Annotated in this window: 51 protein-coding genes, 1 tRNA gene and 11 pseudogenes; 30 read left to right on the top strand and 33 right to left on the bottom strand. The window is 28.2% G+C overall.

Annotated elements, in window-relative coordinates:
* Positions 1-324 precede the first annotated feature (324 nt).
* The 18 genes and pseudogenes from DJ007_RS05075 to DJ007_RS20760 all read left to right on the top strand — a co-directional run.
* A complete protein-coding gene (locus DJ007_RS05075) occupies positions 325-906 on the top strand; it encodes a glycoside hydrolase family 3 N-terminal domain-containing protein (RefSeq protein ID WP_129408600.1) in 582 nt (193 codons plus the stop codon).
* A gap of 210 nt (positions 907-1,116) precedes the next feature.
* Positions 1,117-1,305, top strand: a complete 189-nt coding sequence (locus tag DJ007_RS05070; RefSeq protein ID WP_129408599.1) for a hypothetical protein — start codon at positions 1,117-1,119, stop codon at positions 1,303-1,305.
* Between the two features lie 34 nt (positions 1,306-1,339).
* A pseudogene (locus DJ007_RS19980) lies at positions 1,340-1,546 on the top strand (hypothetical protein); the annotation flags it as partial.
* Positions 1,501-1,731: pseudogene (locus DJ007_RS19975) on the top strand (hypothetical protein); the annotation flags it as partial. The pseudogenes DJ007_RS19980 and DJ007_RS19975, both read left to right, overlap by 46 nt.
* Positions 1,728-1,856, top strand: a complete 129-nt coding sequence (locus DJ007_RS18890) for a hypothetical protein (RefSeq protein WP_276318653.1) — start codon at positions 1,728-1,730, stop codon at positions 1,854-1,856. The pseudogene DJ007_RS19975 and the gene DJ007_RS18890, both read left to right, overlap by 4 nt.
* Positions 1,853-2,635 (top strand): annotated as a pseudogene (locus DJ007_RS17185) (extracellular solute-binding protein). The gene DJ007_RS18890 and the pseudogene DJ007_RS17185 overlap by 4 nt, the downstream one beginning before the upstream one ends.
* 17 nt (positions 2,636-2,652) lie before the next feature.
* Positions 2,653-2,889 (top strand): hypothetical protein, encoded by a 237-nt coding sequence (locus DJ007_RS15560; protein ID WP_206076106.1) that lies wholly within the window; start codon positions 2,653-2,655, stop codon positions 2,887-2,889.
* Positions 2,890-2,982: 93 nt separating this feature from the next.
* Positions 2,983-3,267, top strand: a complete 285-nt coding sequence (locus DJ007_RS15555) for a carbohydrate ABC transporter permease (protein ID WP_206076105.1) — start codon at positions 2,983-2,985, stop codon at positions 3,265-3,267.
* Positions 3,257-3,547, top strand: a complete 291-nt coding sequence (locus tag DJ007_RS15550; protein WP_206076104.1) for a carbohydrate ABC transporter permease — start codon at positions 3,257-3,259, stop codon at positions 3,545-3,547. Before DJ007_RS15555 ends, DJ007_RS15550 begins: the two co-directional genes overlap by 11 nt.
* Before the next feature lie 10 nt (positions 3,548-3,557).
* Complete coding sequence (locus DJ007_RS19970; RefSeq protein WP_206076121.1) at positions 3,558-3,782, top strand: carbohydrate ABC transporter permease; 225 nt, start codon at positions 3,558-3,560, stop codon at positions 3,780-3,782.
* A gap of 70 nt (positions 3,783-3,852) precedes the next feature.
* A complete protein-coding gene (locus DJ007_RS15540; protein ID WP_206076103.1) occupies positions 3,853-3,999 on the top strand; it encodes a hypothetical protein in 147 nt (48 codons plus the stop codon).
* A gap of 26 nt (positions 4,000-4,025) precedes the next feature.
* A complete protein-coding gene (locus DJ007_RS15535) occupies positions 4,026-4,247 on the top strand; it encodes a hypothetical protein (protein WP_206076102.1) in 222 nt (73 codons plus the stop codon).
* A gap of 172 nt (positions 4,248-4,419) precedes the next feature.
* Positions 4,420-5,082 (top strand): carbohydrate ABC transporter permease, encoded by a 663-nt coding sequence (locus tag DJ007_RS15530; RefSeq protein ID WP_206076101.1) that lies wholly within the window; start codon positions 4,420-4,422, stop codon positions 5,080-5,082.
* Positions 5,083-5,212: 130 nt separating this feature from the next.
* On the top strand, positions 5,213-6,007 hold the full coding sequence (locus DJ007_RS05050) for an SIS domain-containing protein (RefSeq protein WP_240739279.1): 795 nt from the start codon (positions 5,213-5,215) through the stop codon (positions 6,005-6,007).
* A 9-nt stretch (positions 6,008-6,016) separates the two neighbouring features.
* Entirely contained in the window at positions 6,017-6,355 is a 339-nt protein-coding gene (locus tag DJ007_RS15525; RefSeq protein WP_206076100.1) for an amidohydrolase family protein, read from the top strand.
* A gap of 309 nt (positions 6,356-6,664) precedes the next feature.
* Positions 6,665-7,027 carry a hypothetical protein gene (locus tag DJ007_RS15520; RefSeq protein ID WP_206076099.1) on the top strand — a complete coding sequence of 121 codons (363 nt, stop codon included), beginning with the start codon at positions 6,665-6,667 and terminating at the stop codon, positions 7,025-7,027.
* Positions 7,028-7,306: 279 nt separating this feature from the next.
* Positions 7,307-7,438 (top strand): annotated as a pseudogene (locus DJ007_RS21020) (IS1634 family transposase N-terminal domain-related protein); the annotation flags it as partial.
* Between the two features lie 117 nt (positions 7,439-7,555).
* Positions 7,556-8,929 (top strand): annotated as a pseudogene (locus DJ007_RS20760) (IS1634 family transposase); the annotation flags it as partial.
* A gap of 207 nt (positions 8,930-9,136) precedes the next feature.
* Here the strand turns inward: DJ007_RS20760 and DJ007_RS20755 are convergent.
* Positions 9,137-10,736, bottom strand: a pseudogene (locus tag DJ007_RS20755) (IS1634 family transposase).
* Between the two features lie 203 nt (positions 10,737-10,939).
* Between DJ007_RS20755 and DJ007_RS20750 the strand changes: the two are divergent.
* Positions 10,940-11,385 (top strand): annotated as a pseudogene (locus tag DJ007_RS20750) (IS1634 family transposase); the annotation flags it as partial.
* A gap of 192 nt (positions 11,386-11,577) precedes the next feature.
* Here the strand turns inward: DJ007_RS20750 and DJ007_RS05005 are convergent.
* From DJ007_RS05005 to DJ007_RS18875, 9 genes and pseudogenes are all read right to left on the bottom strand, one after another.
* On the bottom strand, positions 11,578-13,248 hold the full coding sequence (locus DJ007_RS05005; RefSeq protein WP_240739278.1) for an AAA family ATPase: 1,671 nt from the start codon (positions 13,246-13,248) through the stop codon (positions 11,578-11,580).
* 66 nt (positions 13,249-13,314) lie between these two features.
* Entirely contained in the window at positions 13,315-13,914 is a 600-nt protein-coding gene (gene tmk, locus DJ007_RS05000) for a dTMP kinase (RefSeq protein ID WP_129408592.1), read from the bottom strand.
* A gap of 9 nt (positions 13,915-13,923) precedes the next feature.
* Entirely contained in the window at positions 13,924-14,598 is a 675-nt protein-coding gene (locus DJ007_RS04995) for a tRNA1(Val) (adenine(37)-N6)-methyltransferase (protein ID WP_129408591.1), read from the bottom strand.
* Positions 14,595-16,364 (bottom strand): hypothetical protein, encoded by a 1,770-nt coding sequence (locus DJ007_RS04990; protein ID WP_129408590.1) that lies wholly within the window; start codon positions 16,362-16,364, stop codon positions 14,595-14,597. Before DJ007_RS04990 ends, DJ007_RS04995 begins: the two co-directional genes overlap by 4 nt.
* On the bottom strand, positions 16,365-17,225 hold the full coding sequence (hflC, locus tag DJ007_RS04985; protein ID WP_129408589.1) for a protease modulator HflC: 861 nt from the start codon (positions 17,223-17,225) through the stop codon (positions 16,365-16,367). It lies immediately after the preceding gene.
* On the bottom strand, positions 17,222-18,205 hold the full coding sequence (hflK, locus tag DJ007_RS04980; protein WP_129408588.1) for an FtsH protease activity modulator HflK: 984 nt from the start codon (positions 18,203-18,205) through the stop codon (positions 17,222-17,224). The genes hflC and hflK overlap by 4 nt, the downstream gene beginning before the upstream one ends.
* Before the next feature lie 24 nt (positions 18,206-18,229).
* Positions 18,230-19,088: pseudogene (locus DJ007_RS04975) on the bottom strand (deoxyribonuclease IV).
* Entirely contained in the window at positions 19,081-19,302 is a 222-nt protein-coding gene (locus DJ007_RS18880; RefSeq protein WP_276318651.1) for an IspD/TarI family cytidylyltransferase, read from the bottom strand. The pseudogene DJ007_RS04975 and the gene DJ007_RS18880 overlap by 8 nt, the downstream one beginning before the upstream one ends.
* 29 nt (positions 19,303-19,331) lie before the next feature.
* Positions 19,332-19,775 carry a 2-C-methyl-D-erythritol 4-phosphate cytidylyltransferase gene (locus DJ007_RS18875; protein ID WP_129408586.1) on the bottom strand — a complete coding sequence of 148 codons (444 nt, stop codon included), beginning with the start codon at positions 19,773-19,775 and terminating at the stop codon, positions 19,332-19,334.
* 102 nt (positions 19,776-19,877) lie between these two features.
* On the opposite strand from DJ007_RS18875, the gene DJ007_RS04960 reads away from it, so the two are divergent.
* The 7 genes and pseudogenes from DJ007_RS04960 (at position 19,878) to gatB (ending at position 25,863) form a co-directional block, all read left to right on the top strand.
* The gene (locus tag DJ007_RS04960) at positions 19,878-20,822 is read left to right on the top strand and encodes an ROK family protein (RefSeq protein ID WP_129408585.1); all 945 of its coding nucleotides are present in this window, start codon (positions 19,878-19,880) and stop codon (positions 20,820-20,822) included.
* Between the two features lie 18 nt (positions 20,823-20,840).
* Positions 20,841-21,293: a rhomboid family intramembrane serine protease gene (locus DJ007_RS18870; RefSeq protein WP_276318650.1), complete on the top strand. Its 453-nt coding sequence runs from the start codon at positions 20,841-20,843 to the stop codon at positions 21,291-21,293.
* The gene (locus tag DJ007_RS18865) at positions 21,287-21,619 is read left to right on the top strand and encodes a rhomboid family intramembrane serine protease (RefSeq protein ID WP_276318649.1); all 333 of its coding nucleotides are present in this window, start codon (positions 21,287-21,289) and stop codon (positions 21,617-21,619) included. The genes DJ007_RS18870 and DJ007_RS18865 overlap by 7 nt, the downstream gene beginning before the upstream one ends.
* A complete protein-coding gene (locus DJ007_RS04950; RefSeq protein ID WP_129408584.1) occupies positions 21,553-23,070 on the top strand; it encodes an HD domain-containing protein in 1,518 nt (505 codons plus the stop codon). The genes DJ007_RS18865 and DJ007_RS04950 overlap by 67 nt, the downstream gene beginning before the upstream one ends.
* Before the next feature lie 19 nt (positions 23,071-23,089).
* Positions 23,090-24,076 carry an amidase family protein gene (locus DJ007_RS04945; protein ID WP_438268384.1) on the top strand — a complete coding sequence of 329 codons (987 nt, stop codon included), beginning with the start codon at positions 23,090-23,092 and terminating at the stop codon, positions 24,074-24,076.
* 41 nt (positions 24,077-24,117) lie between these two features.
* Positions 24,118-24,441 (top strand): amidase family protein, encoded by a 324-nt coding sequence (locus DJ007_RS20745; protein WP_438268386.1) that lies wholly within the window; start codon positions 24,118-24,120, stop codon positions 24,439-24,441.
* Positions 24,431-25,863 (top strand): annotated as a pseudogene (gene gatB / locus DJ007_RS19965) (Asp-tRNA(Asn)/Glu-tRNA(Gln) amidotransferase subunit GatB). The gene DJ007_RS20745 and the pseudogene gatB overlap by 11 nt, the downstream one beginning before the upstream one ends.
* A 34-nt stretch (positions 25,864-25,897) precedes the next feature.
* Here gatB and DJ007_RS04935 read toward each other — a convergent pair.
* From DJ007_RS04935 to DJ007_RS17150, 19 genes and pseudogenes are all read right to left on the bottom strand, one after another.
* On the bottom strand, positions 25,898-27,064 hold the full coding sequence (locus DJ007_RS04935; RefSeq protein WP_129408583.1) for an ATP-binding protein: 1,167 nt from the start codon (positions 27,062-27,064) through the stop codon (positions 25,898-25,900).
* Positions 27,065-27,241: 177 nt separating this feature from the next.
* On the bottom strand, positions 27,242-28,603 hold the full coding sequence (locus DJ007_RS04930) for an ATP-binding protein (RefSeq protein WP_129408582.1): 1,362 nt from the start codon (positions 28,601-28,603) through the stop codon (positions 27,242-27,244).
* A gap of 118 nt (positions 28,604-28,721) precedes the next feature.
* Positions 28,722-28,795: transfer RNA gene (locus DJ007_RS04925), tRNA-Asn, on the bottom strand.
* An 82-nt stretch (positions 28,796-28,877) separates the two neighbouring features.
* Complete coding sequence (locus DJ007_RS04920) at positions 28,878-30,242, bottom strand: N-acetylmuramoyl-L-alanine amidase family protein (RefSeq protein ID WP_129408581.1); 1,365 nt, start codon at positions 30,240-30,242, stop codon at positions 28,878-28,880.
* A 2-nt stretch (positions 30,243-30,244) separates the two neighbouring features.
* Positions 30,245-31,066, bottom strand: coding sequence for a M23 family metallopeptidase (locus DJ007_RS04915; RefSeq protein WP_129408580.1), 822 nt, complete (start codon positions 31,064-31,066; stop codon positions 30,245-30,247).
* Positions 31,066-32,115 (bottom strand): protein-glutamate methylesterase/protein-glutamine glutaminase, encoded by a 1,050-nt coding sequence (locus tag DJ007_RS04910; protein ID WP_129408579.1) that lies wholly within the window; start codon positions 32,113-32,115, stop codon positions 31,066-31,068. Before DJ007_RS04910 ends, DJ007_RS04915 begins: the two co-directional genes overlap by 1 nt.
* Entirely contained in the window at positions 32,105-32,548 is a 444-nt protein-coding gene (locus tag DJ007_RS04905; protein WP_129408578.1) for a diacylglycerol kinase family protein, read from the bottom strand. Before DJ007_RS04905 ends, DJ007_RS04910 begins: the two co-directional genes overlap by 11 nt.
* Positions 32,548-33,141: a 2-oxoacid:ferredoxin oxidoreductase subunit gamma family protein gene (locus DJ007_RS04900; RefSeq protein ID WP_129408577.1), complete on the bottom strand. Its 594-nt coding sequence runs from the start codon at positions 33,139-33,141 to the stop codon at positions 32,548-32,550. The genes DJ007_RS04905 and DJ007_RS04900 overlap by 1 nt, the downstream gene beginning before the upstream one ends.
* Positions 33,138-33,965, bottom strand: a complete 828-nt coding sequence (locus tag DJ007_RS04895) for a 2-oxoacid:ferredoxin oxidoreductase subunit beta (protein WP_129408576.1) — start codon at positions 33,963-33,965, stop codon at positions 33,138-33,140. Before DJ007_RS04895 ends, DJ007_RS04900 begins: the two co-directional genes overlap by 4 nt.
* A gap of 147 nt (positions 33,966-34,112) precedes the next feature.
* Positions 34,113-34,616: a deoxycytidylate deaminase gene (locus DJ007_RS04890; protein WP_129408619.1), complete on the bottom strand. Its 504-nt coding sequence runs from the start codon at positions 34,614-34,616 to the stop codon at positions 34,113-34,115.
* A 53-nt stretch (positions 34,617-34,669) separates the two neighbouring features.
* The gene (locus DJ007_RS17165) at positions 34,670-34,972 is read right to left on the bottom strand and encodes a PD-(D/E)XK nuclease domain-containing protein (protein ID WP_240739293.1); all 303 of its coding nucleotides are present in this window, start codon (positions 34,970-34,972) and stop codon (positions 34,670-34,672) included.
* Between the two features lie 825 nt (positions 34,973-35,797).
* Positions 35,798-36,405, bottom strand: a pseudogene (locus DJ007_RS17160) (AAA family ATPase); the annotation flags it as partial.
* Positions 36,406-36,409: 4 nt separating this feature from the next.
* The gene (locus DJ007_RS14585) at positions 36,410-36,574 is read right to left on the bottom strand and encodes a hypothetical protein (RefSeq protein ID WP_165974016.1); all 165 of its coding nucleotides are present in this window, start codon (positions 36,572-36,574) and stop codon (positions 36,410-36,412) included.
* A gap of 29 nt (positions 36,575-36,603) precedes the next feature.
* A complete protein-coding gene (locus DJ007_RS04880; RefSeq protein WP_165974015.1) occupies positions 36,604-37,020 on the bottom strand; it encodes a hypothetical protein in 417 nt (138 codons plus the stop codon).
* 23 nt (positions 37,021-37,043) lie between these two features.
* Positions 37,044-37,526, bottom strand: a complete 483-nt coding sequence (locus DJ007_RS04875; RefSeq protein WP_165974014.1) for a radical SAM protein — start codon at positions 37,524-37,526, stop codon at positions 37,044-37,046.
* Entirely contained in the window at positions 37,516-38,376 is an 861-nt protein-coding gene (locus DJ007_RS04870; RefSeq protein ID WP_129408573.1) for a hypothetical protein, read from the bottom strand. The genes DJ007_RS04875 and DJ007_RS04870 overlap by 11 nt, the downstream gene beginning before the upstream one ends.
* 46 nt (positions 38,377-38,422) lie before the next feature.
* Complete coding sequence (locus tag DJ007_RS04865) at positions 38,423-40,093, bottom strand: AAA family ATPase (protein WP_240739273.1); 1,671 nt, start codon at positions 40,091-40,093, stop codon at positions 38,423-38,425.
* Between the two features lie 16 nt (positions 40,094-40,109).
* Positions 40,110-41,111 (bottom strand): AAA-like domain-containing protein, encoded by a 1,002-nt coding sequence (locus tag DJ007_RS17155; RefSeq protein WP_240739272.1) that lies wholly within the window; start codon positions 41,109-41,111, stop codon positions 40,110-40,112.
* Positions 41,112-41,277: 166 nt separating this feature from the next.
* Positions 41,278-41,652: an AAA-like domain-containing protein gene (locus tag DJ007_RS17150; RefSeq protein ID WP_240739271.1), complete on the bottom strand. Its 375-nt coding sequence runs from the start codon at positions 41,650-41,652 to the stop codon at positions 41,278-41,280.
* Positions 41,653-41,841: 189 nt separating this feature from the next.
* On the opposite strand from DJ007_RS17150, the gene DJ007_RS04855 reads away from it, so the two are divergent.
* Both DJ007_RS04855 and DJ007_RS04850 read left to right on the top strand, forming a co-directional pair.
* The gene (locus tag DJ007_RS04855; protein ID WP_129408572.1) at positions 41,842-42,213 is read left to right on the top strand and encodes a type II toxin-antitoxin system RelE/ParE family toxin; all 372 of its coding nucleotides are present in this window, start codon (positions 41,842-41,844) and stop codon (positions 42,211-42,213) included.
* 2 nt (positions 42,214-42,215) lie between these two features.
* Positions 42,216-42,500 carry a helix-turn-helix domain-containing protein gene (locus tag DJ007_RS04850; RefSeq protein ID WP_165974013.1) on the top strand — a complete coding sequence of 95 codons (285 nt, stop codon included), beginning with the start codon at positions 42,216-42,218 and terminating at the stop codon, positions 42,498-42,500.
* Positions 42,501-42,648: 148 nt separating this feature from the next.
* Here the strand turns inward: DJ007_RS04850 and DJ007_RS04845 are convergent, their stop codons facing one another.
* Together DJ007_RS04845 and DJ007_RS14580 are read right to left on the bottom strand one after the other, a co-directional pair.
* Positions 42,649-43,071, bottom strand: coding sequence for a hypothetical protein (locus DJ007_RS04845; protein WP_206076098.1), 423 nt, complete (start codon positions 43,069-43,071; stop codon positions 42,649-42,651).
* Positions 43,072-43,218: 147 nt separating this feature from the next.
* Entirely contained in the window at positions 43,219-43,392 is a 174-nt protein-coding gene (locus tag DJ007_RS14580; RefSeq protein ID WP_165974012.1) for a hypothetical protein, read from the bottom strand.
* A 376-nt stretch (positions 43,393-43,768) separates the two neighbouring features.
* On the opposite strand from DJ007_RS14580, the pseudogene DJ007_RS18860 reads away from it, so the two are divergent.
* Positions 43,769-43,954: pseudogene (locus DJ007_RS18860) on the top strand (IS256 family transposase); the annotation flags it as partial.
* A 288-nt stretch (positions 43,955-44,242) separates the two neighbouring features.
* Here the strand turns inward: DJ007_RS18860 and DJ007_RS04840 are convergent.
* Positions 44,243-45,793, bottom strand: a complete 1,551-nt coding sequence (locus DJ007_RS04840) for an ATP-binding protein (RefSeq protein WP_129408570.1) — start codon at positions 45,791-45,793, stop codon at positions 44,243-44,245.
* 315 nt (positions 45,794-46,108) lie between these two features.
* Entirely contained in the window at positions 46,109-46,483 is a 375-nt protein-coding gene (locus DJ007_RS04830; RefSeq protein ID WP_206076097.1) for an AAA family ATPase, read from the bottom strand.
* A gap of 118 nt (positions 46,484-46,601) precedes the next feature.
* On the opposite strand from DJ007_RS04830, the gene DJ007_RS04825 reads away from it, so the two are divergent.
* Entirely contained in the window at positions 46,602-47,645 is a 1,044-nt protein-coding gene (locus tag DJ007_RS04825; protein WP_240739270.1) for an Rpn family recombination-promoting nuclease/putative transposase, read from the top strand.
* The last annotated feature ends 33 nt before the right edge of the window (positions 47,646-47,678 follow it).

Here is a 47,678-nt window from a genome sequence, read left to right as displayed (position 1 = left end):
TACGATGAGAGAAAATATTATCTGAAGGAAAGGAATTTTTAGATTTTTATTCATATGAGTTAGCAAAGATTATAAGTGTTTTTGATCCGGATGCTGTTAATTGGAGGAAATATTACATTACTTCCAAAAGATTTATGGATACTTTTATTGATAATATAAATAAAAAAATCTTTTTAAATGAATAGAAAGTTATGTATAGATTATGCATCTTCTCAGGATTTTTAACCTCTCATGGTGCGGCATCGCTTATTTTACATAAATTATTTTCCACAAATGACGGCATAGAAAAATTCTTAACTAAATATTTGAAAAAGAGGGGATAATATGAAATTTGGTAAACTTTTTTTTCTTGGATTTCCAGATGGCCTTGATGATGAAGCATTGGAAATCATAAGTAAATATAAACCGGCCGGGATTATTTTATATCCAGATAATATGAAAAGTTTAGAATTACAGATATCTATGGATAAATTATACTCATTGGATTTGCCATTATTGATATCTTCAGATCACGAAGGAGGACAATTGGAAACTGTACCGGGAATTCTTTCTTTTTCAGGTAATTATGCTATGGGAAGATTAAATAAACCAGAGATAGCATATGAATACGGAAAATATCTTGGAAATAAGTTAAAAGAATATGGTTTTAATATGGTTTTTTCTCCTGTTCTTGATGTTTTACACAAAAATTCCAGTGCAGTTACCGGATTTAGGGCATTTTCAACATCTGCCGATATTGTAGCGGAATATGGATTAAGTTATATAAAAGGATTAAAAGAACAGGGATATTACCTACTGCAAAACATTTCCCGGGTCACGGAAAGGCTACACAGGATTCTCATGAAGAAACTATATAGTAAACGATTTTTCTTTGAAGATGAGGATATTACTTTAAAGAAGTATTAATGATGTAGAAATGATAATGACTTCGCATGTTATTTATAAGCCTCTGATGATGATATTGCAAGTGTATCAAAGGTAATAATGGATGAATTATTGAAAAATATTTAAGTACGAAGCTTATTATTAGTGATGCAATAGAGATGAAGGTTTTTATAATAATTATTTTCTAAAGAAGGGTATCAAAATTTTTAATAGCGTGGAGATATATTATTAGTGGCAGAAGCACGAAAGAACTTTAAACCATTATACAGATATCTTGAAGAGCTGGTAGAAGAGAAAAAAATAGATGAGAATATATTAAATCAAAAGATAGAAAAAATCAATAAATTACAGAAAGAATATTATAACAAAAACTATACAGGAAAAATTTTAATGGATATATCTAAAAAAGCATTAAAATGAATATTAAAGGAAATATCAATTCAAAGAAGTTGGTTTTCTTAATTCCAGAAGCAAAAATTTAAGTCCAGCCGATACAACAGCAAATGATTTAGAAAAGTTGGAAACTTTAATACAATTTGAGTTTAAAGGCAGTAAAGTTATAAAATATGACCCATTTAATGGAGTAGTTAATGAACTTCCAACAAAGACGAAACGGTTATTTCTTTTGTCCTTGATTCCTTTAGGTTTGAGAAACAATTAAATTTACAAAAGAAATTAAAGAGTTTTTCTGATGATGTTATTTATGTGATTATTAGAAATGATGAAGATTTAGAACATTATATTTTAGAATCATATATAGTTACGTATTCAACGAAATTAATTTCAATATATCAGGCTATTAAAGCTATTAAAAAGAACATTTTAAAAGGGGAGGTTTCATTATGAAAAAGTTGGTATTGGTAGTATTGTTAAGTGTGTTAGTAGTATTTGCTTTTGGTAAAACCAGGATAACTTTCTGGGGATTTATGTTGAATGATGAATCTTCTAAAAGATTCTTGGAGAATTTATGAAGGAAAATCCAGATATTGAAGTTGAGTATGTTCAGTTATCCTGGTCAAATGGTTTTGACAAAATCGTTACTTCAATTGCAGCAAATAACGCACCAGATGTTGTAGAACTTGGTAATACATGGGTAGCTAACTTTGCAAGTCAGGACGCTATTTTAAAAATGGACGATTATGCATCAAAAGTAAAAGATAAATATTTTGGCTGGGATTCAGTAGAATATAATGGACATTACTGGGCATTACCATGGTTATTGGGAACAAGAGCTTTATTTTTAATTTAGACTTATTTGAAAAAGCAGGATTAGATCCAAATACCCCACCAGAAACATGGAAGAATTATATGATGCTGCACAAAAATCGATGCTTTAGGTGATGATATATATGGTTTTGGTATGTGTGCAGGAGAAAGTTTCAGTCCGTGGCAACAATGGTTTTTACCAGCAGTCTGGGGAAATGAAGCATCAATTTTATCAAAAGATATGAAAAAATCATTGTTATACTCAACAAAGGTTATAGAAACAGCAAAATTCTATCAAGCATTATCCAAATATTCCTTAAAAACAAAACAAGCAGATTTAGCTAAAGCATTTGGTGAAGGAAAATTAGGTATGTATGTTAGTGGTGCATGGGATATATCAGGTATAGAAAGCAATTATCCAAATATTTTATTTGATGTAGCATTATTACCAAAACCAAATAAATGGAGTGGAACCCATGCTTCATTTGCAGGTGCAGAAGTATTGGCTATAACAAAACAATCAAAAATCAGGAAGCAGCTTTAAAGTTAATTGAATACTTATTGAGATCTGATGTTGCAATGCAGGTAACAAAATTAGTTCCATCTGTATTCCCATCAGTGGTTGGTGCAGATAAAGATCCATGGTTTGAAGATCATCCAATGCATCAGGTTTTCTATGAACAAAATAAATACGCAAAACCTGCTCCATCACATCCACAATGGTTTAAAATACAACAATATTTAACAGAAGCTATTGAAAAATCGTTCTTGAAAATGAAAACGTTGAAAGCACATTAAGATACTATAATTTAAAATCCAACAATTATTGAACCATTAAAAAAAGTGCCTGTGCAAAGTCCCCCTTGCACAGGCGTCTTAAGGAGTGAAAAAATGAAAAGACAAACAAAATATAATCTTGAAACATTTATTCTATTATTACCATTCTTAATTATATTCATGATATTTGGAATTTTCCCCATAGGTTATTCATTTTTTATGAGTTTTACCGATTATAGTGGAATAAATCCTCACTATAATTTTGTTGGTCTGTCAAATTATATAAGAGCATTTCAAGATGAGGTTTTTCTCATTGCATTAAAGAATACATTTATCTTGTTATTGGGACAATCCATTTACAACAACATTTTCATTATTACTTGCGTTATTGATAAATAGCAAGCATCTGCCTTTCAAAGGACTTTTTAAAGCAGGGTTCTTTTTACCATCGGTTATATCAATGGTTGTTATATCCACAATATGGATCTATCTATACAGCGCAAATGGTTTCTTCAATAATATGATGAAGTTATTTGGAATGCATGCGCTGGATACCAGCTGGCTTGCTTCCACTAAAACCGCACTTATATCGATAATGATAATGGATATTTGGGCCGCTATAGGTTATTATACCATATTATTCTTAGCAGGTCTTCAGGAATACTGGAGAGGTATATGAGGCGGCATCTATTGATGGAGCTTCAAAAAAACAAACGTTTTTCAATATTACTCTACCCTTATTAAAACCAACATTGTTTTTCATTATTTCATTAAATACAATAAGATCATTTCAGATATTTGCTGAAATATTTACAATGACAGGTGGTGGACCTTCCAATTCAACACAAACGGTAGTTCATTATCTATACCAGACTTCATTTAGGCAATTTGAAATGGATATGCATCTGCAATAGCATATATTTTAATGGCGATAATAATGGTATTTACCATAATTCAAAAGCGTCTTCTCAGGAGTGATATATAATGAAAAGATTTTTATTTTTAATCCTTATGTTCACATTGTTGATTATGTCTTTATTTCCATTAATAACCATGTTTTATACTGCAATTATACCAGAAGGAAACCTTACACACGTTATAAAAGAAAAGTATTTAAATGATTTGAGATAAAGTATATAAGATATATAAAAAGAAAAGTGAAAACCTATGATGGGGCAAAGATTTCTATTTCAAAGGATTCACCTGAAACAAAACAAAGTTTGAAAATAGATTTAGAACCAGACAAAACTCAAAGAATTGCATTATTAACAAATGATCTGGATTTAAGAATGATGAAAAATTTGAGTTTTTTATTAAGTCTGATATTAAAGATTTTAATATTATTTTTTATGATGTTGATGAAAACCAGACAAAAATAGAAATTAATAATGATTCAGATAAATGGCATAAAATTTCTATAAGTTATAAACTATTGAAAAATAGAGAGGTTGATTTAAAGCATATAACAAAAATAGTTTTTTCATTTACACCTACTAAGGAAACAAGTGTATTTTTGGACGATTTAAGATAGAATATAAGTATCCCACTTTATTGAATTTTATAAATGTATGGAAGGAAAATAATTTTGCAATATATATATTCAATAGTTTAATTGTGGCTATTATTGTTGTTATAGGTAATATTATATTTTCCACAATGGTTGCATATGGATTTGCAAGAAGGGAATTCTTTGGTAAGAATGTATTGTTTATGATAGTGCTTGCAACGATGATGATACCTCCACAAACAACTATTATCCCTATATTTATAATCATGAAAAATCTTGGTTGGATTGACACATATTATGCATTAACAATTCCATTTTTAGTAACGCCATTTGGTATATTTTTACTTAAACAGTATATAGAACAATTACCTATTGAGTTAGAACAGGCTGCATATGTGGATGGAGCAAATACATTTCAAATATTATTTAAAATCATCTTTCCATTATCAAAACCTGCGATAGCGGTTATGGCTATAAACACGTTTATAACTTCATGGAATATGTTGTTTTATCCATTGGTTATGACTACTTCAAAAGAGATGAGAACTGTTCAGGTAGGGCTTGCACTGTTTCAAAAGTTCAATCAGGTAGATTGGCCGACATTAATGGCAGCCTCATCTATAATAGGTATACCAGTTATAATCGCATTTTTAATATTCCAGAAACATATAATTTCTGGAATTACACAAGGGGCGGTGAAAGGATGAATGGTAAATATACAATAAGAGAAATAAATAAAATACCTGAGTTATTAAAAAAAGCAAAGGATTATAAAATTACATTTGATAAAATAAGAAATATACATTTGTAGGTTGCGGTTCATCTTATAATCTTGGATTGATTATCACTAAAATGCTAAAAAAATATGGTTATTATTCAAATATAATTTCAGGCGGTGAAGTGATAGTTTTTGATACAATTCCAGAAACGGATATTGCCATATTTTTATCTCGAACAGGTGAATCCACAGAAACGGTAAAGGCTGTTGATAATTTTAAAAAGAGAAATATTAAAACAATAGGTATTACATGTACTCCTGATTCTTCCTTAACTAAGATATGTGATGAAACATTTGTTTTTGATTTTGCTAATGAAGAAAGTGTAGTTATGACCGGTTCATTTGTTTTTATACTCAATTTTCTTTTAAATGGCATTAAATTCAACGATATTGCAAATGAGTCAGAGCAACTTCTATTAAATATTAAGAATTATATAGACTCAATTGATTTAAAAAAATATAATCATTTTGTATTTCTCGGTTTTGATGAACAATATGGTGTTTCAAAAGAAGGAGCATTAAAGATTCAAGAAATGGCTATACAAAATGTAGAATTTCATGAGCCACTTGAATACAGACATGGACCAAAGTCTACATTGACGGAACATTCTATTGTTATAATAAATTCCAAGGATACAGAAGAGGAATTGAAATTAGCAAAGGAATTGAAAGAATTTGGAGCTAAGACCATTCTTATAGGTAAAAATAAAGATATTGATATACCATATAATGATGGGTTTGAATCTCCATTAAAAATGATAATACCTCAATATATAGGTTATAAAAAGGCTTTAATTGAAGGTTATGACCCAGATCAACCAAGGAATTTAAGCAAATCTGTTATTTTAGATTAGAGGTGTATTATGGAAATAAAAAATGCCCTGATTGTTGATCCTATAGACGGAGAATATATTGGAGATATAATAATCAAAAACAATAAAATAGAAAAAGTTATAAAAAAAGAAAGAGAATATAGTTATGACTATATTCTTATGCCTGGATTTGTTGATACGCATACTCATGGCTATATGGGAATAGATTTTATGACAGCAAGTAAAGAAGAGTTAAAAAAATGGGTGGAATTAAACTTTTCTCATGGTGTAACGAGATTTTACCCCACAACGGTTTCTGCGTCTATTGAACAATTAAAAAAATTACCTCTAAATTTCAACCAATATTATCCATTGCGGGTATTCATTTAGAAGGTCCATATATAAATAAAGCAAAAAAAGGGCCCAAAATGAAGAGTATATATATCCACCAAAAATCAAAGATTTAAAAGCTATAATAAATGATTATGTAAAACTAATAACTATGGCACCAGAAATAGAAAAATTTTTTGATTGTGTTGAATATTTAAAGAGAAAAGACATAATAATATCTCTGGGACATTCTAATGGTAATTATGAATTATTCAAAAAGCATTAAATCAAGGAATAAATAGGATTACTCATTTTCCTAATGCTATAACTTCTTTACATCATAGAGCTATTGGTGGTGTAGGAGCAGGAATGCTTGAACCTTTTAAAATAGAGATGATAATAGACAATATTCATACATCACCAGAATTTGTAAAATTGATATATAAGATTAAAGATATAGAAGATATTATATTAATTACAGATTCTATTTCTGCAACTAATTTAAATGATGGAGAATATACACTTGGTGGATTAAAGGTTATGGTAAAAGATAAAAAAGCAACATTAGAAGATGGAACAATAGCAGGAAGCACATTGACTTTTGATGATGGTGTGAGAAACTTTTATTTAATTACTAATTGCTCTTTAAAAGAATTAGTAAGAGTTTCATCATATAATGCACTTCAAGATCTTAATATTAAAAATGAAGGAGAATTAAAGAAGGTTATATAGCAAACCTTGTAATTCTCAACAAAAATCTTGAAATTCAAAAAACAATATTCCATGGTAATATTGTTCACGAAAAATAATCATAAAAAGAGACCATAAAATTTTTTATTATTTTATTCCTGCCTTTGACAGCAATTTGGCGATTTTAAGTGAAATGGAACGGTAGAATGCGGGTTTGAGGCGTGTATTTTTCAGGAAGTCGAAAAATTGTGTGGCTAACTTTTGTTACAGAGAATTAACTATAATTAGTAATATATTAGTCCTTTTGGTGGTATAATATATATGACAACCACTGAAAGGAGATGTTTTAAAATGTATCCTAAAATATCAAAAGTGAAAGGAAAAAGATATTTAAGGATAATGGAAAGCAAAAGAGAAAATGGAAAAGTGAAACAGCATACAGTAATAAATTTTGGAAATATAGATAAGTATAGTAAAAAAGATATAACAAAACTTGTAGATAGTCTTTTTAAAATATTTGAAATAGATGAATATGAAAAAATAGAAGATGATTTAATGGAAGAAATAGCAAGAAGAAATTACGGAGCCAAAGCAATAGTAAATAAGATATTTGAAAGATATGAGATGAAAAGATATTTTGAAAGACTGGATAAAGAAATAAAATACAATGCAGAAGAAATGTTAAAAATAATGGTGATGAATAGAATAGTAGAACCGAAAGTAAATTGGGAATATTTAATAATTTAGAGTATTTTGGATATAACAAAGTGGAAGTTAAAAAAGAAAAAGACCTGGAAGAAAAAGATGTAATGTTGCACTGGTTATACAGAACATTGGATATATTAGCAGATAATAAAGAGTCGATAGAAAAACATATGTATAATCAAAGGATAAGTTTGTTTAATACAACGGTAGATTTAGTATTTTACGATGTAACAACATTAGCGTTTGAAACACAACAAACAAATGAAATATTACAAATGGGATATTCAAAGGATAAGAAATTTAATGAGTCGCAAGTAGTATTAGGGATGTCAATAGATCAGGATAGAATGCCAGTTAGTTTTGATATATATGCAGGAAATACATTTGAAGGGCATACATTTAAAGATTCAATAGAAAAATGAAAAAAGAATATCAATTAGGAAAAGTAATAGTAGTAGCAGATAGAGGAATGATGAGTAAAAAAAATATAGAAGTAGTAGAAAATTCTAATTATGAATTCATAGTAGGAAAATCAATAAAACAGTTAAAAAAAGTAAATATATTTGAAGGAGAATTCATAGAAATAGCAAAAGGAATAAAATATAGAGAAGTAGAATATGAAAATAAAAGATTACTCATAATATATTCAGAAGAAAGAGCTAAAAAAGACAGAGCAGATAGACTACGATTAATAGAAAAAGCGAAAAAAATGTTAGAAGAAGGAAATATAGATTCAAAAAGTAAAAGAGGAGCGAAAAAATATTTAAAAGAACAGAACAAACAAAATTATATATTGGACATAGAAAAAATAGAAAATGATGAAAAATACGATGGATACTATGGAATAATAACAAACACAAAACTATCTCCAAAAGAAATATTAGAACAATATCATACATTATGGAAAGTAGAAGAAACATTCAGAACATTAAAAAATTATCTTGAAACAAGACCGGTATTTCATTGGACACCGAAAAGAATAAAAGGACATATTGTAATGAGTTTCATATCTTACATAATTCAAAGAACATTAGAATTAGAACTGGAAAAAATAATATTGAATACTCTCATGAAAAAATAAGAGAAGCTATAAAAAAAATGGAATACTCTGAAATAAGATTAAAAGACAAATTATTTGCATTAAGAGCCAATTTAAACGATTTTCAAAAAGCCATATTAAAAACATTAAAAATAGAAAAACCGAAAAAAATGATGGAATTAGATGAATTTAAAAAATAATCTCCTAAACACGCATGAAAGCAAAAGGAGGATGTGTGTGGCTAATTTCTCTTTTATAAAATTAACAATAGCTATTTTTTGAATAATTCTACTTTTAGAATTTGTTCCTGAGTTTGACAGTATTTTTTCAATAAAATTCTAAAAGCAGATTATTCTAAAAACAACAATTGTTAATTTTTTATTAAATACAAAAGTGTCATTACACCCCTAAATTTTATATTTTTCTTTGAATTCTGTATAGGGTGAAATTATTTTTGGTACAGGAATATTTAATGTATTTAATATTCTTTGTCCTAATTTATTTAAATTCATTCTCGCTACAAGATGTTGCTTTTGTGTTTTAAATTCAATGTATTCCATATTTTTAATAGCTTCTCTTATTTTTTCATGAGAGTATTCAACATTATTTTTTTCCAGTTCTAATTCTAGTGTTCTTTGAATTATGTAAGATATGAAACTCATTACAATATGTCCTTTTATTCTTTTTGGTGTCCAATGAAATACCGGTCTTGTTTCAAGATAATTTTTTAATGTTCTAAATGTTTCTTCTACTTTCCATAATGTATGATATTGTTCTAATATTTCTTTTGGAGATAGTTTTGTGTTTGTTATTATTCCATAGTATCCATCGTATTTTTCATCATTTTCTATTTTTTCTATGTCCAGTATATAATTTTGTTTATTCTGTTCTTTTAAATATTTTTTCGCTCCTCTTTTACTTTTTGAATCTATATTTCCTTCTTCTAACATTTTTTTCGCTTTTTCTATTAATCGTAGTCTATCTGCTCTGTCTTTTTGGCTCTTTCTTCTGAATATATTATGAGTAATCTTTTATTTTCATATTCTACTTCTCTATATTTTATTCCTTTTGCTAGTTCTATGAATTCTCCTTCAAATATATTTACTTTTTTATTTGTTTTATTGATTTTCCTACTATGAATTCATAATTAGAATTTTCTACTACTTCTATATTTTTTTTACTCATCATTCCTCTATCTGCTACTACTATTACTTTTCCTAATTGATATTCTTTTTTCATTTTTCTATTGAATCTTTAAATGTATGCCTTCAAATGTATTTCCTGCATATATATCAAAACTAACTGGCATTCTATCCTGATCTATTGACATCCCTAATACTATTTGTGATTCATTAAATTTCTTATCTTTTGAATATCCATTTGTAATATTTCATTTGTTTGTTGTGTTTCAAACGCTAATGTCGTTACATCGTAAAATACTAAATCTACCGTTGTATTAAACAAACTTATCCTTTGATTATACATATGTTTTTCTATCGACTCTTTATTATCTGCCAATATATCCAATGTTCTGTATAACCAGTGCAGCATTACATCTTTTTCTTCCAGGTCTTTTTCTTTTTTAACTTCCACTTTGTTATATCCAAAATACTCTAAATTATTAAATATTCCAATTTACTTTTCGTTCTACTATTCTATTCATCACCATTATTTTTAGCATCTCTTCTGCATTGTATTTTATTTCTTTATCCAGTCTTTCAAAATATCTTTTCATCTCATATCTTTCGAATATCTTATTTACTATTACTTTGGCTCCGTAATTCTTTTTATCCGGTGCCTTTTTTATATCTTCTGTATCAATATAATTTTTAAATCAAATATTTGTATGAGTTTATTTACTATATTTTTCGCTTCATTTTCGCTAAAAGAGTCAATCCTTCCTAAGTTTGCAACAGTTCTTTGCTTTATCTTACCATTTTCCCTATAACTTTCAACAATTCTTAAATATTCAACACCTTTGTTATTTTTAACTACTCTCAAAAACACAAAAATCACCTCTTGATTTCATAATACCATTACTTATTATACCACAAAAATATTATGAAATCAAGAATATAACGCTATTGTTAAAAATATTTGTGTCACTACAAAAATTTTTCAACCCCAATTTTCACCCTTTTCATCGTCGCAAACCCGCATTCTACCGTTTCGATTTTTCAAAAATCATGAAATCGCTGTCAAACTCAGGAGAAAAAATAGAAAATGATGAAAAATACGATGGATACTATGGAATAATAACAAACACAAAACTATCTCCAAAAGAAATATTAGAACAATATCATACATTATGGAAAGTAGAAGAAACATTCAGAACATTAAAAAATTATCTTGAAACAAGACCGGTATTTCATTGGACACCGAAAAGAATAAAAGGACATATTGTAATGAGTTTCATATCTTACATAATTCAAAGAACATTAGAATTAGAACTGGAAAAAATAATATTGAATACTCTCATGAAAAAATAAGAGAAGCTATAAAAAAAATGGAATACTCTGAAATAAGATTAAAAGACAAATTATTTGCATTAAGAGCCAATTTAAACGATTTTCAAAAAGCCATATTAAAAACATTAAAAATAGAAAAACCGAAAAAAATGATGGAATTAGATGAATTTAAAAAAATAATCTCCTAAAACACGCATGAAAAGCCAAAAAGGAGGATGTGTGTGGCTAATTTCTCTTTTTATAAAAAGTTAACAATAGCTATTTTTTTGAATAATTCTACTTTTTAGAATTTTGTTGATAATAATAGTGTCAAACTCAGGAAAATTTTACCGGCTACCCTATTAATCCAAAAACGAAACCGGGCACCACGCCCGGTTTCGTTATTTCACAATTATTTCTACATTCTTTTTATCAAATGCAATTGCTACTTTTATTATTTTTTCTATTCCATAACTTTTTATTTCTTTTTCATATCCTTTTTCTTCTATCTGTTTTATTCCCATTTCTGCACTTTCTTTTAAATCTTTATCAAAATCTATACTGTATTTTTTGAATTCAAATATTATTCCTGGCTCCTTTTTTTCTTTTGGTATTAATATTACATCTGCTCTTCCATATCCCGCTTCTCTGTTACTTTTTACTATGTATTTTTTGCTTAATCCCACTACCATTCCAAGTATTAACCCATGATAAAACCTTTCCGGTTCTTCTCCACTTATGTCAAAATAACTTAATGTTTCTTCTACTATCCTTTTGAATTTATTTGCAAATTCTTTGTATTTCCCAAGTATTATATCTAATATTATATTTTCCAGATTTATTTTTGTTTCTTTTATTATATCCACCACTGTTTTTTTGAAGAATTGTAGTGTTTCTTTGTTTGTTATTCTTAAACTGTATCTTGGTTCTCCTTCTTCTCCTGTATGTTCTACCCAGGTTAAGTATCCTGTGAATAGAAATAATGTCCATATGCTTTCTTCTGTGCTTTTGTCTAAGTCTCCATATACTAAATTTTCATCTATACTGCTTTCTATTGTTTTTCCTTCTATTAGTTCTTCTATTTTTGTTTTTACTTCTGCTGTACTTTGTTTTATCAACCTTTTTATTAATTCATTTCCACTGCTGTTTATCCAGTAATACGCTATTTTTCCTTTATTTCTTGCCAGGTTTATTATTGAATATGGATTGTATATTTCTATTCCTCCAAAGTTATATCCGTTATACCATTCTATTACCTTTTCTTTTTCATATTCTAATCCATAATATTTTAATGTTTCTTCCACTTCTTCCCAGGTTAATCCGAATTTGTCATTGAAGTGCTTATCTAATATCGTTAATCTTTGTAAATTATTTAATCCACCAAATACATTTGCTTTTATTATTCCTGTTATACCTGCCAATACTCCTTTTTCTAAATACTCATTGTCTTTTAATGCACTTCCCAACATGTTTCCCATGAAGTTTATGAATTCGTTATAATATCCATTTAAATATGATTGTTGTATTGATGTGTCGTATTCATCTATTAATAGTATTACTTTTTGGCCATAGTATTTGTATAAATATTTTGATAATTCTTTTATACTACTTTCAAATGATATTATATCCGCTGTTTTATCAATAATATCTATTATTTTTTTCTTTTCCCATTTTGTTATTTTTTCCGACTTTAAAAGATATGAATACTCATTATACAAATTTGATATTATTTCTTTTAATGAAGACATCATTTCTTCATAATTATTCTGTTTTAAATCTTTAAAGGTTATATATATTACAGGATATTTATTTAAATATTTTTCTATTATCTCTTTTTCTTTCCATATCTTCAGGTTTTCAAACAAATGTTTGTTATCCTGATCATTTCTAAAAAAATATTTCATCATGCTCATATTCAATGTTTTTCCAAACCTTCTTGGTCGCGTTATTAATATTACATCTCCGCTTTCTATTATTTCTTTTATTAATAAGCTCTTATCTATGTAATACATATCATCTTCTATTATGCTTTTAAAATCGCTTCTTCCTATTGGTAATTTTTTTAATTTCATCAGTTCCACCTCCATAACAAAATTATATCACATTCAATAACAAAACCGGGCTTTCGCCCGGTCAGACTATCTTACATATTTTCTTATTATATTTAACAAAATATCAAACTCTTCATTTAAATCCATTTCGCCATTAATCATTTCAATATTTCTTTCTGGAAACCATTCTTTTAATTTAAGAAATCCTTCTCTGGTTTTTTCAAAAAATTCTTTTCCTTCGCTTTCAATTCTATCCCTTGTCTTATTTGCCATTCTTCTAAATGATGTTTCCACAGAAACATCAACAACAATAGTTAAGTCTGGCATTATACCATCTAATGCATGTTTATTTATTTCATACACTTCTTTCCAGCCTAATTCTCTTGCATAGCCCTGATATACTATTGATGAATCAACGAATCTATCTAAAATAATAATTTTATCCTGATTTGGCTTAATTAATTCTTCCACCAATTGAGCTCTGCTAGCAGCGAATAATAAAGCTTCACTTACATGACAGATATTGTAATTTCCCAATAACAGTTCTCTTATTTTTTCTCCTAATTCCGTTCCACCTGGTTCTCTATTCCATATAACCTTATAACCTTTTAACCTAAAATAATCAGTTAATTTTTTAGATAATGTTGATTTTCCTGAGCTCTCTATTCCTTCAAATGTTATTAGCATATTAACCTCCTAATCTCCGCTACTTTTTAAAAATACTGGTGGATATACTTTTAAGTTTTCGCCTCCGTTTTTTCTTAAAATACCACCTATTAACTGCGCTGTTCCTTTTTTATTACCATAGGCTATATACATTTCCTGAAGCATAAACTTATATTTTTGAGCTAAATTTAAAAAGGTAATAAAATATGTAGGATGATATACAAAAATCATTCTTTTTTTGTTTTTTAAAGCATAACTTGCTGCTTTAAAGAACTTTTCCAGATTATTTCTATCAAAGGTTCTTGCTATCTTTCTATCTTCAAATGGACTTTTTAATGACTTATCAGAATAATGCGGTGGATTGGTGATAATACAATCTATTGATTCCCTTTCTACATGTTTTTCAATATTTTCTATATCATCGTTTATAAACCTGACTCTATTTCCTAGATTATTTTCTCTCAAATTCATAATAGAATATTCATATGGTTCTTTTTGCAATTCAAATCCTGTAATTTCAATATCTTCATATAATTTCGCAAGTGCAAGGGATACACTTCCTATTCCAGAACCCAATTCCAGTACTTTTTTTTCATTTTTCAACAACTTAGAAATTTCTATAAGAAATGTTGTTCCGTGTGTTGGAGAATGAAATTTATTAGGCGATTTAAGAGATAATTCTTTAAATATATATTCAAGATTCACCGTATCACCACACTGGTGTCTGTACTGAGTTTTGTTACATTGGTTTTATATAATATACTCCTTGAATATCCAGAAACATCCATTGAACCAATATTAGAATTTATAATCTTAGACCATGAAAAATCATTTTGTTCTATATTATTTACATTAGTTTTATTCAAAAAGATCTTACTTAAACCATTTATATTCATATCAACAAAAGAGGATTTTTCTGATTCGAAAATATTTATATTTTGAAAGTTCAAATCATTAAATGTACTCTCCTTAACAAATACCTCTTCAGTATTATGAAAATTTAAATTACTTTTGTATCCAAGAGTATTATACAAGCATACTCTAAAATCATTTGTTGAAAGTAAATCCGAACCTTCTAAAAATTCTGAATCCTCTAAATATATTAGTTTAGCATTTTTTCCAATTATCTTAATTTTATCAAAAATGGTTTTTGAAGCAATAAAAATGCCTCCATCAACAATTATTTCACCATTACCACTAATCAAGGACTTACCTGCTCCCGGCATTATAAAAAACAAACCTTTTATTATTAATTTGGAATTTGAAACAAATTTTAAAACACTACCTGATTCAACCATAACAATACTTTTATTACCAAGAACTGTTTGTCCTCCAATTAAAAATTCTGAATTTATTTGAGGCAAATATAGATTTTCCTCGGAAGATTCAAGTATATTTCTTACAAGATGTACAAATGTCCCCGAAAATCTTATCGTTGGACGAGATGGAAAACTCAATGTTCCATATTTACTCTTTTTTCTTATCATAGCAACATTTGAATCTGTTAGTCTTGCATATGCCGCTTTAGTTTCTAATTCCTGCTTCCATCCATATTTATATGGTACTTCAACAACATATGAATCCACATCTGTTTCATAATTCCATCCAAATGTATCAACAGAAAAATCTATTAATCTCGGGTTACCCGTTGCAATCGACGGAATATTATTTTCCAATTCTATATTTACCTTTTTTTCTGTGTAATTATTCCCATTGTCAACAACAATTAATGTTCCTTCTTTAGAACCTTCCAATAACACTTCATCTATATTTATCAATGAATAACTATTTTTTTCAGTTTCAAGCATTATGTTTATATTATCTGTAGGAGTCCAATCGTCTGATACTTTAATATTGGTTTTACCAAATAACGATATCTTTAAATCATCATTCAAAATTTTAGGTTTTTCATCATTATTCGTATTTATCTCTATTATTTTAGGTTTAGACTTATTACCATATTTGTCCATGGCATATAAATTATATCGAATTAATCCTTTATTCTTTTCTATAGGTATTTTCAAACTGATATTAAAAGTATATTTTTTATTATCATTTTCCAGTATAAATTTTTCTAAGTCCGTAGCTGGAGATGATGCTGTTAGATTTAATTCTCCACCTTTTAAATAATAATTTAAAAACACTATATCTGGCGGGATATTATCAAAATAAATAGCAAATTTCTTTTCAAAAACTTTTTTATTTTCAGAAAATACTGCTATTAAAATCTCATTTTTACCTTCTTTTAAGCTAGAAAAATAATAATAATTTCCTTCTTTTCTCACACTAATCTCCATATTATTTTCATCAAAAAACTTTAAATCATAATTATCAATATTCACATTGATTTTTACGGGAAAAGAAGGTGACACAACGTCACCTTCAATTGTTATATTTACCTTTTTTTCTGGATTAAAACATGAACTCAACAATAACACTAAAAAAAGTACTGGAATTAAAACTTTTTTCATTTATTTTCCCTCATATAAGAATTTTAATATTGGTGAATCTGGTGATAATATAACCATTCCATCTTTAAATGATTGCTGATAAATATCTGCTATTCTTCTTAATTCAAAGAACTCTGGACTTTGATTATATGCTTCAGCATATATTGCTATTACACTTGCATCTGCTGTACCTCTTATAATTTCAGCATTTTTCTGTGCTTCCGATAATATAATTTTCACTTTTTTATCTGCTTCAGCTTTAATAATTTCTGATTCCCTTTGACCTTCTGCTCTTATTTGGGCAGCAATTGAGTATCTTTCTGCCATCATTCTATTATATACAGACTTTGAAATATCTGGTGGTAAATCCGTTCTTTTTACTCTTACATCTACAATATCAATGCCAAATTGTCTCAGATTTTCACCACTTCTTTTTGTAATTTCATTTAGCATTTCTTCTCTTTTTTTAGATAATACTTCGTCTAATGTATATTTAGCAACTAAATCCCTGACATTGGAATATACTACATCATCAATTCTGGTTAAAGCTAATTGAACAGATCTCATACTCTCCATAAATGTTTTTGGATCATTAATCCTCCAGATAGTATATGTATCCACAATAACCGTTTTCTTATCAGCAGTAATAATCCTTTCAGGTTCAATATCATATAGCATTAGTCTTTTTTCAAATTTTACCACATTATCAATAAATGGTGTTTTAAAACTTATACCTGGTTCTGTAACAACTTTTTTAATTTGACCAAATCGCAATACCACAGCCTGCTGTTCCTGATTAACGATAAACAAAGATGTTGTTATGAATAATATAACAATAACTGCAATTATGCCTAATATTGTAAATTTAGTAGTTTTTTTCATTTTGTACCACCACCTAATTCAGGTAAGTTGAGTAATTTAAGAGTTCCCGAGTTATCATCAATAATCTTTTGCTTTGAATTCTCCAGTAAATCCTGAATGGCTTCAAGAATAATTCTTTTCCTGGTAATATCTTTAGATGTATTATATTCCTTTAACATTGCCTTAAATCTCTTAGCCTCACCTGTTGCGATTGCTACTTTTTCATATGCATATGCTTCTGCACCTCTTAATATTTTTTGTGCCTGACCTTCTGCTTTAGGTATAACATCATTAGCATATCTATTAGCTTCATTGATAAATTTCTCCTTATCCTGCTTTGCACTATTAACATCATCAAATGCTTTAACTACTTCATCAGGTGGAGCGACTTCCTGTAAATAAACATTTTCAACTTTAATACCTGCTCCATATGAATCCAGTATCTTTTGTACCTTAGCCGCTGTTTCCATGGCTATTCTATCCCTTTCAGAGGTCAAGACATTGTCAATAGGATTAATTGCTACCATTTCTCTTAATACACTTTCAGTAGCAAATTTTACCATTTCAAAACCATTTAATATCCTGAAAGCGAATTTCACAGGATCAGATATCCTATATTGAACAACAGCCTCAAGGCTTACAATATTTTCATCACCTGTAATCATTAATGCCTCTTCAGGAACTGATTGATATTCAATTTTACCCCGATAGTTTACTGTTCTAAAACCTATTTCGATCTTTTTTAAGGTTTTAATATCCACTATTCTATGTGCTTGAAATGGATAAGGCAAACGCCAGTGAATACCAGGTCCTGTAGTTGATGTGTATTTACCAAAAGTCAAAACCAATCCCATTTCTGAAGGACCAACCTGATAAATACTTGTACTTAAATATCCTAAAATTAACAAAACAATAATCAGCCACAGTATTCTCTTGAAAAAGTTTTTCTTTTTCTTTGGTTTTTCTTCTTCGACGTCAAAAATTTCAAAATTATCCGTCATCCTCCCACCCCTTTCTGGTGTTTTTTAGATATATATATTTGAAAATATCCTTTTTATAACTTTAATATCCTCTGCATGCTCAGTATCATCACCAGGTGTTTCAAGATGCATCGGTAGTTTTATGATTTCATCAAAAGATAGAAATGTTTCAAATCCTTTTATTCCTATTTCACCTTTTCCAATAAACTCATGCCTATCTTTACCCGCACCCAATGAAAATTTAGAATCATTCAAATGTATCATTTTAAACTTTTCTAATCCTATATATTTGTCTATTTCATCTAATAACCTCCTTACATCGTCTCTATCCCTTATATCATAATTTGAATCAAATCCATGACATGTATCATAGGTTATACCTAATTTCCCAGAAAAATTACTGCGTTTTATTATCTCTCCTAATTGCTCCATCTTCCAGCCTATATTACCACCTTTTTTAGCAACATTCTCAAGTAAAATATTAACCCCTAAATTATTAACTTCTTCTAAAATAATATCCAATGCTTTAGCTATCCTGTCATAACCAAATTCATCACCTTCGCCAAGATGAGATCCAGGATGCACATTAAAATATTTAATTCCAAGAAGTGATGTAATTCTTATTTCTTCTTTCATCAAATTAATAGATTTTTCCCAATTTTCATCATTAGGCGTAGCTAAATTAATTAAATATCCAGAATGAACAAGTACATCGTCAAAAGATATATTAAATTCTTTCATTTTTTCCTTAAAACCAATAATATCCAATTCCTTTGGCTCCTTAACTTTCCATGTTCTGGGCTATGACAAAAATCTGAAATGTATTTCCATCAATATTCCTTGTTGCCTCAGGAACCTTATGAAATCCTTTAGAAGTACTCATGTGTGCGCCTATTTTAAGCATTTATCTTACCTTCCTTTATCAACCATTTTGCAAATTTCAAATCAAAATCCGTTGTGATTTTTATGTTATATTCTTCACCTGGAATAATTCTTACAAAATTACCCGCCTTATGAAATATACTTGCATCATCTGTAAAACTTTTCAATTCATTTTCAAAATTCATATACGCTTTATATAATTTTTGAAAATCAAACGTTTGTGGTGTTTGATGCAAATAAATTTCATTTCTATCTAAAATTTTATCTATAACCCCCCTGTTACATGAGAAACAGAATTTTTTTCAGGCAAGGCTAAAACTGCAGATCCATTTTTAATAGCTGCTTTTATACTTTCCTCAATTTTCTCAATACTAACAAAAGGTCTTGCTGCATCATGTATAGAAACAATGGAAACGTCAAAGCCAAATTTATCGTAAAGATATTTCAAAGCATTAAATACAGACTCCTGCCTGGAATCTCCTCCCTTAATTATATCATATACTTTGTTAATTTCATAACATTCTTTTTTCGTTTCTTCCATAAACTTTTTATTAGCAACTACAATTATTTTATCTATTAAATTTGAATATTCATATTTTTCTAATGCAATTCTTAACAAACTTTTACCTAAAATCTGGTAAAATTGTTTAGGATAGGTTAATTTTGTCCTTTCACCTCTACCCGCAGCAACAATAATGCCGATATTCATAAAACCACCTCAACAAAGTTTGTCCATATTTCCACTTTTATTATACTACATAAATATGTTAAAATTACAATTAATAGATTAAGAAAGAAGGGAGAGAATAAAATGTATTTAATAGGTGTTGATCTTGGAGGCACAGAAATAAAAACAGGACTCGTCTCAAAAGACAAAGGAATTATCAACAAAGTAGCAATACCAACAGAAGCGGATAAAGGTGATGCCAAGGTTGTAGAAAATATTATAAAAACAATAAAACTGGTAGCAGAAAATAATCTCGATAGAATAGAAGGAATCGGAATCGGGTCACCAGGTTCAATAGATAGAGATCATGGTGTTGTAAGATATGCACCAAACCTTCCATTCAATGACTTTCAACTTGCACATGCCATTTCTGAAAAATTAAAAATTCCAGCTTTTGTAGAAAATGATGCAAATGCTTTTGCTTTAGGAGAATGGTATTTTGGTTCAGCTCAGGGATTAAAACATTTTGTTGCTTTAACCTTAGGAACTGGAATAGGCGGAGGAGTTGTTTCACACGGAATTCTTATCACAGGAAAAGATGGAATTGGAGCAGAATTAGGACATATTATCGTAGATCCTGACGGTCCATTATGTGGTTGTGGCTCACGAGGATGTATTGAAGCCATTGCCTCTGCAAAAAATACCGCCAGATGGGCAAAAGAATTCAGTATAAAAATACCTGATAATAAAATAGTGCAATTAGCTGGAGGTATTGATAATATAGAATCAAAACATGTATTTATGGCTTTAGAAAAAGACGATTTGGTAGCTAAAATGGTTGTAGATAAAATAACAGATGCTTTAGCAAAAGCCATAGCTAATTTTGTTCATATTTTTAATCCTGAAATGATTATTATTGGTGGTGGAATGAGTAAAGCAGGAAAACTATTATTAGATCCTATAAAAGAAAAAATTGATTTATATCTCATGCCATCATTTAGAAATTCATTTAAAATTATGTTATCATCATTAGTGGAAGATGCTGGAATATTAGGTGCATCTGCCGCTGCAATGTATCACTCCAGATAAAATTAATGAGGTGAAAGAATGGATTATATAAAGCGCTTTTTGAATTTTGATAACGTTACACAAAAAATTTTTACATGGAATATTATAATCTTTGCATTAATGTTCGTTTTTGGTGGAGGATTTCATGCTTTTTCAAATGTCTATACACTAATCTTTGCGGGAGCACAATATGGAAAATTAATTACAATATCACATCAATATTTTAGATTTATCACTTCTATGTTTGTTCACGGAGGTTTTTTACATATATTCTTTAATATGTATGCATTATACTATATTGGAAATATAGTAGAAAGAGTATATGGCCCATACAAATTCATAACCATTTATCTTGCTTCAGGTATTGGCGGAGCAGCATTAACACAACTTTTCATGCCTGAGGCATTTTCAGTAGGTGCTAGTGGGGCTATATTTGGCTTAATTGGATTGTTATTTGGCGCTGGATTTCGTGATGACACCCCTCAATGTTAAAGCCAATGACAGGAACAGCACTATTACCAGTAATAATTATTAATTTAATTCTTGGATTTACTGCATCAGGAATAAATAACTTTGCACATATTGGTGGATTAATAACTGGTTTTACATTTGGGTGGTTAACATCAGTTTCAGATACATATACATCATATAAAAAATGGAAAGTTTTAGGATATATCAGCTTTGGATTAATAATAGCTTCATTTATATGGCTTTTGGTTTTTGATATTCAATATTTAATAGGGGCTAAAAAATGGAAAAATTATATTTTAAAGTATCAAGGGATCCTATATATTCCGAAATATTCCTATATCCATTAGAAATTGTAATTGCTGACACACCATTGGTTCAAAGATTAAGATACTTAAGTCAATTAGCAGGGGCAGAATATGTATATCCCAGTGCAACACATACAAGATTCAGTCATTCACTCGGTGTTATGCATATTTCGGGATTATATGCAAAAAAGCTTTTTGAAAACAATCATCAAAAAACACGAATTTTAAGACTTGCAGGATTGCTTCATGACTTAGGTCATGGCCCATATAGTCATCAATTTGATGATGTTATATATAAAAGAATGGGACTTAGCGATGGACATGATGAATATAGAAAAAAGATCCTAAACACAAAATTAATAGATCAGGCATATGATGTATATAATAAATTAAATGACCCAAGAACAAAAAAAGACTTTTTAAAAGACTTATCCCTTACATTAAACAAAGATATTAAAGATGATGAAACAGATATAAAAAACGGCTTAAAAGAAGTAATGAACATGATAAATGAATTATTTGAAGCAGAAAATACAGGCGGAAGTCCTGAGTTTAATATTGTTCAAGGGCCATTAGGTGCAGATAGATTGGATTTTGTATTGAGAGACTCCTATTATGCAGGAACTCGAGATTTTGGTACAGGAGATTTGGATAGAATAATTAGAAATGCTTCTATACAAAACGTTAATGGAAAAGAAAAATTATGTTATAACATAAAGATCATAGATAATATATATACAGTATTATTTGCCCGATTTATGATGTATAAAAATGTATATTTCCACAAAACATCAAGAGCTGCCGATCAAATGATACAGGAAATATTAAGACTTGCTGATGATATTTTAGATTTACAATCAAGGGTTAAAGATTTAGATAAATTTATTTCTTTAACAGATCAGAGAATAATCAACGAAATAGAAATAGTGTATGAACAGTTATATGGAAAAGAAAATGATGAATTATTCAATATAAGCCCTGAATTAATGCAAAAAGCAGACAAAGTTGCCAGAGCACATGAATTAGTAAAAAGATTAAAAACCAGAGATTTATGGAAACTACTAATTGAAATTCCATTTTCCACTACAGGTTTAGACCCATCTGTAATCAGTGTAAGCGTTGCAGAAAATGTCTTAAAACAATTAAAAGAAAATATAGAAAAAGCTATTAATTCAGACATATCAAAAGAAGATAAACAGGAATTATCATATATACTCGATAATTTTGATAGATTATTTATCATTGATACTCCATATAAACTTGCATTAATGCACCCTAAAGAATTCTTATCAACTGATGTATCGATTTTAGACTATAATGGAAGTGTATTGAGATTCGATGAAGTATTTGAAAAATATCCAGCACATAAATTTATGGAAAGCAATTTAATCCAGATTTCAAGGATTTATCTAACAGAAGATAAACGTGAAATATTAAAAAGATTGGATTTAATACCCAAAGTTGGTGGTATTAATATCACTACAAGATGGTAAGAGATAAAGGAGGTTTTTCATGAAAGACTTTAATTTTGATTTAGAAAAATCGAAAAAGATAAATGAAAAGATAAATGCCGTATTAGAATTCACAACAATAGAAGGCAATAAAAATGGAAAATACTATTCCACACCTTTCCTGGTAAAAGATAACATTCAGGTATTAGGAACAAAAAACACCTGCGCTTCAAAAATTTTAGAAAATTATAATTCCACATATACTGCAACTGCTGTTCAAAAATTATTGGATGCAGGATTTACTGTAGTTGGAAAAACCAATTTAGATGAATTTGCTATGGGCGGTTCTAATGAAAATTCCGCTTTTGGACCCGTTAAAAATCCCTGGGATTTAGAAAGAATTCCCGGTGGTTCAAGTGGAGGTTCTGCTGCTGCAGTTGCTGCTAAAATAGTTCCATTTGCTCTTGGCTCTGATACAGGCGGTTCTGTAAGACAACCTGCTTCATTTTGTGGAATAGTAGGTTATAAACCTACATATGGAGCAATTTCAAGATATGGTTTATCCGCATTTGCTTCTTCATTAGATCAAATAGGTGTGTTATCAACCAATGTAGAAAATGCTGCTATTGTCGCAGAAGTAATGAGCGGAAAAGATGAAAATGATTCCACATCCTTAAATATAAATTGGGACTTAACATCAAAATTAAATGAAAAAATCGAAAATCTAAAAATAGCCGTTCCAAAAGAAGTATTTGAATTAGAAGGAATAGATGAAGAAATCTTAAATAAATTCAAAGAAACTATAGACACATTAAAACAAAATGGCATTACTGTAGAGGAAATAAACATCCCACACTTAAAATATACCGTTTCAATATATTATATAATCGCACCATCAGAAGCCAGCTCTAATCTTTCAAGATATGATGGTATGAGATATGGTTTAAGAGATGAAAAAGATTCTTTAAAAGATACATATATGCAAACCAGAGATAATGGCTTTGGTTTAGAAGTGAAAAGAAGAATTTTCATGGAGCATTTACATTAAGTTCTGCATATTATGATGCATATTTTGCAAAAGCTGCAAAAATCAGAAATCTATTAAATGACGATTTTGAAAAGGCTTTTGAAAAATATGACGCAATTTTAACACCAACATCACCAACATTACCTCCAAAAATCGGTGAATTAAAATCACCTCTACAATATTATTTAATGGATCTATTCACAATACCAGCTAATATGATAGGCGCTCCTGCAATCAGTATTCCTGCAGGAAAGATTAATCATTTACCATTTGGTATTCATTTAATCTCAAAACCGCTCGAAGACGCTAAGTTATTAAGAATAGCAAAACAATTTGAAGATATTTTGGGAACCTTAGAATTACCGGAGGTGAATTATGAAATATAAAACAACAATTGGGCTTGAAATACACACTCAATTACTAACAAAAACAAAAGCTTTCTGTTCATGTTCTGCAAATGCTTTTGATAGCGAACCAAATACAAATATATGTCCTGTATGTACAGGACAACCCGGTGCGTTACCGGTATTTAACGAAGAAGCTTTAAACCTTGGAATAAAAGCAGCAATTGCATTAAATGCAAAAATTAACGAATACTCCAGATTTGACAGAAAAAATTATTTTTATCCTGACCTTCCAAAAGGTTATCAAATCACACAATATTTCTACCCATTAGCAAACAACGGATACATAGAAATAGATGGTAAGAAGATCAGAATACAAAGAATGCATCTAGAAGAAGATTCCGGAAAAATGTTCCATGAAGGTGAAGATTTAGAAAATGCTTCATATAGCTATGTTGATTATAACAGAAGCGGTATTCCATTAATCGAAATAGTTACAGAACCAGATATAGAATCACCAGAAGAAGCAAGAAAATTCATGGAAAAACTAAGAAATATCTTGAGATATGCAGAAATATCTTCAGGTGATATGGAAAAAGGCGCTTTAAGATGTGACGCAAATATATCCATAACAGATACAGAAAAAAATATACAGAGTAATAGGGTAGAAATCAAAAATATAAACTCATTTAAATTCGTTGAAAAAGCACTTGAATATGAAAGAAATAGAATCATAGAAGCGATGGAAAAAGGAGAAAATGTACCAAAAGAAACCAGAGGATGGAATTTCTCAACAAGATCAACATTTTCAATGAGATCAAAGGAAGAAGAAGCTGATTACAGATATTTTCCTGAACCTGATATTCCTCCAGTAATTGTAACTCAGGAAAAAATCGAAGAAATAAAAAAACAATGCCAGAAATGATTGATGAAAAGGCAAAAAGGTTCGTTGAAGAATATAAAATAAAAGAATATGATGCAGAAATATTAGCAGGAGATAAGGAATTAGCTAATTACTTTGAAGAAGCCGCTAAAATGGTGAAAAATCCACAATTTGTAAGTAATTTAATAATTACAGATTTAATGAGAGAAATGAATAAAAATGATGTTGAATTAAAGGATGTAAAGATAAAAGCAGAACATTATAAGGAATTAGAAGAATTAATAGATTCTGGTAAAATATCCACAAAAATAGCTAAAGATGTATTTATAGATATGTTCCAGAATGGAAAAATGCCTTCGGAAATAGTTAGAGAAAAGGGATTAGAACAAATAGACGATGACTCTATAATTGAAGAAATTGTAAGAAAAATCATTGAAAATAATCAAAAACAATATCAGCAATACAAAAATGGAAAAACAAAGTTATTTGGTTTCTTCGTTGGACAGGTTATGAAAGAAACTAAAGGAAAAGCAAACCCACAAAAAGCAAATCAAATAGTGAAAAGACTTTTAGACGAATAAATTCGGGCTTAATGCCCGAATTTATTATTTTTCATTACCATAAAAATCCTAACAACCACAATGGAATTTTATTTTTTAAAGGTATGTCTATATCATCGCGAATAACAAAATCAGAATTTTTTATTTTTTTATTTCTACCTCCTACTTCTATTTTTATTCCATTCCAGATGAAATCACCATCTTCCTCGTTTTTAGAAGCAAATATTTCTTCCTTTTCTTTTAATGTAAAAACTGTAAATGCCTCTCTAAAATTACCAATTTCACCATTATATATATAATAATAGGCAGGATCAGATAAAAAAATTTTCTTTCCCTTTGAATTAACTTTAAAATCTTTTTCTTTTAGTACTATATTAATCAATTCTGATTCTTCCATCACGTTTAGCAATTCATATAATTTATTTTTACTTAAATTCCACTCTCTACACATTTTCTCAACATTAATTGTTGGAATTTTTGAATATATCAAATAACCTATTACCGCTTTCATTAATCTTAAATGATTTTCCTTTATTGTATTTAAAAAAAATGGTATATCGCTATATAATGTCTTTTCAAGGATATTTTCCATTTTTTCTTCAAAATTACCTTCAAGAAAAAAAGGTCTTGTTCCAGATAGTGAATAATCTTTAAATAGCTTTAAAATATCAAGATTTTTTATTTGTGACATTAATTTCTCTTTATCAAAATCAAATGGATTGTCTATTTTAGGTAATTCTACACCTTTTGATAAATGTATATATTCTCTAAAAGATAATAACGGCATTCTCACCTTTATAAACCTTCTTGATAGATCAGCTATTCCTGTTCTTAATATTATACTGCTGCTGTCACTTATCCATATTTTTTTATTTGGATAAGAATCATATAACGCTTTTATGTTTACACTCCATTTATTTAAATAATGAACCTCATCAATTACTATTCCGTTGTATCCAGATAAAAATATTTTTTCTCCCAAATCAAATAACGAAATATTAGAGATTATTGGATCATCCCCTGAGATATAAAAAAAATTATCTTTCATGATTTTCATTAAAAGATATGTTGTTTTCCCTACACCTCTTGGACCATATAACAGTAACCCTCTATTATCATATTTATCAATTTCTTTAAAAAATAATCGTTTTTTTGAAGGCAAAGCATTTAATAATCGTTCTGTTTTAAATTCAAGTCTTTCAATAATACTTTCTAATTTCATTTTATCACCTCCGTTCTTTTCTAATACTAATTATATCATATTTCGTTTTAATTTAATACTATTTTTTATGATTTTTCTATTTTCGTTTTAAAATGACACGACTATTGATAAAAATCGTTCTACTTTAGTACGATCTATTAAATAAAAAAACAAGGTGCTCTAGCACCTTGTTTTAAGTCATTTAATGTTTCCTATCTTATTAAGATCAACAAGTTTTATATTTGACGATTCTTCTATATTATAAAATCCACTTTTAGAAAATAAATAATATATAATATTTTCTGGTTCAAATTTTAATTCTTCAATCATTTTTTGTGTTTTTAACTGTAATTTTTGCAATACTCTATTATCAACCTTTTTATTGGTGAATTTATATTCTCCCACTATTAAAGTGTCTTCATTAATAGCCACCAGATCTATTTCCACATCTTTATTCCACCATTTACCAATTTTTTGCGGATTTTCTACTTTTTCAATATATTGTTTTGCAATCTTCTCAAAAGTAAATGATGTATACATATTTATTTCTGCTAATACCTTTTCTGCTAACCTTTCTCCGTATCCTCTATATATTATGTCTATATTAGGATAAATATATTTAAAATAAAATTTTATATATTCATCGTCTATATAATACAATGGTTTTTTCTTTGATTTCTTTAACGAAAAAGGCAATTCTTTCTTTATTAATTCAATATCAAGCAACTTAGAAAGATACGTTGATATTTTCCTATTCTCTACCCCACTAAAATTAGAAATTTCAACAGGTGTTGTTTTTCCATCTGCAATAACTCTCATAATAGAAAAATAATTTGAAGGATCTTTTTTAAATTCTTCCATTGTTAAAAATTTTCCTTCTTCTACCAAAAATTCTCCAGGTGAAAAAATCTTATTAGCCAATGCTTCTTTCAAATTACTATAATTAGAAAATTCTTTTAAATATAATGGAATACCACCTGTAATACTATATACATAAATTTTATCTTCAAGAGTGTATTTTGATAAGAATTTTGATGAATCAAAAAAATCCATAGGAAGAATCTTATATTGTCCTGTTCTTCTACCATATAATGGACTATTATGTTCTAAAGCTATTTTTTCAATCATACCAGAATAGGAACCACATAAAACAAAATTCACATTTAATTTACTAAATTCCAAATCCCACCATCTTTGGAAAATAGAAATAAAAGATGAATCCTGTTGTGGTATATATTGAAATTCATCAAAAATAATTGCATCATATTTCTTTTGTTGTAATAATGTTTTTAATAATCCAAAAAAAGCATCCCATGTTGTAATTTGTATATTAAGCGGCAAATCTTTTAATTCAGAGATTATTATCTTTGAAAATCTATCAATTAAATAACTCGTATTAGAAAGGTCCGCTGTAAAAAAAAGCACATTATTAAAAGTATTTTCAAGTAAAAACGTCTTACCCACTCTTCGCCTTCCATATATTACTATTAACTCACTTTCATTTGATTTTGCTTTTCTCAGTAAAAACTCTTTTTCTCTTTTTCTATTTATCATTTTCATAATTTCACCACCAAAATACAAAAATATATTTAGCAAACTTATATTTAGCAAAGATATATTTGTATTTTTATTATATCACAAAAAACAAAAAAGTCCAGCTTTCGCTGGACTTTGGTTATGGCTCCGGCGGAGGGATTCGAACCCCAGCCTAGTGGTTAACAGCCACCCGCTCTACCGTTGAGCTACGCCGGAACAACTTCCGAGGTATATTATAACATAAGAAACATTATAAATCAAGAAAATTTTTCGCAACTAATTTGTTAATTTTTAATTCTTACTTTATTCCAAAATATTCCAATATTGAATCAGCAATAATTTTTGCAAACAAATCCACATATTTCCCGGATATGAAACTAACTTCAACAGTTGGATTTGACAAAAATTCCAATTCAAATAATACTGCAGGACATTTAGTATATGCTAATACTGCAAATTCCGCTGGTTTGATAGATCTAAAAGGAATCTTATTTTCTTTCACATGCTTTTTCAGAAGATCTGCCATTTTTTTACTTTCAGGTATAGAATTCTTCTTCTCAACAACCCTCGATTCTATAATATCCTTATTATCATTCATATCTAAATTTTCTTTTCTGGCTATCTTTCTCGCATATTTATCATCAGAAAAAGCAAAATAATATATTTCCGATCCTCTAATGCTTCTATTTTCAAGATACGAATTCAAATGAATACTCACAAATAAATCAGCATGTAAGTCATTTGCTATCTTTGCTCTATTATATAATTCCACAAATTTGTCCGTGTCTCTTGTTAAATACACCCGTATGTTTTTATTTTTCTTTAATAATTCTTTGGTTTTCAAAGCAACCTTTAACGCCATATCTTTTTCTTTTGTTCCAAGATATCCCAGTGTTCCAGGATCGAAATCACCATGTCCAGGATCGAGAACTACTACGGGTTTTGTAAAATCTTCTGTCATCTCTATATCAAGAATAATTCTTCCATTTTCTTCCATTTTTGTATATTTCTTTGCCTCTGCACCCAGAATTATAGTCACCCATATTTCTTTTTGCGAATGTTGCATAGCTTTAACTCTACTCAAAAACTTATTATTAAATTCCTTAGAAAAGGATACTTCAGGTATCTCTGCTCCATATACCTTTATTAAATATCCAGGAACAGAGGTTAAGGAGTAAACTTCATACTTTTCTGGTCGTGAAGAAAACTCCATTATAACTCTGAGCTTATCTTTAACCAAAAATCCATCTATACTCTTTAATTTTGCAAGCTTATAATTCAAATAATACCCTTTAGAATTTTCAAAATATTCAAGATTTGCTAACTTTGCAAGAACACTTAATTTTACAAAATATGTTTTATTCTGAAAGATAAAATCATCATAATTCAATGATATGCTTTCTGAAGAATTAATAATGGCAATTCCAGCCTTCGGGAAAACTACACCAGACCATGTATCATCAAATTTGATAATAAACAGATTCTCTGATGTTCCCATAATATTATATCCAAGTTTTTCTAAATAAGAAATATTGAGAAAAACGGCATTGTTTTTCTCAATATAATTATTTCTATCAACTTTTTTCCATTGAAGAAAAAGGTCTTTAGAAAACGCAAAAGATGTCACTAATATTAAAACTATTAAAATTATTTTCTTTCTCATTATCAATTACCACCCATATAATGTTTTTCTATCGGGACATGCGCATATTTAAAACCAGGTAATAACCCCATTGGATCAATTGATTTATCTGCCAGTGTTCTCACTTCAAAATGAACATGAGGACCTGTAGATATACCTGTAGAACCAACTCTGCCAATTAACTCCCCTTTTTTTACTATCTCTCCAGGCACCGCTAATGCTTTTGACATATGTGCAAATATATAATAATGTTTTCCTGCTTTTATTTTTACATATATACCGTATCCATTATCTTTCTTTACTTCTACTACCTTCCCTGTAACAGCAGACAAAATTGGTAACCCTTCACTTAAAGCAATATCTACACCAGAATGAAATCTTTTATCATGATATATAGGATGTATTCTCCAGCCATATAATGAAGTCAATTCTCCCCACACTGGCCACGAAACTGCTACATTTCTATTAAAACTCAACCCTATATATTCATATGGAATTTCCAATTTCTGACCTATATATAACAAATTAGGATCCTGTATATTATTGTACTCTGCTATTAAACTTGCATCTGAAAAAAAAGTTTTTGCAATATAACTTAAGCTATCTCCAGATTTAACTCTATATACATACACTGGTTTCTCCGGTACAATTAATTTTTCTCCAGCATATAGATATTTTCTATATGCATATTCCGGATTATAATCAATAATAATTGATAAAGGAATATTGAGCTTATATGCTATCTTTTCCAGAGAATCACCACTTTTAATGGTATAGGTATATGTTTTTACAGAAAAAATTAATAATGGTAAAAACAAAAATAAAAAAATAAACCGTGTTTTCATCACTTTCCTCCTAACAATTCAACTATTTTCTCGGCTATATCATAATTTGGCAGGATAAAGTCTGCATAATTTTCTTCAACCACTGCTTTTGGCATACCATATACTACACATGTTTTTGGAGATTCTGCTATTATCTTTCCACCGTAATGTTTTATCTTAAATGCTCCTTTTGCTCCATCTTTTCCCATACCGGTTAAAATAGCCGCAACTATATTCCCTTTATATATCTCTGCTGCATCATTAAATGTAAAATCGGCTGCAGGTCTTACATTATTTATCTTATCTGACTTATCCAGATACGTATAAACCCTTGAACCATTTGCCTTTAAACCTAAATGAAAGTTACCAGGTGCAATATATACCGTATCAGGTTTTAGCTCTTCATTATCCTCTGCCTCTTTTACCGTTAATTCAGAAATTCTATTTAATCTATCCGCAAGCGACTTTGTAAACCCTGGAGGCATATGTTGAACCACAACAACAGGAACATTAATTCCTTTAGGTAAATTGGGAATAATTGCATCCAGTGACCTCGGACCACCCGTAGATGAAGCAATTAATACTATCTTTTTTCCTCTTAAAAGGGAAGTAATTCTTGGCTTTTTAGTCCTAATTGTTATTTTCCTTGTTAATTTTGTTGGATCAACCTTAGAAGCGTTTCTTATTTTTTCCAACAATTCATCTGCCACTGTTCTAAATGTCCATGATACACTACCAGCCGGTTTTTGTATAAAATCAACTGCACCATTCTCAAGAGCTTCAATAGTTATTTCAGAGTCTTTTGAAGTTAAACTACTTACCATAATAATAGGTGTAGGATTCTTTTTCATTATAAGCTTTACAGCTTCAAGTCCATTTAATTCAGGCATTTCAACATCCATAGTTATAACATCTGGTTTTAATTCTATAGCTTTCTCAACACCCTCAAGACCCGTTTTAGCAATTCCAATAACCTTCATATCTGATTGTTTTTCTATAATATCCTTTAAAACCATTCTCATAAATCCTGAATCGTCTACTATTAAAACTTTTATTACATCATCGACCATTTTTTTCCCTCCCTTTAAAGAGACTTCCCATCATAATGAAAATAATAAAGGCTATACCTATAATTATACCATACTTGGGTGGCCAATTAAAAACCTTACCTCCAAATATCACAACTGCAACTACAATAGAAAAAGTTGCTGCGATTAAAACCGCAGCAGCTCCTAAATCTTTTATTACTCCCACAACAGGATTATAATGAGGATGTATTAAATCCATCATTTTTTCAATTAACGTATTAACTGTCTCAAGTATCAATACCATAGAAACAGAGAGGGTTATCCATAATATCTGTCCTTCATTAAGATTTAACGTAAAAGCAAGTACAAACGCTATTAAAGCAAATATTGTTTGAATCTTAAAATTCCTCTGCGATCTAAAAACCTCAAAAAGTCCTTTTATCGCAAAAGAAAAACTTCTGGAAAATTTTCTCATCACAATCCTCTTCCATTTTTCTCATTTGTTTTTATTTCATACTTTTTATTTGTATAATTATATCCTATCTTTAAAGCTTTTTCATCTATCTCAAAAAATCTTGGATTAACGCGTTTTTTCATCACTCTAATCAATGTATCAAGTTTCACTATCTCGCAATTCTTTGCAATAGCTCCAAGGCCTATCATATTAGCGACATTGGTATTTCCTAATTCTTCATATGCTAATTTTGATGCAGGAATAGCGACAATCTTTTTTGTAATTCTGGAAACTGTTTGTGGTAATGCTTTTATATAAGAACTATCATAAAAAACTATTCCATTGTTTTTTATCATTGTTAAATGTGGAAAAGCTATATCATTCATAATATACAATACATCAAAAGCTTCTGCCTTTGGATAATCAATAACCTCCTCAGAATATAAAACATCACAGAAAGATAAACCACCTCTAACCTGTGCTCCATAATGTTGAGATTGCACAACCCAATAACCTTCACTTACAAGAGATTCCGCAAGGATAAGACCCATAAGGATATTTCCCTGACCACCCATACCACTAATTCTAATACTTCTTGGTTCCTTTAAATTCATTTTGCAACACCACCCAATTGTTCAGATAGTTCTTCATATAGTTCAAGATAAGTCTTTCTACTTTCATCATTATGGAATTCACCAATAATTATTTTTCCTTTTAATTCTTCCTCTGACATAGTTTTTGCCTTTGACAATGTAACTGTACTTTTCTTGAAATATTCCATAAATTGAGCCGGCTTACTCATACCATTATATCTACCAAAATATGTATGACAATTAGAAACTATTTCAACAACAGACATTCCTTTATGTTTAATAGCTTCTTCAATATATTTTACACTTTGTGTATAATGATATACCGTACTTCTTGCTACATATGTTGCACCAGAAGATATTGCCATTTTAACTGGATCAAAATTATTCTCTAAATTACCATATGGTGCTGTTGATGCAATTGCTTCATGTGGTGTTGTTGGCGAATACTGCCCACCTGTCATACCATAAATTGTATTATTAAATAATATTACTGTTAAATCCATATTTCTTCTACATGCATGAATAAAGTGATTTCCGCCAATGGCCAGCATATCTCCATCTCCACCCATAACAACAACTTCTAAATCTGGCCTTGCCAATTTAACTCCCGTTGCAAAAGGAATAGCTCTTCCATGCAAAGTATGTAAGGTATTAAAATCAAGATATCCTGTTACCCTTGAAGAACATCCTATACCAGAAACTACAGCAACCTTATTTTTATCCAGACCAAGATTACCCGCTGCTTCAATAAATGATTTCATTATAATTCCATTACCGCAACCTGGACACCAGACATTTGGAAGACGATCTTTTCTAACATATTGAAAATACTTTTGATTAGGCATAACACACCTCCGAAGTTTTAGAAACATTAGAATTCATATATTATTTTCTCTCAAAATAACCAATTTTTCAAATACCATATTACATAATATTCCTTTATTTTATCTATATGATTCAATATAATTATTCCTCATAACATATAAAGGGATTCAGAGTATCTTCCTAAATTCTACACCAGTTTGTTTAAAAAATAGTTTTGTTAATGCATCAGGATAATTACCGCCATATATAACCCTTTTTATTCCAGCATTAATTATTAATCTTGCGCAAATAGAACATGGTTGATGCGTAACATATATTGAAGCTCCATCGGTAGATATACCAAACTTAGCAGCCTGCATTAATGCATTTTGTTCTGCATGAAGGCCGTAACAAATCTCCTGATATTCCCCACTTTTTATACTCAAATCATCTCTAATACATCCAATTACATCACAATGTGGAAATCCAGACGGTGGTTGATTATACCCTGTAGCCAATATACGTTTATCCTTTACAATAACCGCTCCTACCTTTCTATGAGTACACGATGACCTTTCACTCACAAGAAAAGCTATTTTCATAAAATATTGATCCCATTCTTTACCTGACTTTTTCTCTTCAAATTTCTTATCAATCAAATCCTTTATATATTCATCCACCCTATCCTTCATATCCATTAAATCCACCTCTTTGTATATATTTAATCTTTTTTCTGAATTCATACTCATTCCATTTCTTCGATATATTTCACTTCTTTCCCAACAAATATTACTATGTATTTTTTTATTTTCTTATAATTTAGTTCATATGATTTTTTATATCTTTCAATTTGCTCTCTCGATTCTTTTATCTTTCTTTTCAATTTTTCTTCACTAAATTCATTTTGCTTTATGTATTTTACTTCTATTATACTTTCATATGGAACATCATTATACCTTCTGAATATTGCAATATCTATATACCCTTTTTCTACTGGATATTCCATTTTTACTGTTAAATATGGAGAAAGTACCAAATAACTATACATTAATAACTTTATATATTTTTCATCAAATCCCATATATATTCTGTTATCCAACTTCTGCAATATTTTTTCTATCCCCCTGGCAAATAAGTCTATCTTACCATTTATTATCATTTCTCTTATACCTGTTTCTATTTCTTCAGGATCTATATATTCTGTTAAGTTTTCTTCAATATACTCAGTAAAATAATCTGAATATATTTTTTTCATTGAATAATTAGGTATTTTTAAATACGTAATTATTCCTTCTTTTTCCATTGTCAAAAAACCAAGATAGTATAATAATGATTTTATATCCTTTATTTCAATCCTTCGTTCTGGAGTAAACATCGTTGTTAATTCTGTTATTGGCGTTCGCTCTTTCAATAGTATTTCATTCAATAAATTACCGATAATTATTCTCTCACTTTCTTTTTTTCTTTCTTTTGTATCTTCTGTTATTTTTATACCTATTAACTCGCCCAATTTAAATAAATTCTGTACCTTTTTATAATCACTTATTATATTATCATCTATTATTTTTTCAGGAGATTTATTTTCTTTCCTGTATTTTATTATAAAATAAAAAACCATATCAGGATTATATATTGTAGTTTTTGCATCAGGATTAAATCTATATCCATTATAATTTTCTTCCATTTCTTTCAATAAATCTTCTGAATATATTTCATAATACTCAAGTATCTCTTTTACTTCCTTCTTCATAAATCCCAACATTCCATTAAATTCTTTATCCAGCGAAATATTCATTGTTATATTAAATCCACTGGTTAAAGAATCAAGCATTATAGGACTAACTCCCGTCATAAATATTCTTTCTACTATTGTTTGTGTTCCCTTCTTTATTTCTTCATAAAAATTTCTTACAAATCCCTGGCTGGTTATGCTTTTTTTAAATAATTCTAAATTAAAGCTCAATAATTCATTTGCAAAATGATCATACTCATCTATTAATAAATATATAGGTCTATTCAATCTCCTTTTTGCGCTTTCAAAAAAATCTCTAATTATATCGGATGCCTGTAAATACTCGTTTTTAATATCTATATTCATATCATATCTATTATTAAATGACTTTAATGAGGTTATTATTGCATTTCTAAAACTATTTATAAAAACATCTTCATCTTCTGTCTGTATTCCGGAAAAATTAAAAGTTAATATATAATAATTATTTTTTTCTTTTGTGGGTTTTTATCTATATATAAATCATTAAATAACCCATTATTTTTCTCTTTATCTTTTATATCATAATATTTACTTAACATATCTAAAAATAATGTTTTACCAAATTTTCTCGGTCTTAAAAAGACTATATATTTTTCATCAAGATTCTCCAATAGTTCAATATATCTTGTTCTATCTACATAATAGTAATTTTGTGTTATTAACCTTTCAAAATTTTGCTCGCCATAAGGTATCTTTTTTCGGTGCATTCTTTCACCTCATTTTGTCTTTAATATCCAATATTTCTTCAAATACCAGATTAGAAAAATCCAATCCCTTTTTATTCATCATTATCCTATCATCTATAATCATCAAATATTCTGAATCCTTTAAATATTTTAAAAACTCATCAAATAATCTCCCATACTTATCTTTCAATTTCTCTACCTTTATTCCATTAATTAGCCTCAACCCATAAACAACTCTTCTGTTAACTCATCAAGGTTTGAATTCTCATTATAATAATCATATGGTATTTGATTATTATCCAACTTATCAAAATACTCCTTAAAATCCCATGTTTTTGTATATCTTACATTACCAATATGACCACCAGCAGACAATCCAAATCCATGATAGTTTTCATTATTCCAATATATCAAATTATGCTTACACTCATAACCTTCTTTTGCCCAATTAGAAATTTCATATCTAATATATCCCATTCTATTTAATTCTGATATTACCATATCAAATCCTTCTTCAACAAATTCATCTTCTGGTAATTTTATCTTTCCTTTTTCCAATAATCTCTTTAACGGTGTTTCATGATTTGAATCAAAAATATAATATGAAACATGATCAGGTTTTAACTTTTCAATCAATCTTAAATTCCTTTCCAACACTCTCATATTATCCCGGGAAGACCAAGGATAAAATCAAAATTTATATTAGAAAAATATCTTCTTGCAAGATAATAATTTCTTTCTATAATCTCATTATCATATAATCTATTCATTGCATTTAATATACTATTATCAAAGGTCTGAACGCCCAAACTTAATCTATTTATTCCCAGAGAAAAATATTCATGTAATTTTTCTTCATTTAACGTTTCCGGATTAGATTCTATTGTAATTTCAGAAACATTTGATAAATCAAATCTTCTGAATATTTTATCAATCTGTTTCACACCAACATATGAAGGCGTTCCACCACCTAAAAATACCGTTTTTATCTTTCCGCTATAATTAACTAAATCAATTTCTTTTAATAAATAATCAAAATATTTATCCTGAATCCTGTTATTTGTAGTGGAAGGATAATCACAATACAAACATTTACTTTTACAAAAAGGTATATGAATATATAATCCTATCTCAGTATTCAAAAAAGAACCCACCTTCAAACTTTCCATTTTCATTTAATTTTAATATAACACTAAATGGATTATCTATACTTAGTTTTGATAAATAAACCAAAAAATCTGCATCATTTGCCATTTTCAATTGCATTCCCATATAATACTCATTCTTATTAATCTTAAAAGGAACCTGGAAATTAAAAAACGGAAAATATTTTTCCTTATACAACACACCATATGCAAAATATCCTGACATATACTTGTTATCAAATATACCTATTGGAATGGAGAAGGAATATCCCAGATCAGAATTTCCTATAACAAAAGGGATAGTAAAGTATCTTTGCAATTGAATACCATAATTTGAAATACTATTACTAAAATTTAAATTATCATATGAAGTGGAAAAAATCGAAACCTTTGCTACAGTCGGGATTAAATATCTATCTAACCCTATTTTTCTTTCCTCACTGCCGTTTTTAAATACTGATATATATGAATATGAAAATCTTTTCGAGATTAAATCATTCTTATACTTTTTCACCTTTGTTGACAGCACAATAGAGTTCCTTTCGAAATCATATCCTATATTTAAACCAAAATATCTTTCACCTGTTTTTAACTTTATTTTCTTAAAAAATACCTTTTGATATGTAAAAAACTCATTTTTATCGTTATAATTAATCCCTATTCCAGGAAGATTATAATCAGTAAAATCCATAGGATAACTTAACCATAATCCAATATTAGTATCTTTTTCCATACTCCACATATTTTTTGAAAAAGATATACTTCCACCATTAACATTAATATCAAAGCCCAACCCAAAAACGACTAAAGACATAAATATCATAATCACTACCAGTATTTTTTTCATTCTCTTATCCCTCCATTTACACTTTTGATAGCGCTTCAAATCTTGATTATTTTACTATTATTTCCACATTCTTTTTATCAAATGCAATTGCCACTTTTATTATTTTTTCTATTCCATAACTTTTTATTTCTTTTTCATATCCTTTTTCTTCTATCTGTTTTATTCCCATTTCTGCACTTTCTTTTAAATCTTTATCAAAATCTATACTGTATTTTTTGAATTCAAATATTATTCCTGGCTCCTTTTTTTCTTTTGGTATTAATATTACATCTGCTCTTCCATATCCCGCTTCTCTGTTACTTTTTACTATGTATTTTTTGCTTAATCCCACTACCATTCCAAGTATTAATCCATGATAAAACCTTTCTGGTTCTTCTCCACTTACATCAAAATAACTTAATGTTTCTTCTACCATTCTTTTAAATTTATTTGCAAATTCTTTGTATTTCCCAAGTATTATATCCAATATTATATTTTCCAGATTTATTTTTGTTTCTTTTATTATATCCACCACTGTTTTTTTAAAGAATTGTAATGTTTCTTTGTTTGTTATTCTCAGACTATATCTCGGTTCTCCTTCTTCTCCTGTGTGTTCTACCCAGGTTAAGTATCCTGTGAATAGAAATAATGTCCATATGCTTTCTTCTGTGCTTTTGTCTAAGTCTCCATATACCAGGTTTTCGTCTATACTGCTTTCTATTGTTTTTCCTTCTATTAATTCTTCTATTTTTGTTTTTACTTCTGCTGTACTCTGTTTTATCAATCTTTTTATTAATTCATTTCCACTGCTGTTTATCCAGTAATACGCTATTTTCCCTTTGTTTCTTGCCAGGTTTATTATTGAATATGGATTATATATTTCTAATCCTCCAAAGTTATATCCGTTATACCATTCTATTACTTTTTCTTTTTCATATTCTAATCCATAGTATTTTAATGTTTCTTCCACTTCTTCCCATGTTAATCCAAATTTGTCATTGAAGTGCTTGTCTAATATCGTTAATCTTTGTAAATTATTTAATCCACCAAATACATTTGCTTTTATTATTCCTGTTATACCTGCCAATACTCCTTTTTCTAAATACTCATTGTCTTTTAATGCACTTCCCAACATGTTTCCCATGAAGTTTATGAATTCGTTATAATATCCATTTAAATATGATTGTTGTATTGATGTGTCGTATTCATCTATTAATAGTATTACTTTTTGGCCATAGTATTTGTATAAATATTTTGATAATTCTTTTATACTACTTTCAAATGATATTATATCCGCTGTTTTATCAATAATATCTATTATTTTTTTCTTTTCCCATTTTGTTATTTTTTCCGACTTTAAAAGATATGAATACTCATTATACAAATTTGATATTATTTCTTTTAATGAAGACATCATTTCTTCATAATTATTCTGTTTTAAATCTTTAAAGGTTATATATATTACAGGATATTTATTTAAATATTTTTCTATTATCTCTTTTTCTTTCCATATCTTCAAGTCTTTAAATAAATGTTTACCATCATAGTCATTTCTAAAAAAATATTTCATCATGCTCATATTCAATGTTTTTCCAAATCTTCTTGGGCGGGTTATTAATATTACTCTTCCACCGGATAAAATTTCTTTTATTAATAAACTTTTATCTATATAATACATATTATCTTCTATTATACTTTTAAAATCACTTTCTCCTATTGGTAATTTTTTTAATTTCATCAGTTTCACCCCAGGACTATTTCACTTTCGATGGACTTTCAAAGTTCGTTTTTATAAACCATATATGTAATTTTACTCCATCTTTTTCTTCTGTTATATACTCAAAATCTTCTATTGCATTTGAATATATTATCAACCATCCTTCTTTTTGTTCTTTTCTTTTTAAATACTCTAATAACTGTTTTTTTCCTTTTTCATATTCATCACTATCTATATTCGCTTTTACTTCTATTAGATATTCTTTGTTATTCAGATTTATTAATAAATCTATCCTTCCTCCACCTACTTCTGTTTCTGGATATACTTTTCCATTTGTTGCTTCTACGTATAAGCTTAAAAATTGATCCAGATTATATTGATACACTCCTTCATAATAATTCCTTCCTTTAAACATTATTGCTCCTCTTTGTTTTATATATTTTATATATCTTTTCATTAGTTTATTTAAATCCAATATACCATTATTATCTATATAATTTTTTATTGTTTCTCCAAATGGTTTCATTTTATCCTTTTCTCCATTTACTTGTGGTTTAAATCTGTCATATAATGCTTTGTAATATAACGGCACTCTTACACAACATTTCCCCTCACAATTATCTATTACTCCATTTAAGTATAAGTAATTTATTCTTTCATCATATATATTGAATTCAACACTTTCTGATTCAAATAATATTTTCATTATTAATTCTTTTTCTTTTTCTGCTTTTGATATTATATTTGATATGTTTTTATCTATATATCGATGCATAAAATCATATAATGTTTTTTCAAAATGTTTTTCTGTTATTATCTTTTCTCCTTTTGCTTTTTTCATCACCAGATCATATGCCAGTGCATTGGTTAATCCTGGCTGCCCTCCTGCATTATGCCATATTAGTTCTTTTACTTTTTCTTCAAATATCTGCCCTATTTCTTTTTCATGCTGACTTAATAGATCATATACCTGTTCTTTTGTAAAATATGGCACTTCCATATGTTCTGCTATATTAAATGGACTTGCATTATCTTCCAATACTCCACTTAAATATCTTACACTTATTAGTATTACACTTCTTATATTAGTATTACACTTCTTAATTTATGTTCCTTTTTTTTATGATATGTTTTTCTGATTACATGCAAAAATTGATTCATTAATTCTTCATTATTGAATTTTTCAAATTCATCTATCATCAATATTACTTCTTTTCCACTTTTACCATATATTTCCTCAAATATTTTTTTATTTCTCTAATATTATTTATTTCTTCTTTTATCGCATATTTATATTTGTTTAATTCATCCTGCATTTCATTATTAAATGTTCTTAAAAACTCTTCTTCTGTTTTTATATTTTTATAGTCTTCAAACGATAAAAATACCGTTATATATTTATTTTTTATTTTCTCAATTATCTCATTCAAAAATGTGGTCTTTCCTGTTTGTCTTGGTGCTGACACTGTAAAGTATCTCCAATTTTCTATATGATCAATTGCTTCTTCCATTAATTCTGGTCTTTCTACATAATAACATGTTTTCTTATCAACAGGTCCGCTTGTACAAAATCGTCTCATTATCTCACCTCCACAACTGAATTATATCACATTTCAATAACAAAAACCGGGCACCACTCCCGGTATTTGATGAAAAATATAATAATGTATACATAGTTTGTCGATAAATCACAAATATAATAATAAAAACTTAATTGACAATACATCATATTTGATGTATAATGATATTAGACTGAAAGGGGAATATTTATGGAAAATTATAAAATACATTTTGACTCTAAAGTTCATAAATTTTTTGAAAAATTAAAAAATAGCACAAAAAAAGAAGACATAGATTTATTAGCTGAAATATTTAAAACTCTTGACTTATTGAAACAATTTGGTTCTAATTTAAAACCACCTTTTTCTAAAACACTTAATGAATATAAATATAAAAATATTCCATTAAGAGAGCTAAGAATAAAATCTCATATTCAATTAAGGATTTTTTACTTCATAAAAGATAATAAAATATTTATTTTATTCGATTATAAAATAAAGAAAACTCAAAAATTTGGTTCAACTATAATGAATCCCATATTCAAAAAAATGAAAAGAATAATAAATGAAATGGAGGGATGATTATGGCTAAAATTAAATTATATGATTTTGATGAATATAAAAATCAAGCTCTAAAGGATAATACTCAACTAAAAAAAAGATATGATGAACTAGATTTAAAATATAAAGCTATAGCTGCAGTTATTGAATATCGTCAAAAAAATCATTTAACCCAAAAGGAATTTGCTAAAAAAATAGGAATTTCACAACAAGCATTATCAAGATTTGAACGTGGAATGATAAATCCAAGAGTTGACTTCTTAAATAAAGTTCTTAGAGCTGCCGGAAAAAAAGTGATAATAAAATAGAATCTTCCTGAATTTAATAATGGAGTTAAAAAGAACTTTTGCAATTTCTACTGCAAATACATTCACTCACCTAATAACAAAACCGGGCACCACGCCCGGTATTTTTTGATTACATAAAATTATTTATGGTCTCATTTGACACAGTATTTTAAAACGACTCGGATTTACTTATTAAATCATATTCGTTTAAAAGCTTTATAAATTGAAGTAACTCATCTTTTTTATATTCTTTATCTATCATTTCAAATCCATATTTTCTATAAAAGTTTTTTAAATATTCTATATCTTTGCATTCTAACATTATAATTCTTCCGCCTAATCTTTCTTGACCTTCTAAAATTTTACTAAAACAAAATTGCATTATCTCGTCTCCAGTTATCTCTGAAGAATACATATCATTTTTTCCAAGTTGTCCTATTAGAATGGCGGGAATTTCTGTGATTCTCTTTCCATTTATTTTTGCACTAAATCCATCCAATTTTTTAATTTTATTATTAGAAAATTTTTCCGGAATTTTTAAAACCTGTATAGCTAAAGTAAAATATGATAAAATCACTGCTATCTTCATCATAAATAAAAAAAGTTCTACTTTTTCCTATTTTTTCAAAAAGAATGGATTTTTCTTTTAAAAATTTCTCAATATCCTCATCTTTTTTACAAAGAAAATTTGAGATAAGTTCCTGAGCTTTCCTCTTATTACTTATCTCAATTAGTTTTTTTAACGAAATAATGTTTTTCTTAATTTTTCAACACCTTCTTTCTCTCTTTCCGGCGATACTAATTTTCTATCTATTTTTATGGGTTTAGAAGGTGTTTGCATTATTTTAATAAAACTTTCTACTTCTCTTTTACTTTTTAAAGTAAAGTCCTTATTAAAAGATGATGTTGCCATTATAATCACCTCGCTTCTTTCCTAATCATTTTTTATTATATAACAAATACATTTTATTTTCAACTGCATTCATTGCAATAATTATGACTTAATATTAATTTATTTGTTCAAACTACACTAACTCTTTACACGTAACATTCACAACTAAAAAATTACTTTTGGATATTTTCATAAATATCATCCCACCTGTAAATTTTCCCATGCAAAAACAAACGGATTCCTTCGTTGGTGTAATAGTACCAGCAGGATACGAAAAAGACAACGCAACAATTGTCGACACAACAACCAACGAACTCTTTGACTTAATTCAATAACAAAACCGGGCACCACGCCCGGTATTTTTTGATTACATAACGTAATCACCCCATGGAAAATTTGGAGAAAAGTAACTAAAAATAAAACCTCATTCCCAAATGACGATGCATTAATGAAAATACTATATTTAGCAACAATAAATGCAACAAAAAGATGGACAGCTCGATATAGAGACTGGAGTAAAGTCCTAAACGAACTATCCATCTTTTTCAAAGACAGAATTACCAAATACATATACAACGGTTAATACAGCTAAAATACAATAACAAATAATACTAAAAAATATAAAAAATTAATAATGTTAAATTTTGCAGTAGAAATTGCAAAAGGGTTTTTATTCCAAAAAACATCATCAAAAATTACTAAAAATAACTATTAAAGCTTATTATAATATAGTCGATCTTTCACATGAAAAATCAAAAAATAACAATCAATTTTTTATTATTTTATTACCATCCAGGAAGAGGATTTACACAAAATTTTACAGGCTACCGTATTTTTTATACAAAATTATTTATGATCTCATTTCCTATATTTATATTTTTTCAATCATATAATCCTCAATATTTCTTTTTTCTGAGTTGATATTTATTCCTATTATATATATTTCTTTTTCATTGTTTTTACTTATGTATTTTTCATAGTATTTCTTTTCTTTTATTTGTTCTATTGCTTCTTTTGCATTTTTATCTAATTTTATTTCAAATAAATATATTTTGTCATTGTGTTCTAATACTAAGTCGCTTCTTCCTAGATTTGTTAGTTCTTCTGCTGTTACGTTTAATCCTGCCGATGCTAATATTGTATATATTAATGAGTGATAATAACTTTCCCTTTTTTGATGTAAGTTATACGGTATCGCACTTATTATTCTTTTTATTTCTTCTATTAATTCATTTATTTTATTTTTCGATAATAATTTCCATATTGTTTTATTCAAGTCTTTTATCTTATCATTTTCTAGATTATAATTTGCTTCTAATATTAATTTTGAAAAACTGTTTTTTACTTCAAGATTTGGGTAATCTAATATGTATTCTTCTTCAAGCCCATACTTTTCTTTTCCTTTAAAGGTTAAATATCCCGCTTGTGCAAAGAATATGTTTGCATTCGCATCTTCTATTTCTCTTGTTGTAAAATCTAATGAATTTACTGTGTATTTTACTAAATCTTCGTATTCTATTTTTCTTCCTTTTACGTATTCATATATGAATGATGGTGATCCACTTTCAAACCAATAATTTTGAAATTTCATTTCATCAAAGAATCTTAATACTGAAAATGGATTATATACATAATGTTCTCCATCAAATGAGAATCCATTATAATATGTTTTTATTTCTTTTAATAATTCTTCTTTGCTTATTCCCATTTCTTTTGCTGTTTCTTCTATATGGTCATTGAAGTAATGTTCTAATTCTTCTTGTGTGTATCCTAACATTTGCGAATATTTTCTGTTTAATGATATATCATTTAAATTATTTAATGCTGAAAATACTCCTGTTTTGGTGAATTTTGTTATTCCAGTTATAAATATAAACTTTAAATATTCGTCTTTTGATTTTATACTTACATAGAAATCTCTTAATATTTCTCTATACCTCTCCGCTTTTTCCTTGTTATTTATATTATCTAATATTGGTTTTTCATATTCATCTACCAGTATTACTACTTTTCCTTTTTTGGATAATTTATATATTAATTCATTAAATGCAAATTTATAATCTTTTTCTGTTATTTCTATATTATTTCTTTGTCCTTCTTCTTGTATTATTTTTAATAGACTTTCTTTGAATCTTTTTTCTGTATCAGTTGCAACATCTAACAAATTAATTCTTATAATAGGATATTCTTTGAATTCCCATTTGTCATATATGTATGTATCTTTGAATAATTCTTTTTCTCCTTTGAATATGTAATATAATGTCGATATCGTTAAACTCTTTCCAAATCTCCTTGGCCTTGATAGAAATATTGGCACTTCTGAACTTATTAAGTCATATATATACTTCGTTTTATCTACATATATATAATTCCCTTCTATTATTTTTTTATAATCCTGTATTCCTATTGGTAATTTTTTCATCAATTCCACCTCCAAACTTACCGGTTCTTACACAAATATATTATCCTATAACTGAATTATATCACATTCCAGTAACGAAATTTACCAACAATACACCAACTATCCCCATGCAAAAACAAACGGATTTCTTCGTTGGTGTAATAATACCAGCAGGATACGAAAAAGATAATGCAACTATCGTTGATACAACAACCAACGAAATTTTTGACTTAATTCAATAACAAAACCGGGCACCACGCCCGGTTTCGTATTTTCACTTCTCTCTATTCCTTTCAACAATTTCCATTAATTCTTTAACAAGATAATGAACAGTTATTACTCAATTTTACCATCTCCGAAATAAAAGTCTTTTACTATTGGTATAGCTCCATATTTCCCTTTTAAATAATCTTTATCATATGATGCATCATTTCTCACTTTCTTTCCATTTATCTTAAATTCAACTAACGAAAATAAAATTGATTCTTTATTTTCTTTTTCAGTAAACCATATTTCATCTCTTCTAAATAAATCCCTTGTAAGTAACGTTACATTGTGTGTAGTAAAAATTAATTGTGCATTCTTTCTATTTACTTCTTCATCATGAAACATGGATATAATTTTTCTCATCAATATTGGATGTAATTTTGAATCGAGCTCATCAATAAATATTGTTTCATCATTTGTAAATAATTCCTCAACTATTTCCACTCTCTTTTTGCTGAAGTTTTTTATCTTTTTCATTCTATTATGGTATAATTATAATAAACATAACTATCAAATCCATCAAAATACTCAAAAAATTAAAACTTGGATATTATTAAATATTATGCTACCAGAAAAGGTGAAATATATGGGACTATACGACCAGCTATTTAAAGAAATTTTTCAGGATAAAGAAATGCTTGTTGAATTTATTAGAATGTTTCTTCCTGTTTTTAAACAATACAAAATTACACCAGAACAAATAACCATTGAAAAAACTCAATTTACTGATTTAAAATACGGCGATAAGGAATCTGATCTTTTATTTAAAATCAATTATTTAAATAATGACGCTTATGTTTTTCTTTTACTAGAACATCAATCTTCTGTTGATTATTTAATGCAATTTAGAATTCTCGAATATATGGTTAGAATATGGAGAAACTATATAAACAAACATAAGGATTTATCAAAAAGAAAGAATTTTAAACTACCTCCAATTATTCCTGTTGTTTTTTACAACGGAAATAGAAAATGGACTGCTGAAATATGGTATATGGAAAAGATAAACAACTGGCAAACCTTTATGGATTACACACCAAAATTCAAATATGAAATAATTGATTTAACCCAAATAAAAAGAGAAAAATTAATAGGAATAAAAAATGCACTTGGATTGTTATTAAGCATAGACAGAACAGACAAAAAAGGAATAAAAGAAGCGTTTAAAGAGATTGAAAAAGCATTTAAAGAATTACCAGAAAAAGAAAAGAAAAAATTTACAGAGTACTTGAACAATTTCCTGAAGGTTTTAAGTCGAAAGAATGGAATTGAAATGATTGAAATAGATATTGAGAGTGGAGAGGAGGAATCTCATATGTTTGAAAACTTTGTTAAAGCCATTGATGAATCGTTAAAAGAAAGTTATGAGAAAGGTGTCGCTATTGGTATTGAAAAAGGGATTGAGAAAGGGATTGAAGAAGGAAAAAAAGAAGCAGCAATAAAATTAGCAAAAACGTTATTGTTTAAAAAATTCGGTGATAAAATTAAATCATATCTACCAAACATTGAAAATTTAGATTTAAAAGACCTGGATTATATATCAGGAAATATTTTCGATCTCACCTTTGATGAAACTGTCAAAATAATAAAAAAATCCTCAAATTAAGTTAATAATTATCGTTTCAATCAACTAACGTCA

The sequence above is a fragment of the Marinitoga lauensis genome (assembly GCF_004135675.1).
Lineage (GTDB): Bacteria > Thermotogota > Thermotogae > Petrotogales > Petrotogaceae > Marinitoga > Marinitoga lauensis.
This window is presented reverse-complemented; position numbering and strand designations above follow the sequence as displayed.

What these genes read in the sequence shown, in the direction of transcription:
- DJ007_RS05075 (WP_129408600.1), top strand. Translation starts at nt 325, where the DNA reads ATGAAATTTGGTAAACTTTTTTTTCTTGGATTTCCAGATGGCCTTGAT.
- DJ007_RS18890 (WP_276318653.1), top strand. Translation starts at nt 1,728, where the DNA reads ATGAAAAAGTTGGTATTGGTAGTATTGTTAAGTGTGTTAGTAGTATTT.
- DJ007_RS15555 (WP_206076105.1), top strand. Translation starts at nt 2,983, where the DNA reads ATGAAAAGACAAACAAAATATAATCTTGAAACATTTATTCTATTATTA.
- DJ007_RS15540 (WP_206076103.1), top strand. Translation starts at nt 3,853, where the DNA reads ATGAAAAGATTTTTATTTTTAATCCTTATGTTCACATTGTTGATTATG.
- DJ007_RS15525 (WP_206076100.1), top strand. Translation starts at nt 6,017, where the DNA reads ATGGAAATAAAAAATGCCCTGATTGTTGATCCTATAGACGGAGAATAT.
- DJ007_RS15520 (WP_206076099.1), top strand. Translation starts at nt 6,665, where the DNA reads ATGCTTGAACCTTTTAAAATAGAGATGATAATAGACAATATTCATACA.
- DJ007_RS05005 (WP_240739278.1), bottom strand. Translation starts at nt 13,248, where the DNA reads ATGAAATTAAAAAAATTACCAATAGGAAGAAGCGATTTTAAAAGCATA.
- tmk (WP_129408592.1), bottom strand. Translation starts at nt 13,914, where the DNA reads ATGCTAATAACATTTGAAGGAATAGAGAGCTCAGGAAAATCAACATTA.
- DJ007_RS04990 (WP_129408590.1), bottom strand. Translation starts at nt 16,364, where the DNA reads ATGAAAAAAGTTTTAATTCCAGTACTTTTTTTAGTGTTATTGTTGAGT.
- hflC (WP_129408589.1), bottom strand. Translation starts at nt 17,225, where the DNA reads ATGAAAAAAACTACTAAATTTACAATATTAGGCATAATTGCAGTTATT.
- hflK (WP_129408588.1), bottom strand. Translation starts at nt 18,205, where the DNA reads ATGACGGATAATTTTGAAATTTTTGACGTCGAAGAAGAAAAACCAAAG.
- DJ007_RS18875 (WP_129408586.1), bottom strand. Translation starts at nt 19,775, where the DNA reads ATGAATATCGGCATTATTGTTGCTGCGGGTAGAGGTGAAAGGACAAAA.
- DJ007_RS04960 (WP_129408585.1), top strand. Translation starts at nt 19,878, where the DNA reads ATGTATTTAATAGGTGTTGATCTTGGAGGCACAGAAATAAAAACAGGA.
- DJ007_RS18870 (WP_276318650.1), top strand. Translation starts at nt 20,841, where the DNA reads ATGGATTATATAAAGCGCTTTTTGAATTTTGATAACGTTACACAAAAA.
- DJ007_RS18865 (WP_276318649.1), top strand. Translation starts at nt 21,287, where the DNA reads ATGTTAAAGCCAATGACAGGAACAGCACTATTACCAGTAATAATTATT.
- DJ007_RS04950 (WP_129408584.1), top strand. Translation starts at nt 21,553, where the DNA reads ATGGAAAAATTATATTTTAAAGTATCAAGGGATCCTATATATTCCGAA.
- DJ007_RS04945 (WP_438268384.1), top strand. Translation starts at nt 23,090, where the DNA reads ATGAAAGACTTTAATTTTGATTTAGAAAAATCGAAAAAGATAAATGAA.
- DJ007_RS04935 (WP_129408583.1), bottom strand. Translation starts at nt 27,064, where the DNA reads ATGAAATTAGAAAGTATTATTGAAAGACTTGAATTTAAAACAGAACGA.
- DJ007_RS04930 (WP_129408582.1), bottom strand. Translation starts at nt 28,603, where the DNA reads ATGAAAATGATAAATAGAAAAAGAGAAAAAGAGTTTTTACTGAGAAAA.
- DJ007_RS04920 (WP_129408581.1), bottom strand. Translation starts at nt 30,242, where the DNA reads ATGAGAAAGAAAATAATTTTAATAGTTTTAATATTAGTGACATCTTTT.
- DJ007_RS04915 (WP_129408580.1), bottom strand. Translation starts at nt 31,066, where the DNA reads ATGAAAACACGGTTTATTTTTTTATTTTTGTTTTTACCATTATTAATT.
- DJ007_RS04910 (WP_129408579.1), bottom strand. Translation starts at nt 32,115, where the DNA reads ATGGTCGATGATGTAATAAAAGTTTTAATAGTAGACGATTCAGGATTT.
- DJ007_RS04905 (WP_129408578.1), bottom strand. Translation starts at nt 32,548, where the DNA reads ATGAGAAAATTTTCCAGAAGTTTTTCTTTTGCGATAAAAGGACTTTTT.
- DJ007_RS04900 (WP_129408577.1), bottom strand. Translation starts at nt 33,141, where the DNA reads ATGAATTTAAAGGAACCAAGAAGTATTAGAATTAGTGGTATGGGTGGT.
- DJ007_RS04895 (WP_129408576.1), bottom strand. Translation starts at nt 33,965, where the DNA reads ATGCCTAATCAAAAGTATTTTCAATATGTTAGAAAAGATCGTCTTCCA.
- DJ007_RS04890 (WP_129408619.1), bottom strand. Translation starts at nt 34,616, where the DNA reads ATGAAGGATAGGGTGGATGAATATATAAAGGATTTGATTGATAAGAAA.
- DJ007_RS17165 (WP_240739293.1), bottom strand. Translation starts at nt 34,972, where the DNA reads ATGTATAGTTATTTGGTACTTTCTCCATATTTAACAGTAAAAATGGAA.
- DJ007_RS04870 (WP_129408573.1), bottom strand. Translation starts at nt 38,376, where the DNA reads ATGAAAAAAATACTGGTAGTGATTATGATATTTATGTCTTTAGTCGTT.
- DJ007_RS04865 (WP_240739273.1), bottom strand. Translation starts at nt 40,093, where the DNA reads ATGAAATTAAAAAAATTACCAATAGGAGAAAGTGATTTTAAAAGTATA.
- DJ007_RS17150 (WP_240739271.1), bottom strand. Translation starts at nt 41,652, where the DNA reads ATGAGACGATTTTGTACAAGCGGACCTGTTGATAAGAAAACATGTTAT.
- DJ007_RS04855 (WP_129408572.1), top strand. Translation starts at nt 41,842, where the DNA reads ATGGAAAATTATAAAATACATTTTGACTCTAAAGTTCATAAATTTTTT.
- DJ007_RS04850 (WP_165974013.1), top strand. Translation starts at nt 42,216, where the DNA reads ATGGCTAAAATTAAATTATATGATTTTGATGAATATAAAAATCAAGCT.
- DJ007_RS04845 (WP_206076098.1), bottom strand. Translation starts at nt 43,071, where the DNA reads ATGATGAAGATAGCAGTGATTTTATCATATTTTACTTTAGCTATACAG.
- DJ007_RS14580 (WP_165974012.1), bottom strand. Translation starts at nt 43,392, where the DNA reads ATGGCAACATCATCTTTTAATAAGGACTTTACTTTAAAAAGTAAAAGA.
- DJ007_RS04840 (WP_129408570.1), bottom strand. Translation starts at nt 45,793, where the DNA reads ATGAAAAAATTACCAATAGGAATACAGGATTATAAAAAAATAATAGAA.
- DJ007_RS04825 (WP_240739270.1), top strand. Translation starts at nt 46,602, where the DNA reads ATGCTACCAGAAAAGGTGAAATATATGGGACTATACGACCAGCTATTT.